The organism is Stenotrophomonas sp. PS02298 (assembly GCF_029959445.1).
Lineage (GTDB): Bacteria > Pseudomonadota > Gammaproteobacteria > Xanthomonadales > Xanthomonadaceae > Stenotrophomonas.
Genome location: NZ_JASCOR010000017.1, coordinates 1 through 44624 on the forward strand (window position 1 = coordinate 1; position 44624 = coordinate 44624).

Annotated in this window: 39 protein-coding genes and 1 tRNA gene; 17 read left to right on the forward strand and 23 right to left on the reverse strand. The window is 63.9% G+C overall.

Annotated elements, in window-relative coordinates; all coding sequences use genetic code 11:
- The first annotated feature begins 165 nt into the window (after positions 1–165).
- From QMX78_RS04545 to fliP, 5 genes are read left to right on the forward strand one after another with little or no spacing between them, the layout of a single operon-like run.
- Complete coding sequence (locus tag QMX78_RS04545) at positions 166–681, forward strand: flagellar basal body-associated FliL family protein (protein ID WP_282266998.1); 516 nt, start codon at positions 166–168, stop codon at positions 679–681.
- A gap of 9 nt (positions 682–690) precedes the next feature.
- Entirely contained in the window at positions 691–1707 is a 1017-nt protein-coding gene (gene fliM / locus QMX78_RS04550) for a flagellar motor switch protein FliM (protein WP_282266999.1), read from the forward strand.
- Entirely contained in the window at positions 1700–2047 is a 348-nt protein-coding gene (gene fliN, locus QMX78_RS04555; RefSeq protein WP_282267000.1) for a flagellar motor switch protein FliN, read from the forward strand. The genes fliM and fliN overlap by 8 nt, the downstream gene beginning before the upstream one ends.
- Positions 2044–2451 (forward strand): flagellar biosynthetic protein FliO, encoded by a 408-nt coding sequence (fliO, locus tag QMX78_RS04560; RefSeq protein ID WP_282267001.1) that lies wholly within the window; start codon positions 2044–2046, stop codon positions 2449–2451. Before fliN ends, fliO begins: the two co-directional genes overlap by 4 nt.
- A gap of 2 nt (positions 2452–2453) precedes the next feature.
- Complete coding sequence (gene fliP, locus QMX78_RS04565; RefSeq protein WP_282267003.1) at positions 2454–3248, forward strand: flagellar type III secretion system pore protein FliP; 795 nt, start codon at positions 2454–2456, stop codon at positions 3246–3248.
- 36 nt (positions 3249–3284) lie between these two features.
- Here the strand turns inward: fliP and QMX78_RS04570 are convergent, their stop codons facing one another.
- From QMX78_RS04570 to lexA, 4 genes are read right to left on the reverse strand one after another with little or no spacing between them, the layout of a single operon-like run.
- Positions 3285–6374, reverse strand: coding sequence for an error-prone DNA polymerase (locus tag QMX78_RS04570; protein ID WP_282267005.1), 3090 nt, complete (start codon positions 6372–6374; stop codon positions 3285–3287).
- Complete coding sequence (locus QMX78_RS04575) at positions 6371–7792, reverse strand: DNA polymerase Y family protein (protein WP_282267007.1); 1422 nt, start codon at positions 7790–7792, stop codon at positions 6371–6373. The genes QMX78_RS04570 and QMX78_RS04575 overlap by 4 nt, the downstream gene beginning before the upstream one ends.
- A gap of 3 nt (positions 7793–7795) precedes the next feature.
- Positions 7796–8416 (reverse strand): translesion DNA synthesis-associated protein ImuA, encoded by a 621-nt coding sequence (gene imuA, locus QMX78_RS04580; protein ID WP_282267009.1) that lies wholly within the window; start codon positions 8414–8416, stop codon positions 7796–7798.
- The gene (gene lexA / locus QMX78_RS04585) at positions 8416–9024 is read right to left on the reverse strand and encodes a transcriptional repressor LexA (protein WP_282267011.1); all 609 of its coding nucleotides are present in this window, start codon (positions 9022–9024) and stop codon (positions 8416–8418) included. The genes imuA and lexA overlap by 1 nt, the downstream gene beginning before the upstream one ends.
- Positions 9025–9144: 120 nt before the next feature.
- Here lexA and QMX78_RS04590 point away from each other — a divergent pair, with 120 nt between their 5' ends.
- Positions 9145–10128 (forward strand): GGDEF domain-containing protein, encoded by a 984-nt coding sequence (locus QMX78_RS04590; RefSeq protein WP_282267014.1) that lies wholly within the window; start codon positions 9145–9147, stop codon positions 10126–10128.
- 471 nt (positions 10129–10599) lie between these two features.
- On the opposite strand, the gene QMX78_RS04595 is transcribed toward QMX78_RS04590, so the two are convergent.
- From QMX78_RS04595 to serS, 11 genes are all read right to left on the reverse strand, one after another.
- Positions 10600–11298 carry an OmpA family protein gene (locus QMX78_RS04595; protein WP_282267016.1) on the reverse strand — a complete coding sequence of 233 codons (699 nt, stop codon included), beginning with the start codon at positions 11296–11298 and terminating at the stop codon, positions 10600–10602.
- Between the two features lie 137 nt (positions 11299–11435).
- Positions 11436–12845 carry a deoxyribodipyrimidine photo-lyase gene (locus QMX78_RS04600; protein WP_282267018.1) on the reverse strand — a complete coding sequence of 470 codons (1410 nt, stop codon included), beginning with the start codon at positions 12843–12845 and terminating at the stop codon, positions 11436–11438.
- A 14-nt stretch (positions 12846–12859) separates the two neighbouring features.
- A complete protein-coding gene (locus tag QMX78_RS04605; RefSeq protein WP_282267020.1) occupies positions 12860–14290 on the reverse strand; it encodes a replicative DNA helicase in 1431 nt (476 codons plus the stop codon).
- A 216-nt stretch (positions 14291–14506) separates the two neighbouring features.
- Positions 14507–15064: an NADPH-dependent FMN reductase gene (locus QMX78_RS04610; protein WP_282267022.1), complete on the reverse strand. Its 558-nt coding sequence runs from the start codon at positions 15062–15064 to the stop codon at positions 14507–14509.
- 102 nt (positions 15065–15166) lie between these two features.
- Entirely contained in the window at positions 15167–16021 is an 855-nt protein-coding gene (locus QMX78_RS04615) for an EcsC family protein (protein WP_282267023.1), read from the reverse strand.
- 5 nt (positions 16022–16026) lie between these two features.
- Positions 16027–16602 (reverse strand): oligoribonuclease, encoded by a 576-nt coding sequence (orn, locus tag QMX78_RS04620; RefSeq protein WP_282267025.1) that lies wholly within the window; start codon positions 16600–16602, stop codon positions 16027–16029.
- Between the two features lie 91 nt (positions 16603–16693).
- The gene (gene tadA, locus QMX78_RS04625) at positions 16694–17197 is read right to left on the reverse strand and encodes a tRNA adenosine(34) deaminase TadA (RefSeq protein WP_282267027.1); all 504 of its coding nucleotides are present in this window, start codon (positions 17195–17197) and stop codon (positions 16694–16696) included.
- 291 nt (positions 17198–17488) lie between these two features.
- Positions 17489–19027 (reverse strand): sensor domain-containing diguanylate cyclase, encoded by a 1539-nt coding sequence (locus QMX78_RS04630; protein ID WP_282267028.1) that lies wholly within the window; start codon positions 19025–19027, stop codon positions 17489–17491.
- A gap of 227 nt (positions 19028–19254) precedes the next feature.
- Positions 19255–19344, reverse strand: a tRNA-Ser gene (locus QMX78_RS04635).
- 67 nt (positions 19345–19411) lie between these two features.
- Positions 19412–20404, reverse strand: coding sequence for a LysR family transcriptional regulator (locus QMX78_RS04640; RefSeq protein WP_282267030.1), 993 nt, complete (start codon positions 20402–20404; stop codon positions 19412–19414).
- Positions 20405–20959: 555 nt separating this feature from the next.
- Positions 20960–22237, reverse strand: coding sequence for a serine--tRNA ligase (gene serS, locus QMX78_RS04645; RefSeq protein ID WP_282267032.1), 1278 nt, complete (start codon positions 22235–22237; stop codon positions 20960–20962).
- Positions 22238–22350: 113 nt separating this feature from the next.
- On the opposite strand from serS, the gene QMX78_RS04650 reads away from it, so the two are divergent.
- Positions 22351–23001, forward strand: coding sequence for an energy transducer TonB (locus QMX78_RS04650; protein ID WP_282267034.1), 651 nt, complete (start codon positions 22351–22353; stop codon positions 22999–23001).
- A gap of 108 nt (positions 23002–23109) precedes the next feature.
- Positions 23110–23601: an energy transducer TonB gene (locus QMX78_RS04655; protein WP_282267036.1), complete on the forward strand. Its 492-nt coding sequence runs from the start codon at positions 23110–23112 to the stop codon at positions 23599–23601.
- On the opposite strand, the gene aroA is transcribed toward QMX78_RS04655, so the two are convergent.
- The 4 genes from aroA to QMX78_RS04675 form a co-directional block, all read right to left on the reverse strand.
- Entirely contained in the window at positions 23585–24898 is a 1314-nt protein-coding gene (aroA, locus tag QMX78_RS04660; protein WP_282267038.1) for a 3-phosphoshikimate 1-carboxyvinyltransferase, read from the reverse strand. The two genes, QMX78_RS04655 and aroA, sit on opposite strands and share 17 nt — an antisense overlap.
- Positions 24899–25074: 176 nt before the next feature.
- A complete protein-coding gene (pheA, locus tag QMX78_RS04665; protein ID WP_282267040.1) occupies positions 25075–26301 on the reverse strand; it encodes a prephenate dehydratase in 1227 nt (408 codons plus the stop codon).
- Between the two features lie 50 nt (positions 26302–26351).
- The gene (serC, locus tag QMX78_RS04670) at positions 26352–27437 is read right to left on the reverse strand and encodes a 3-phosphoserine/phosphohydroxythreonine transaminase (RefSeq protein WP_282267042.1); all 1086 of its coding nucleotides are present in this window, start codon (positions 27435–27437) and stop codon (positions 26352–26354) included.
- A gap of 140 nt (positions 27438–27577) precedes the next feature.
- Positions 27578–28390 carry an FHA domain-containing protein gene (locus QMX78_RS04675; protein ID WP_282267044.1) on the reverse strand — a complete coding sequence of 271 codons (813 nt, stop codon included), beginning with the start codon at positions 28388–28390 and terminating at the stop codon, positions 27578–27580.
- Positions 28391–28509: 119 nt separating this feature from the next.
- Here QMX78_RS04675 and QMX78_RS04680 point away from each other — a divergent pair, with 119 nt between their 5' ends.
- The 4 genes from QMX78_RS04680 to QMX78_RS04695 all read left to right on the forward strand — a co-directional run bounded on the left by QMX78_RS04680 (position 28510) and on the right by QMX78_RS04695 (position 31475).
- Positions 28510–28785, forward strand: coding sequence for a polyhydroxyalkanoic acid system family protein (locus tag QMX78_RS04680; protein WP_282267046.1), 276 nt, complete (start codon positions 28510–28512; stop codon positions 28783–28785).
- 79 nt (positions 28786–28864) lie between these two features.
- Positions 28865–29329 carry a phasin family protein gene (locus QMX78_RS04685; protein WP_282267047.1) on the forward strand — a complete coding sequence of 155 codons (465 nt, stop codon included), beginning with the start codon at positions 28865–28867 and terminating at the stop codon, positions 29327–29329.
- Between the two features lie 221 nt (positions 29330–29550).
- Entirely contained in the window at positions 29551–30369 is an 819-nt protein-coding gene (locus QMX78_RS04690) for a YggS family pyridoxal phosphate-dependent enzyme (protein WP_282267048.1), read from the forward strand.
- Positions 30370–30464: 95 nt separating this feature from the next.
- Positions 30465–31475, forward strand: a complete 1011-nt coding sequence (locus tag QMX78_RS04695) for a restriction endonuclease (RefSeq protein ID WP_282267049.1) — start codon at positions 30465–30467, stop codon at positions 31473–31475.
- Positions 31476–31549: 74 nt separating this feature from the next.
- Here QMX78_RS04695 and hutC read toward each other — a convergent pair whose 3' ends face one another.
- Both hutC and QMX78_RS04705 read right to left on the reverse strand, forming a co-directional pair.
- Complete coding sequence (hutC, locus tag QMX78_RS04700) at positions 31550–32278, reverse strand: histidine utilization repressor (protein ID WP_282267051.1); 729 nt, start codon at positions 32276–32278, stop codon at positions 31550–31552.
- Positions 32279–32320: 42 nt separating this feature from the next.
- Entirely contained in the window at positions 32321–33685 is a 1365-nt protein-coding gene (locus QMX78_RS04705) for a formimidoylglutamate deiminase (RefSeq protein WP_282267063.1), read from the reverse strand.
- Positions 33686–33751: 66 nt separating this feature from the next.
- On the opposite strand from QMX78_RS04705, the gene hutI reads away from it, so the two are divergent.
- The 5 genes from hutI to QMX78_RS04730 all read left to right on the forward strand — a co-directional run bounded on the left by hutI (position 33752) and on the right by QMX78_RS04730 (position 41881).
- A complete protein-coding gene (gene hutI / locus QMX78_RS04710) occupies positions 33752–34957 on the forward strand; it encodes an imidazolonepropionase (RefSeq protein ID WP_282267052.1) in 1206 nt (401 codons plus the stop codon).
- Between the two features lie 65 nt (positions 34958–35022).
- Positions 35023–36570 carry a histidine ammonia-lyase gene (hutH, locus tag QMX78_RS04715; RefSeq protein ID WP_282267054.1) on the forward strand — a complete coding sequence of 516 codons (1548 nt, stop codon included), beginning with the start codon at positions 35023–35025 and terminating at the stop codon, positions 36568–36570.
- 334 nt (positions 36571–36904) lie between these two features.
- The gene (gene hutG / locus QMX78_RS04720) at positions 36905–37756 is read left to right on the forward strand and encodes an N-formylglutamate deformylase (protein WP_282267055.1); all 852 of its coding nucleotides are present in this window, start codon (positions 36905–36907) and stop codon (positions 37754–37756) included.
- Complete coding sequence (gene hutU / locus QMX78_RS04725) at positions 37753–39420, forward strand: urocanate hydratase (RefSeq protein WP_282267056.1); 1668 nt, start codon at positions 37753–37755, stop codon at positions 39418–39420. Before hutG ends, hutU begins: the two co-directional genes overlap by 4 nt.
- A gap of 361 nt (positions 39421–39781) precedes the next feature.
- Positions 39782–41881, forward strand: a complete 2100-nt coding sequence (locus tag QMX78_RS04730; protein WP_282267058.1) for a CocE/NonD family hydrolase — start codon at positions 39782–39784, stop codon at positions 41879–41881.
- A 174-nt stretch (positions 41882–42055) separates the two neighbouring features.
- On the opposite strand, the gene recJ is transcribed toward QMX78_RS04730, so the two are convergent.
- Positions 42056–43771 carry a single-stranded-DNA-specific exonuclease RecJ gene (gene recJ, locus QMX78_RS04735; protein WP_282267060.1) on the reverse strand — a complete coding sequence of 572 codons (1716 nt, stop codon included), beginning with the start codon at positions 43769–43771 and terminating at the stop codon, positions 42056–42058.
- A gap of 4 nt (positions 43772–43775) precedes the next feature.
- A partial coding sequence (locus QMX78_RS04740) for a phosphoglycerate mutase (protein WP_282267062.1) occupies positions 43776–44624 on the reverse strand: 849 nt, incomplete at its 5' end.

Sequence of the window (44624 nt, forward strand, 5' to 3'; positions counted from 1 at the left end):
TTTTGGGGGGTGTGGTCAAACCGCCAAAGGCCACCCCCCCCCCCCGCCCCCGGTGGGGTTTAACCACCGCTCCCACAAGAACCCAACCACGCGTCAATAGACCGTCACCACCTCCTCCGGCACAGCCCTTGCATCTGACTGGGCAGCAATCCTGAGGAGCTCCACGTGGCCGTTGCCGCTGATAAAAACCGCAAAGCTGAACCCACCAAGGAAGCGGCAAGCAAACCGAAGCGCTCGTTGTTGGTTCCTGCCCTGATCGCCGTGTTTGCTGCTGCCGCAGCCGGTGGCGGCGTCTGGTATTTCACCCAGGGCAAGGACCACGCCGAAGCCAGCAAGGAAGCCAAGCCCAAGACCCCCGCGCCGGCCCAGTACTTCGCGCTGGACCCGGCCTTCGTGGTCAACCTCAGCGGCCCGGTCGATGGCCCGCGCTACCTGCAGGTCGAAGTGCAGCTGATGACCCGTGATCCGCTCGCGCTGACCGCGCTGCAGACCCATGCACCCGCCATCCGCGCCAGATTATTGATGCTGTTCTCGCAGGTAGAGCCGGCACAGATCGCCGACCGCGCGGGCAAGGAAAAGCTGCAGGCCGCCGCGCTGGCCGAAGTACAGAAGCTGATGAAGGCCGAGACCGGCCAGAACAGCGCCGATGAGCTGTTGTTCACCAGCTTTGTGACCCAGTAAGGCGCCACGATGAGCATCAACGACCTGCTGTCCCAAGACGAGATCGACGCCCTGCTGCATGGCGTCGATTCCGGCTCGGTCAATACCGCCGAGCCGGAGGCGGCACCGGGTGAAGCGCGTTCGTACGACTTCGCCAGCCAGGACCGCATCATCCGTGGGCGCATGCCGACCCTGGAAATGGTCAATGAGCGCTTTGCGCGTTTGTGGCGGATCGGCCTGTTCAACCTGATCCGGCGCTCGGCCGAGTTGTCGGTGCGCGGCATCGAGCTGATCAAATTCGGTGACTACCTGCACTCGCTGTATGTACCGACCAACCTCAACCTGATCCGCTTCAAGCCGCTGCGGGGCACCGGCCTGATCGTGTTCGAGCCGACCCTGGTATTTGCCATCGTCGACAACTTCTTCGGCGGTGACGGGCGCTACCCCACCCGTATCGAAGGCCGCGAATTCACCGCCACCGAAATGCGCGTGATCCAGCTGCTGCTGAAGCAGACCTTCACCGATCTGCGTGAAGCCTGGGGCCCGGTGATGAACGTTGATTTCGACTACATCAACTCCGAAATCAACCCGCACTTCGCCAACATCGTCAGCCCGCGCGAGTACGTGGTGGTCAGCCGCTTCCACGTCGAGCTCGACAGTGGCGGTGGCGACATCCACATCACCTTGCCGTACTCGATGCTGGAGCCGATCCGCGAACTGCTCGATGCAGGCATCCAGAGTGACCGCAACGACCGCGACGAAAGCTGGGCGGTGATGCTGCGCGAGCAGCTGGACACCGCAGAAGTCGAACTGTCCAGCGTGCTGGCCAAGCGCCGCATGAGCCTGCGCGAGCTGACCCGACTGAAGATCGGCGATGTGCTGCCCATCGAAATGCCCAAGCAGGTGCCGCTGTGCGTGGAAGGCATCCCGGTGTTCACCGGCGAGTTTGGTGTGTCCAACGAACGCAACGCCATCAAGATCACTGCAACCCATCCTCCGGGGAAGCGCCCCAGCGTCCCCGTGATCCAGGAAAACACCGATGAATGACAACCACTCCCCCGAAGCTGAAAACAGCGCCACACCTGCACAGTTCAGCAACCTGCAGGCCGACAACAGCAGCACCACCGATCTGGATCTGGACGTCATCCTCGACGTACCGGTGACCTTGTCGCTGGAAGTCGGTCGCGCGCGTCTGCCGATCCGCAACCTGCTGCAGCTCAACCAGGGCTCGGTGGTCGAACTGGAGCGCGGTGCCGGCGAATCGCTGGACGTGTTCGTCAATGGCACGCTGATTGCGCATGGCGAAGTCGTCGTCATCAATGATCGCTTCGGCGTGCGCTTGACCGATGTGGTCAGCCCCAGCGAGCGCATCCGGAGACTGCGTTGATCGCATTGCTCGCTTATGCCGCACCGGCCGCCAAGGCGGCCGCGCCGGTCGGCCAGCATGCGGCGAGCGCGCCCGGCCTGTTTGGCGCGTTCTTCACCTTGCTGCTGGTGCTGGGCCTGATCATTGGGCTGGGCTGGCTGCTCAAGCGCATGCCCGGTGGCACGTTCCGACCGGCCGAAGGCTTGAAGGTGGTCGCCAGCATCAATGTCGGTGCCAAGGAACGCGTGGTGGTGGTCGACGTCAATGGCCAGCAGCTGCTGCTCGGCATCACCGCCGGTGGCATCAGCACCTTGCACCAGCTGCCGGAACCGCTGCCGCAAACACCGGCACCGGCCCTGCCCAATCTCAAACAACTACCGAATTTCGCCCAGCTGCTGGCACAGAAGCTGCGCAAGGAACCCTGATGATGTCGGGCCAACGCTCTTACCCACGCGGCTTCAACCCACGCACGCTTTGGCAGCTGCTGATCGTGCTGGCATTGCTGGCATTGCCACTGTTCGCCTGGGCCGCACCCGGCCCGCAGGTACCGGCGTTGCCGGATGTGAACGTCGGCAAGATCGGCGGTGCGCCGGTCAGCCTGCCGCTGCAGACCTTGTTGCTGATGACGGCAATCACCTTGCTGCCATCGATGCTGCTGGTGCTCACCGCCTTCACCCGCGTCATCATCGTGCTCGGCCTGTTGCGTCAGGCACTTGGCACCGGTCAGACGCCGTCCAACCAGATCCTGCTTGGTCTGGCCCTCTTCCTGACTGCGATGATCATGATGCCGGTCTGGGACAAGTCGTGGTCCACCGGCATGGCGCCGTATCTGGATGGTCAGATCGACTTCCAGACCGCCTGGCAACTGACCACCGCGCCACTGCGCGCCTTCATGCTGGCGCAGGTACGCGAAACCGACCTGATGACCTTCGCCGGCCTGGCCGGGCAAGGCCCTTACGCCAGTCCGGATGCGATCCCGTTCCCGGTGCTGGTTGCCTCCTTCGTCACCAGCGAGCTGAAGACCGCGTTCGAAATCGGTTTCCTGATCTTCATCCCGTTCGTCATCATCGACCTGGTCGTGTCCAGCGTACTGATGTCGATGGGCATGATGATGCTGTCCCCCATGCTGGTCTCCGCCCCGTTCAAGATACTGCTGTTCGTGCTGGTGGACGGCTGGGTGCTGGTGGTCGGCACGCTGGCGGCGAGCTTCAACGTGGTGTAACTGCGAACAACGCTTCGAACGCGCGTCAACGGTGCCTCAATGGAAGTCGCGGCTGCGCACGTCCAGGCTGCCCAACAGCGGCGACAGATCATCCAGACGGCGTGCGATCAGATGACGCACGCCGTTTTCGGCTTCCAGCCGTCCACTGACCTGCAGCAACCGTGATTCCAGGAACACCTGCCGCTGCCGCTCGGCCAGCTGCCGCCAGACCACCACATTGATCTGGCCGAACTCGTCTTCCAAGGTGATGAAGGTGACGCCGCTCGCTGTCGCAGGACGTTGACGGCCCCGCACCAGGCCAGCGACCAGCACATTGCCGGTACTGCGCATGCTCTCCAGATCCTTTGAACTGCGACAACGACGCGCACTCAGCTGCCGTCGCAGGCGCGCCAGCGGATGCAGCTCCAAGGTGGTACCGAGCAAGGCGTAATCGGCGTTCAGATCCTCGCCGGCACTGGGCATCGGCAAGGCGACATCGGCTTCAGCGGTTGCTGGCTGATCATCAAACAAGGGCCGCTGGTCTTCGACACCGGCAATTGCCCAGCGCGCCCGATGCCGGTTACCAGCCATGCCGCGCAAGGCGCCCGCATCGGCGAGCAAGGCACGGGCGCGTGCATCGAGATCGGCACGTCGGCACAGGTCGGCGATATCGGTGAACGCGGTCTGCGCCCTCGCCTGCTCGATGCGCAATGCGTCTTCCGCGTTGAAACCACGCACGAGGCAAAAGCCCAGGCGGATCGCCAGCCGCTCATTGCCGCGTTCCCATTCCAGGGAGCATTCCCAGCCGCTGTAACGCACATCCAGCGGCCGCGTCGCCACCCCATGCCGGCGCACATCCTGCAGCAGCTGGTCCGGGCTGTAGAAACCCATCGGCTGGCTGTTGAGCAGTGCGCAGGTGAACTCGGCTGGATGGTGGCATTTCAGCCAACTGCTGGCATAGGCGATCAACGCGAAGCTGGCCGCATGGCTTTCCGGAAAACCATAACTGCCGAAGCCCTTGATCTGCTCGAAGATGCGCTCGGCGAATGCGAGCGGATAGCCGCGCTCCAGCATGCCCTCGGTGAGCTTCAGCCGATGTGGCTCCAGCCCGCCGTGGCGTTTCCAGGCTGCCATCGAACGGCGCAGGCCATCGGCTTCACTGGCGTTATAGCCCGCCGCCACCATCGCGATCTGCATCACCTGTTCCTGGAACAGCGGCACACCCAAAGTGCGTTCAAGCACCGCTTCCAATGCTTTGGAGGGATAGCTGACCAACTCTTCGCCGGTACGGCGGCGCAGGTAGGGATGCACCATGTCACCCTGGATCGGGCCGGGACGGACAATGGCCACTTCAACCACCAGATCGTAGAACGTCTGCGGCTTCAATCGCGGCAGCATCGCCATCTGTGCGCGCGATTCGATCTGGAACACGCCGATGGTATCGGCGCGACTGATCATCGCGTAGGTTTTCTTGTCTTCCTGAGGGATCGTCGCCAAGGTGAAATGCAGGCCGCGATAACGCTCGATCAGATCGAAACAACGGCGCACCGCGGTGAGCATGCCCAAGGCCAATACATCAACCTTCATCAGGCCCAGCGCTTCCAGATCATCCTTGTCCCACTGGATCACGGTGCGCGCCTCCATCGCGGCGTTTTCCACCGGCACCATGCTGTGCAGTGCACGCTCGGAAATGACGAAGCCGCCTGGATGCTGGGACAGGTAATGCGGGAAATCGATCAGTTCTTTGGCCAATACCAGGATGCGGCGCAACAGCGGGCTATCCGGGTCGAAGCCGTGTTCGCGCAGACGCTCTTCCTCTGGAATGCTGTCCGACCAGTGGCCGACGCACGAAGTCAGCTGGGTGATCACGTCACCGGGCATGCCCAGCACCCGCGCCACATCACGCAGGGCGCCGCGCCCGCCGTACTGTGTCGCCACGGCAGCCAAGGCAGCCCGTTCACGGCCATAACGCGAAAACACGTACTGGATGACTTCCTCGCGCCGCTCATGCTCGAAATCCACGTCGATATCCGGCGGCTCATCACGGTCGTCGGAAATGAAACGCTCGAACAATAGATGGCTGTGCGAAGGATCCAGTTCGGTAATGCCAAGCACGAAGCAGACCACCGAATTGGCGGCCGAACCGCGCCCTTGGCAAACGATGCCGATGCTGCGCGCATAGGCCACCAGGTCATGCACGGTGAGAAAGTACGAGGCGTACTTCTTCTTGGCGATCAGGCCAAGTTCCTTTTCGATCAGGGCTTGCGCCTGCGGCGGAGTACCCTCCGGCCAACGCTTGCCTGCACCACGCGTCACCAGCTCCGCCAGCCAGCACTGCGCGGTGTAACCGGCGGGTACCACCTCGCTGGGATACAGGTAGTTGACCGCTTCTTTCAGATCAAACCCGGCGCAGCGTTCGGCGATGCACAGCGTCTGCTGCAGCAACTCGGCTGGATAGATCGCCTGCAACGCCTGCAACGGACGCAGATGCCGCTCACCGTTGGCGAACAGCCGCTGCCCGGCCTCGGCAACGGTGACGCGGTGGCGGATGGCCGTCATCACATCCTGCAATGCCCGGCGTCCGCGCGCATGCATATGCACGTCGCCAGCGGCCACCAATGGCAGCTGCAGCTGCGCACCCAGTGCCTGCAGCTGCTGCAGACGCGCCTTGTCATCGGCACCGTGGTGCAGTTCCACCGCAATCCAGCAGCGCTGCGGAAACCACTCACGCAACTGCATGCCCTCGGCAGGCTCCACCTGTACCGCAGGCAACCACAAGGCAAGCAGGCCGCTGCGATCAATCGCCGCCAGGTCCTCGGCCAACAGCCGGTACTCGCCCTTTTCCGCCCGCCGCCTTGCCTGTGTTATCAACCAGCACAGCGCTTGGTAGCCTGCGGCGTCTTCCACCAGCAGGACCAGCCTGGCGCCGTTTTCCAGTTGAATTTCGCTGCCGACAATCAGCTGCAAGCCGGTTTCCCTGGATGCGCGCCAAGCGCGCACGATGCCGGCCAGCGTGCATTCGTCGGTGATCGCCAACGCTTTGTAGCCATGCGCCTTGGCCCGCGCGAACAATTCATCCGCAGTCGATGCGCCGCGCTGGAAGCTGAAAGCGGACAGGCAATGCAGTTCGGCATAAGCGGCAGTCATGCGAACCAGCCCTGCAGCATGAAGCCGCCCTCGCCGCCCACCTCGCGCCACGCCCATGCCTGTTGGCCAAAGCGGGTGCTGACCCGGTAGTAATCACGACGCACGTCATCGCCGTCCCACCAGCCACTCTCGATCCGTTCCGGCGCCGACAACAATTCCGGGCTTGCCCCCGGCCAAGGCTGTGGCGTGCGCAGCAACCACCCTGGCCGCGCTGGCGACGGCAGGCTGTTGGTTGTTGGGCCTGCAGCTGGAGCAGCCTCGCCACGCCAGGCATATTCGGGGCGATGGTCGGCATGCACACGCAGGCCGTGCACGGATTGATCACCCAGCCGGGCGCGTAGGCGTTCGCGCAATTGTTCCCACGGCATGCTCTGCTGCGGGCGGGTATCGAACAGCTCGCGGTGTTCTGGCACAAAGGCCGGCAACTGATCGGCACGCAGGCCGAACTGACGCACCGGTGCCGGGATCTTGGCTTGTTCCAAGCGGCTGCGGGCAATCTCGAACAACAGGCTGGCATCGCGCTCGGCGGCCAGTAGACCGATCTCCAGCGTGGTGGTCGGCCGGTCCTCGTGCTCCAGCAACAGCGCAAACCGCTGCACGCTGCCGTCACGGCCGGCAAGAAATGCGGCAAGGTCCGAGGTCAGGCGTCGCAACGGGAACAGCAAGGCCTGCGAGGATTCCACTTCATAGCCCAGCTCGATGCGCAGTTCGAACACATCCGGCGGCTGATACGGCTGCAGTACAAAGGCCCGCTCGCCCAGCAAGGCATCCAGCTGCCGCAATACATCCGGCGCAAAGCGCCGGTTGATGCTGGCCCGAGGCAAGCCCTGCAATTGTTTGACGGTGCGGATACCCATGCGTGCGAACGCCGCCGAGGCACTGGCACCAAAGCCAGCCCGCGCCACCGGCAGCTGCCCGAGCAATGCGGCCAAGCCAGCCTCATCCACGCTCAGACCATCGCGCACATTGGCCAGTGCGCGGGCAGCCACCGGGTTGGGTGCCAATGCGATGCGGTGACGGAAGCCCAAGGCGTCCAACTCCTGCCGCAGGCGCGCCTCGAACTTCGGCCACGGCCCGAACAGCGCCAGGCTGTGCTCGATTTCGATGATCAGCGACTGCGCATACTGCAGGCTGACCTGCGAACTGAATTGATACGCCCAGGCGGCAAGGAAGCGATGCCATTCCGACTGCGCGTCCGGCTCATACGGGTGTATCTCAAACCCGGTTGCCAATGCCTGCGCCGTCACCAGCGACTGCCCTGCCTTCAGCCCCAGCGCCGCCGCCGCAGGATTGACTGCATGCAGCACCCGTCGCTGGCTGGGCCCACTGATCAATACCCGCGCCGCGTCCGGCTCGGCACAGCCACGCAGGACGCCGTCCATGGCCAGATGTGGCAACAGGATGCAGGCCCAGCGCATGGCTTACTGCTCCCGGGCAAACGGCAACGGGCGCGACGGCACCATGCCACCACGACACTTCAGCACCCGCAGCTGCGCCGGCTGCGCATCGATCGCGATGCGCAGGGCGGCCGGCGAAGGGTTCTTTGCCGCCTGCAATGGCCGGCTCGCAAAACCCAGCGTCTGCCCTGATTCGGCTGCCACCTGCAGCCGCCGCAAGGCTTTGTCCTCGGCCATCTGCGGCCAGCACAGTACGGCCCCGCAGCTACCCGAACGCAGGCATTGTTCAGTCGCCCACAGCGCATCACGTTGATCATTGGCCTGCACCACCTGCAGCTGGCGCAGGTCGATACCCGCCGCCTGCCAGGCCGGTGCATAGGGAACATGCGGCGGTGCCACCAGCACCACACGCTCACCGGCCTGGGTCAAGCGGGCCAGCGAGGGCCATAGCAGCTGCAACTCACCGACACCTTCGGCCGGCAACAGAATCTCGCTCAACGCCGACTCCGGCCAGCCACCGGTAGGCAGCGCCTCATCCAGCAGCGCATGACCCGTAGGCTGGCGGCTGGCCGGCAGCGGCGCAGGCCGACCACGCCAGACCCGGCGTTCGTGCAGCAGGCTATCGAGGGCAACAACCGCGCCCATCAGCCACGCCGGACCAGACCACAGAACACGCCCTCGATGGCGAAGTCCTGATCGTGCTGCACTTCAATCGGCGCATAGGCCGGGTTGCGCGGCAGCAGCCGCAGCGTTGTGCCATTGCGTGAGAGCCGCTTGATGGTCAACTCACCGTCCAGCCGCGCCACCACCGTCTGTCCGTTGCGCGCATCACTGCTGCGCCGGACCCCGACCAGATCTCCGTCGAAAATGCCGTCATCAATCATCGAATCGCCTTGCACGCGCAGAAGGTAATCCGGGCGCGCGGCAAACAGCCGCTCATCCAAGGCCAAGGTGTCGGCCAGCTCTGCGTCGGCACCGATCGGTGCGCCCGCGGCAACCCGTCCAAGCACGGGCACCTGCAGCAGCTCCGCCCTTGGGATCTGACCCGCCGGGCGAATCCCGCGGGCCTGACCCGTAGCCACCTCGATCAGGCCAGCCTCGTTCAAGGCCAGCACATGCTTGCGTGCTGCGCCGCGCGACGCCAAGCCGCAGGCAGCAGCAATTTCAGCCAAGGACGGGGCCTGTCCATGCCCATTCACCTGGTCACGGATATAGCGAAGGATGGCGGCTCGGCGCGGGCTGAGGTCAGTCATGGAGTACATTTGTACTCCATCTGCACAAAGCCCGCCAGCGGCTAAGCGCCGCTATTCAGGTGAATGCGGAAAACACATTGCCACTGCTATCTTTCGCGCCATATGGACCGGAAAGCTTCCATGAAGTCGTCCCCGTCCCTCCCGCAGGCATTGCGCAGCGTGCCGCTGCGTACCATTGCTCCGGTCACCACGCTGGCCTTGTTGTTCTTCGCGATCTGGCTCTGGTTTGATGGGCAACGCATTGCTGCCGGAGTCAGCTGCCTGTTGTCGGCGATGGCCTTGCTGGCCAGCGTGTGGATACATCAGCGCAAGCCCCGGTTGGAACTGGGCGGCGTAGTGCTATGTGTGGCGACGGTGGGCGGCTGCCTGCTCTCCGCCCGGCAGTTGGGCAACGACGCTTTGCCGTGGTCCTACCTGGCCTTGATGTCGAATTTCTTCATCGTCCGCAACCAGATCGCCACCCCGCTCAACCTGATGCTGGTTGCCGGCCTGTTGCTGATGCCAGACCTGCTGCTGGGGCATGCTTCGCAGTTGCAGGCACTGATCGTCATCGTGCTGGTGTTCGGTTTTGGCTACCACTTCTCCCATCGCCTGCAAGGCGACCGCACGCGACTGGAAATGTTGGCATCGCTGGATGCACTGACCGGCGTGCCCAACCGGCGCGCGTTGGAAAAATCATTGCAGGCGCATATCGATGGCGTCCGCGATGAACGCTACCGGCAAGGCCTGGTGGTGATCGACATCGACAACTTCAAGGCGGTCAATGATCACTACGGCCATGGCGCCGGCGATACCGCCCTGTCCGATCTGGCTGCGATCCTGCGCTTTGAACTGCGCGCTAACGACCAGGTATTTCGTTTTGGCGGCGAGGAGTTCGTGATTCTTGCCGATACCGGTAGCCATGAGGCGTTGCTCCGGTTCACCGAGCGCCTGCGCAAGGCGGTGTATGAATCGCTGCGTGGTCCAGGGGGGCGCATCACAATCTCGATAGGAGCAGCGATGTATGCCGGTGAGCAGCGCTGGCAGGATTGGTTCGCGCGCGCCGATGCCGCCTTGTATGAAGCCAAGGGCAAGGGCCGCAACAGCGTGGTGGTGAAAGAGTAGCTTTGGCTTTGGTTTTTGGTTTTGGTTTTGGTTTTGGCTTTGGCTCTGCCCCCTCCCTTGCGCCGCAGGCGTAGGGGAGGGTTGGAGAGGGGTAGCTTTCGCTTTGCTTTTGCCCTTGCCTCCGCAGTGCGCGCAATGGACTTTCCGCGAGCCAGAGCAAAAGCAAAAACCCCCTCATCCGGTGCTGCGCACCACCTTCTCCCGCAAGCGGGAGAAGGGAGCAAAAGCTGCAGCCAGAGCAAGCGCAAAACCACAGCTAAGCCAAAGCCAAAAGCCACGGCAGAGCCAAAACAACAACAGCGACAAGAACAGCAGCAACAGCAACAGCCGAAGCAACAGCCGAAGCAACAAGCCAAAGCAACGGCCGGAGCTACCCCTCCCCAGCCCTCCCCTGCGCCTACGGCGCAAGGGAGGGTGTAAAAAGGGCCGCTTGCGCGGCCCTTTCTGTACAACATCAAGCAACTGCTTCGATCACGAACGCAGCGGGATCACGCGGATCTCGACGCGGCGGTTCTGCGCGCGACCTGCATCGGTGCTGTTGTCGGCGATCGGATAGGCCTTGCCTGCGCCAAGGGTTTCAATGCGCTCGCGTTGCACGCCCTGCGCAGTCAGGTATGCCGCCACCGCATCCGCACGCTCCTTGGAAATGCGGTTGTTCACCGCATCGGTGCCGATGCTGTCGGTGTGACCGACCACTTCGATCATGGTCTGGTTGTACTCGCTCAAGGTGCTGGCAACGCCATTGAGCGCACCGTAGAACTGCGGCTTCAGCGTGGTCTTGTTGAAGTCGAAGGTGATGCCGTCAGGCAGGCTCAAGGTGATGTTGTCGCCATCGCGCTGCACGTCGATACCGGTATTGGCTGTGCGCTCACGCAGCGCACGCTCCTGACGGTCCTGGTAGTTGCCGACCGCAGCACCGCCGAGTGCGCCGATACCGGCACCGACCATTGCGCGCTGGCGACGTTCGGTGGCGTTGCCGCCGCTGAGCAGGCCTGCAGCAACACCGATGGCCGAGCCGATCAACGCGCCCTTGCCGGTCTTGTTCTGCTGCTGGGTCTGATTGCCGTACTGGTCCTGCTGCACATACGAGCCACCGGTAGCACAGGCCGAGAGGACGGCTGCCGCCACCAAGCCAATGGAAAGATTACGAACAACAGTAAGGGTGGTCATCTGAGTCTCCTGATAGGCCGGACTGGCCAGCGTGGATTTGCCGGGCAAGCATAAACACCGCGATGCACTACCTGCGTGATCCTCAACCTTCGTCACAGGTGTCCATTCATCTAACTGTCTTGAACGTTAAGCCAGTGTCAGCGACAGCGCTGGTACGCAGCCAAGGCCTCGTCCCGGCCCTTGGCAAGGTCCACCAGGGGCTGGGTCGGGTAGCTCGGCGCAAGCTCCGCCAGCAGCTGCGGGAACTGCCAGGGCGCAAACCGTGCTTTCGGCGGCAGCGCGGCCAGCTCCGGTACCCAGCGACTGATATAGCGCGCATTGGGATCGAACTTCTGCGCCTGCGTCACCGGATTGAACACGCGGAAATACGGCGCAGCATCCGCGCCGGTGCCGGCGATCCATTGCCAGCCCATGCTGTTGTTTGCAAGATCGGCATCCACCAGGGTGTCCCAGAACCAACGGGCACCTTCCTTCCAGTGCATGCGCATGTGCTTGCACAGAAAACTGCCCACCAGCATCCGCACGCGGTTATGCATGTAGCCGGTCGCCCACAATTCGCGCATGCCTGCATCGACGATGGGAATACCGGTGCGGCCCTGTTGCCAGGCCGCCAGCATCTCCGGCTGCGCCGGTTCCCAGGCAAAACGCTCGAAGCGAGGATTGAGGTTGGTGTCACTGGTCTGCGGGAAGTGGTGCAGCAGATGCCAGGAGAACTCGCGCCAACCCAGCTGGCGGATATAGCCATCGATATCCGCATCACGGCCAGCGCTGCGCATGCCTTCCAGCGTATGGGCGATACGCCACGGCGCGATCTCGCCGAAATGCAGGTGTGGCGACAACAGCGACGTACCCGTGCGATCCGGCAGATCACGCTGCTCGCGGTAGCCATTGAGCGCACCGTCGGCGAATACCTCCAGCGCTTCCTGTGCCCCTGCTTCACCGGGCTGCCAGTGCTCCCAGAAACCTGCATCCCAATCCAGACGCGGTTTCAGCCCAAGCGCCTGCAAGGACAGACCCGACTGTTTCACCGGACTCAGCGTGCGCGGCGCTTCGGACAGTTCCGGCAGACGCCAACGGGTCAGCGCGTTGCGCCAGAACGGCGTGAACACCTTGTACGGGCCACCTTGCAGCGTGGCCAGTTCCCAAGGTTCAAACAGCAGGTAGCCGTTATGGCTTTCCACCTGCAGTCCCTGCTCGCGCAGGCCACGCTTGATGGCTGCGTCACGCGGCTGCGTGGCAGGTTCGTACTTGCGATTCCAGTAGACCGCTACCGCGCCGCTTTCAGCAATCAACGCCTGCAGCTGCGCCATGCTGTCGCCGCTGCGCAGCAGCAAGGCCGAGCCGATGGCGCGCAACTGCGCGTCGAGCTGCTGCAGCGAATGATGCAGCCATGCGTCGGAAGCCGCTCCGGGCACCCATGCGCCCTCCTCCTGCGGCGCATGGATGTAGACCGGCACGATCTCATGACCGGCTTCAATCGCGGCCTGCAACGCCGGGTTGTCACGCAGCCGCAGATCGCGGCGGAACCAGACAATGGCGGTGGACATGCAGCAGCTCCCGCTTACTCGAATGAACCGACCGAATCGTGGCTCAGGTTGTCAAAGCGGGTGTACTCGCCGAAGAACTTCAATTTGCACGAACCGGTGGGGCCACCACGGTGCTTGCCGATGATGATCTCGGCCAGGCCCTTGTCCGGCGAATTTTCCTTGTTGTAGTAATCGTCGCGGTAGATGAAGACGATCATGTCCGCATCCTGCTCGATAGCGCCGGATTCGCGAAGGTCAGCCATCACCGGGCGCTTGTCGGTACGGGTTTCCAAGGAGCGGTTGAGCTGTGACAGCGCGATCACCGGCACGTGCAACTCCTTGGCCAGGCCCTTGAGCGAACGCGAGATTTCCGAGATTTCGGTGGCACGGTTCTCGCTGTTGCCCGGCACGCTCATCAGCTGCAGGTAGTCGATCACGATCAGGCCCAGGTCGTGCTCGCGCTTGAGCCGGCGGCACTTGGAACGCAGCACTTCCGGCGACACGCCAGGCGTATCGTCGATGAAGATCTTGGTTTCCTTCAGCATGCGGATGGCGCCGGTGACGCGGCTCCAGTCCTCGTCCTCAAGCTGGCCGGTACGCAGGCGCTGCGCATTGATGCGGCCGTTGGACGAGATCAGGCGCATCGCGAGCTGCGATGCGGACATTTCCATCGAGAATACCGCCACGCCCTTCTTCGACTTGATTGCCGCGTACTCGGCGATGTTCAAGGCGAAGGTGGTCTTGCCCATGGCCGGACGCGCGGCAAGGATGATCAGATCGGTCGGCTGCAGGCCGGCCGTCATCGCGTCGAAATCGTTGTAACCGGTCGGCAGGCCGGTGATGTTGCCGCCATTCTCGAAGCGGTTGCGCAGTTCCTCGAAGGCATCCTTCAATGCGCCAGGCATCGCCACGAAGTCGGTACGCCCGCGCGCGCCCTGTTCGGCGATTGCGAAGACCGACTTCTCGGCGGTCTGCAGCAGTTCGGCGCTGTCCCGGCCTTCGGGCTGGAAACCGTCATTGACGATATCGGTGCCGACCTGGATCAGCTGCCGCAGCACAGCCTTGTCGCGCACGATCTCGGCATAGGCGCCGATATTGGCGGCCGACGGCGTGGTGCTGGCCAGTTCGATCAGGTAGGCGCCGTCGCCGACCATGTCCAGCTTGCCCTGCGACTCGAACCATTCACCCAGGGTCACCGCATCGAACGGACGATCACGCTCTGACAGCTCGCGGATCGCGCGGTAGATCAGCTGGTGGTCGCGCCGGTAGAAGTCCTTGTCGGTCAGCGCCTCGTTGACCCGGTCATAGGCCTCGGGTGCCAGCATCAGGCCACCCAGCACAGCCTGCTCGGCTTCTACCGAATGAGGAGGTACACGCAAGGCATCGATGCGCTGCTCGCTGCGATCGGAGCGGTCATTGCGGTCACCGCGATCGCGGTCGGAACGGAAACCAGTACGGGCGGACATGAAAAGCGTTATTCCTGCAATAAGGCCGTGCGGCCATGGTAGGTGGGCATTGCCCACCGGGATACGTACAAGTCTGTGGATAACCTGTCCACAACCCAAGCCTGCATGGGCTGGGGGTTGGGCTGGCATACAGAAACAAGCACCCGACGCCATTGCAGCGCCGGGTGCGGATTATCGCATGGGCAGCATCTGCACCGCCCTGCCGACGGGGTACCCTCAGGCCCGGTGCTGGCGCTCGATCCAGGCCAGGAACTTGTCGACAAAGCCCTGCAGGAACTGGCGTGTGCCATCGTTGCTGATACTGCCATCGGCTTCGATCAGCCCGTCCTTGAAGTGCAGGAAGGCCTCCGGCTGCGGCATCACCGCCAGATCGACGAACACCAGCACATTGCGCAGGTGCTGCTGGGCCAGGGCGCTGCCGATGGCACCGATGGAGGTGCCGACCACCGCTGCCGGTTTGCCGACAAAGGCGTTGTCGCCGTATGGGCGCGAGGCAGTATCGATGGCGTTCTTCAGCACGCCGGGAATCGAACGGTTGTATTCAGGGGTGACGAACAGCACCGCATCGGCGGCACGCACCTGGTTCTTCATGCGCGTACCCTGCGCCGGGAACTGGCTATCGTGGTCCTGGTTGTACAGCGGGATGTCACCGATCTGTATGTACTCAAACTTGACCCGGTCGCCGGCCAGCCTCTCCAACGCCAGTGCCAGCCGCCGATTGATGGATTCCTTACGCAGACTGCCGACGAAAACCGCAATTTTGTATTGGCTCATGACAACCTCGCTCCGCAAGAAGGCCACAGCTTAGCCAGAATGTGCTTCGCAACAGGTGAAGGCAACGCATGTACACCTACCCTGCGTTGGCTACGCGCACCATCAAAGACGCAGGCGGCCGGTAATCCCGCCGTAGGCCAGCTTCACCGTATCGAAGCCATACTTGGACTCCAGCCGCTTGATGATGAAATGCCCGCGTGCCATGTCCTGGTAGTAAGCGGTGAACATGGTGTTCAAGGTCGCGCCAGCCACCGCACCGATCACCGGTACCGCCTGCGCGACAAACTTCTCCGATACCACCACACCGAAGCGGGCGGCGATCTTCTCGACGATCCTGGCCAGCCACTTGCCGGCTTCCTTCGGGCCCAACCCGAGCAGCACGCCGTGGCTGCCGCTGATCGCAGTACCGGCCAACTCCGCCGACAGGTGCCGCATCACCTCGGTGGTGAAGCCACGCGCCAGGTAGTAGCCGGTCTCGCTGGCATCGTCCTGGCCGGAATTGCCACCCAACGCAAACACTTCCAGACAGGCCTGGCGGGTCGCCATCTCGTTCAGATCGAAACCTTCACTGCGAGCGACATCGGCCACCGCGCGCATGATGATGGTGGTCGACAGCGGCAATTCGATTGCCAGCGCCGGCAGGCCGCCCGCCCCTCCCAGCGCACCGGACGCTGCCGCCGCCAGCTTGTGCAGGCGCGGCGATGCCGGCTTGCCGGGCTGTTTGTCGTCCATCGTCCACAGTGCCGTCTGCGCAGCCTTGTACAAGGCTGCCTCGGTGACACCCTGGATGCGCGAAGACACCGCATTGGGCAGCTTGCGCACCGCGAACTCCAAGGGCCCGCCGATCAGGTTGGCCATCTTGGCGGTGAGCGTGGGCGACTCGAGCAAGCCTACCGCACGCTCCAGATCGGCCAGATCCTGCGCGTTGTCATGCAGACGCAGAGCAAGCTCGTTCATCTGATTCAGCCTGCTTCCGGCAAACCCGCCAGCACGCCCATGAACTTCCGGTAGTGGCGCAGCTCGGCAATGGAATCATGCACATCACTCAGCGCGGTGTGGCTGGAGGTCTTGGTGACCCCAGCCGCCACTGCTGGCGACCAGCGCTTGGCCAGTTCCTTGATGGTGGAGACATCCAGGTTGCGGTAATGGAAGTACTTCTCCAGCCGCGGCATCTGCCGGTGCAGGAAGCGCCGGTCCTGGCAGATCGAATTGCCGCACATCGGCGAGGCGCCGGCCTTGATCCAGTCCTGCAGGAAGGCAATGGTCCTGGCTTCGGCCTGGCCAACCGTGGTGGTGCTGTCCAGCACCCGCTGCCACAGGCCGGAGCGCTGGTGCTGGTTGCGGTTCCATTCGTCCATCGCTTCCAGCGTGGCGAGGGAATGGTGGATGGCGAACTCAGGGCCTTCGGCCAACACATTGAGTTGACCGTCGGTGACGACGGTTGCGATCTCGATGATGGAATCGTTGTCCGTATCCAGACCGGTCATCTCCAGATCAATCCAGATCAACCGATCATTGCCCGCGCTGTTGTCCGCCATGTGCTGCCTCATGCTTGGGGCCGGCGGTCAGGCGCCGCGCGGCCGGAATATCGAAGCGCACATGATACCCCTGCCCACGGTAGGGGCTGCGTCAAAGATCGCCAGGGGTCAGCAGCGGGCGCCCGCGCTTGGCCCGGAAATAATTGGTCAGGCGCAGGCTGGCCTCCTGTGCCAGCACCCCACCCTGCACCTGCACGCGGTGGTTGTGGCGTGGGTCGGCAAGCAGGTCGAATACGCTGCCGCAGGCGCCGGTCTTGGGATCGGTGGCGGCAAACACCACGCGCGCGATGCGCGCATGCACCAAGGCCATCGCGCACATCGCGCAGGGCTCCAGTGTCACGTACAAGGTGCTGCCGATCAGACGGTGATTGCCCAGCGCCTTGCCGGCGTGGCGCATGGCCACGATTTCGGCATGCGCGCTGGGGTCATGGTTGGCGATATTGAGGTTCCAGCCCTCGCCCAGCAACGCGCCATCGGCGCTTACCAATACCGCGCCAACCGGGATTTCATCGAACTCGCGCTGCGCACGATCGGCAAGCGCCAGCGCGTGGCGCATCCACTGTTCGTCGTTGAGGGCTGGATCAATCTGGGACATGCAGGGAACACGGGGATGGAAGCGGCGCAAGGGTAGCGCAGATGACCGCGGCCTGCTGCTTCACGGCCTGAGCAGCAGGCGTTTGCCAGTGGGAGCGGCGTAAGCCGCGAAGCTGACGTTGCCTGGCCCCAGGCAACTGCGTCGCCTGATGAACCGCGTGCTTCGCGGCTGACGCCGCTCCAACAAACAAAGCCGCCCAGCATTGGTTCTGGACGGCTCGAGCAATTTCAATGAACCGCATCGAGGCCAACACCCGGCCTCGCTGCATGTCCGGAACAGGCAATCCTGGTGCTATGAGATCGTGGCAGTCTCACGCTGCTGCATCGAAACCCGATTCCTGCCACCGCGTTTGGATGCATACAGCATTTCGTCCGCTGCCTTCAGCACGGCTTCAATCTCGAAACTGCTCTGCGGCCAGTTGGCCACGCCAAGCGAAATCGTGATCGCGCCGACCTTGGCGATCTTCATCTCCGCCACCGCCACACGCAGACGCTCGGCCACCTGCGCCGCTGTTGCCGAGGTGGTGGAAGGCAGCAGGATCAGGAACTCCTCGCCGCCGACACGCAGCGGCACGTCATAGGCGCGGCAGGCCTCGCGCATGCGCTGCGCAAGCTGCTGCAGGACCGCGTCACCGACGTCATGGCCATAGCCGTCGTTGATCCGCTTGAAGTGATCGATGTCGATCGAGATCACCGAGAACGTATTGCCCTGGCTCTCGAAGTTCGCCAGTGCTTCCTCCAGGCGACGGCGGTTGCCCAGCTTGGTCAACGGATCGGTGGTGGTGTCTTCACGCAATTTGCTGAAGCTCTTGTGGATGGCATCCACACCAACCAGCAAGGCCTTCTTGAGCTCGCGCGATTCGAAATACCACGACTTCACCGAGCCTATGTCCTCGGCCGAGGACGGATCTTCCATGTTGCGCGCCCCATCGGCCAACAAGCGCAATGGACGCGAGATCAGCCGCGCGCTCCACAGGACCAGGATCAAGGTCAGAATCGTTGCTGGCAGCGCCCGGTACAAGGTGCTCTGCATCAGCAGGGTCAGGGGGGCGAGCGTGACGTCCTCGGGGCGCTGGGCGACGATGCCCCAGCCGGTCGAGGCGACCGGCGCGTAGCCAGCCAGCATTTTCACACCTTGTGAATTGACCGCATGTCCTTTCCCGGCCTGGCCCGAGGCAACGCGGTCGACCACGGTGTTTTTCTCAACGAAATCACCGATCCGGTCCGGATTCGGGTGATAGATGATGCGCTTCTGCTTGTCGACCACGAACAGGTAGGACCCATCCACGTAGAAGTGCTGCCCGAGCAGGCGGTCAAGGATGTTTTCCTTCTGCAGGTAGATCGCACCACCGATCGCACCAAGATAGCGGCCGGACGGGGAAACTATCGGGTGATTGATGAAGACGATGAAATTGCCGGTCGCGGACTGGTACGGCGCACTGATCAACGGCCGCTTCTCACGCAAGGCAGTCTTCACCGCCTCGCTGCTGAGTACCCGCCCCTGCAATCCCAAGGTTTCGGGAGAGGTCGCAAGCACCTTGCCGCCGGCGTCGAAGATGGTGATGGAATTGAAGCTCTTGCTCATCATGCGCAGGCGCGCGGCTTCCTCCCCCAGCTGGGAGACATCGTCCATTTTCATCGCGAGCAGCTGCGCCGTGTAGGCCAGTTGCAGCTGGGACGCCTGCAGGAAGTCCTCGGTGCTTTTGGCCAGCTTGTTGGCGTAGGCGTAGTTACCGTCCAGCGTCGTGTCCACCAGCTGCTGCCGCTGCACGGTGTAGCCTGCATAGAAGGTGTTGGCGAACGGCACCAGTGCTCCGATCAGGGTGAGCACCAAAATAAGTTTTCGTAAATCCATGGATCCCAACGCGGACGCTTGAAGGTGTTGCCGCGACGAACCCACGCATGCCCGGGCGCGCAGCTCCCCCAAGCTGGGTCCATTTTACCAGCGGACCTGTCTGGTTTGACTGAAACCGGTGTCATTCCGCTGCGGGCGACTGCCAGGGCAACCTGCCTCCACCCACAAAAAAGCCGCTGGTGTCAGCGGCTTCTCTGGATATCTGGCGGGCAAAGTGGGATTCGAACCCACGGAAGGTTTGACCCTTCGCCGGTTTTCAAGACCGGTGCCTTAAACCGCTCGGCCATCTGCCCGTAACGTGTTGCTTCCCCGGATAACGCTCCGGGGCGCGCATTCTCGCATGCCTGCGGGGTTTTTTGTTCAACCGGCTTCGATTGCCAGCGAACCGGCCATCGACGCGCGGATCTTTTCCTTGGCCCGCTCGCAGGCACCGCCACAGTGCAGGCGGGAAGCCTCCAGTTCGGTCGGCAGGTGCTCGGCCAGGAAGTCGATGAACACCCGCACCGCCGGCAACAGCCCGCGCCGCGAGGCAAACACTGCATGGCAGATGCCCTGCGGCAGCGACCAGTCCGGCAACACCACTTCCAGCTCGCCGTTGCGCACGGCCTCGGCACAGACAGTTTCCGGCAGCATGGTGATGCCGAAACCATCCTTGACCATCGCCTGCAGCAGCGGGAAATCGAAGCCGGCCACACGCGGCTGAAGCTCGACCCTGCGCACTTCACCACCCGGCCCGTGCAGCTCCCAGCGCTGGCGCGCCTCGTCTTCGCTGATGCTCAGGGTGACGTGGTTGCCCAGGTCTTCCGGCGATGCCGGCCGCCCTGCCCGATCCAGATATGCCGGGCTGGCAACCAGCAGCTCCTGCACCTGGCCGAAGCTGCGCATCACCAGGCTGCCATCGTCATCCAGGCGCGAGCGCACGCGCAGGGCGACGTCGTAGCCTTCATTGATGATGTCGACGCGGCGATTGCTGATGTTCAGCTGCAGCCGCACCTTCGGATATTGCTCGAGGAACTTGGGCAGCAGCTTGGGCAACTGCATCTGCGCCAGCGACACCGGCACGCTGGCACGCACCAGTCCGCGCGGCTCGGCGCTCAGCCTGTCCACGACCTCGCGTGCAGCCTGCGCTTCGGCCAGCATGGTCTGCGCATGTCGATGCACGCTCATGCCGACATCTGTGACCGCGAAGCGCCGCGTGGAACGCTGCAACAGGCGCACGCCAAGATCGGTCTCAAGCTGGCTGATGCGCCGGCTGAGACGTGACTTCGGAATGCCGAGCGCCCGCTCGGCGGCAGCAAAGCCGCCATGGTCGACCACCATGGCGAAGTAATAGAGGTCGTTGAGGTCCTGCATGGATTGAGCCCATCATTGGAACGAACCGGTGAATTTAATCACCTTTGTCCTGTATTTACAAATCAGACCCCAAACAGTCCTGATTGGAGGTTCATGATGTTGATTGCCAAACGCTGTCGACGGCCATTCATTTTTGAAGGCCGAAGCGTCCGGGGGCGGCACGCTGTTGTAGGCGCGGCGTCAGCCGCGAAGCTGGCGATCCTTGTGGTCAACGGTTCTCGTGCAATTTCTGCACTGCTGGCTTCGCGGCAGACGCCGCTCCTACAAGGCGCTGCAGCTTTTGCAGCCTTTGGGGGTAGCGATTGAAGCGCTATCGGGCAGGCCTCTGCCGAGCATGGCTCGGCACTACCAGTGCTTGGCTGCCCGCTTTTGTGGGCGCGGGGTGAGCCGCGCGGCCCGGAATCCTTGCGATTGCGGGCTTTGCTGCAATTCCAGCTGACCGCGCTTCGCGGTTTACACCGCCCCCACAAGGATCAGGGGCCTTGTGGGCACGGGCACCGGAGCGTTATCGGGCAGGCCGTTGCCGAGCATGGCTCGGCACTACACAGCCTGCGCTCAGGCGATGCGCTCAGCGCCACCCATGTAGGGGCGCAGCACTTCAGGGATGGTGATCGAGCCATCGGCATTCTGGTAGTTCTCCATCACCGCGATCATCGCACGGCCCACTGCCACGCCCGAGCCATTGAGGGTGTGCAGCAACTCCGGCTTGCCGGCGGGATTGCGCCAGCGCGCCTGCATGCGGCGCGCCTGGAAATCACCACAGTTCGAGCACGAGGAGATCTCACGGTAGGTCTGCTGCGACGGCAGCCATACTTCCAGATCGTAGGTCTTGATCGCCGAGAAGCCCATGTCGCCAGTGCACAGCAGCACCTTGCGGTACGGCAGGCCCAGCTTCTGCAGCACCGCTTCGGCGCAACCGGTCATGCGCTGGTGCTCGGCTTCACTGTCTTCGGCGGCGCACACGCTGACCAGCTCCACCTTCTCGAACTGGTGCTGGCGGATCATGCCGCGCACGTCGCGGCCGCCGCTGCCAGCCTCCGAACGGAAGCACATCGAATGCGCGGTCATGCGCAAGGGCAGACGCTCGGCATCGATGATCTCGTCGCGGACGATATTGGTCAGCGGCACTTCCGAGGTCGGGATCAGGTAGCGCGTGGATTCACCCAGCGCAGTCTTGAACAGGTCTTCCTCGAACTTGGGCAGCTGGCCGGTGCCGCGCAGCGAGTCGGCGTTCACCAACACCGGTACATTGGTTTCTTCGTAGCCATGCTCGTTGCTGTGCAGGTTCAGCATGAACTGCCCCAGCGCACGATGCAGGCGGGCGATCGAGCCGCGCAGCACGGTGAAACGCGCACCGGACAGCTTGGCCGCGGTTTCCGCGTCCAGGCCGTTGTTGCGGGCGCCCAGCTCAACATGGTCAAGCACCGGGAAATCGAATTCACGCGGGGTGCCCCAGCGCAGCTGCTCGACGTTCTCGCTCTCGTCCTTGCCGGCCGGCACATCGGCGGCGGGCAGGTTCGGGATACCCATCGACAGGGTTTCGATCTGCTCGCGCAGCACATCGAGCTGGGCCTCGGAGCTCTTCAGCTCATCCGCGAACGCGGCCACTTCGGCCATGATCGCCGACACGTCCTCGCCCTTGGCCTTGGCATGGCCAATCGACTTGGAACGGCTGTTGCGCAGGCTCTGCAGCTCCTGGGTGCGCACCTGGATGCGCTTGCGGTCAGCCTCCAACGATTCGAAGGCGGCCACATCCAGCACGTAGCCGCGCGTACTGCGCAGGCGTTCGGCAAGTTCGGCGGGCTGCTGGCGAAGAAGGGCTGGATCAAGCATGGCTGGGCACTGTGTACGGGTGTGAGCAGTAGATTATCGCGCGAACTGCGCCTGTCTGCCGCGTGATTCACCTTTCCTGTGCAAGAATCGGCCTGATCCACACGGTCAAGACCATGTCCGCCCCAAGCTCCCGCTCCGACCAGAACTTCACGTTTCACCTGCCCCGCAGCAGCTTGAAGATTGCCGGTATCGCCTTTGGCGTCGGTGTTTTGCTGTTCCTGGTGGTCTGGCTCAATGCCCGTCGCCAGAATGAGTTCTATCGCGCCGATCCGGCCCAGCCGCAGGCCAACAGTGCGGTACTGGCGCCCCTGCCGGCGCCATTACCGGCCGGTGCCGGCGCCAGCGACATGCCCGATGCGCGCCCGGAAGCCGTGGAAGAAACCCCGGAGCTGGTGGAAACCGCGCCTGCACCGCCGCCGCAACCCATCGCCGAGGCGGCACCGGTTGAAACCCCGCCCGCAGCGCCAGTAGCTGCCGCGGCCCCCAGCGACCAGCCGGTGCCGCTGCCTGGCCAGAGCCCTGCCCCGGAATACCCTGCAGCGGCGTTGCGCCGTGGCGAAAGCGGCACGGTGATCGTGCGCGTGGATGTCGATGCCAGCGGTGCGCCGCTGGACGTGCGGGTAATCCAGCGCAGTGGCTCGCGCGAGCTGGACCGTGCCGCGCAGGAAGCGGTTCGCAACTGGCGTTTCCAGCCAGCGCAAAGCAATGGCCAGCCCATGCAGGGCAGCCTGGAAATCCCGTTCGACTTCAAACCGGCGCCTTAAACTGAACCCCGGCTCCCCAACGGGGCCGGTTCACGCCAAAAGTCATTCGCCGTTTGGGAGTGCAGGACCAGACTTGCTGCGTAGACGTTACGCAGAGGCTCCATGTCGATGTCCAGCATCCCCCACCAGCACAGCGCAAGCCATGATCCAGCAGCACGCCCGCACGGCGTTGCTGCGGCTTGGTTGTGGGGTCTGTTGGCGCTGGCGGTACTGGGCACCTTCAGCTTGGTGGGCTACCGCAGCCTGCAGACACCAACGGAAAGCGGCCCGGTGTCGATCACCACGGCCGATACCACCACGGTGATCAGCATTGCCGGCAATCGCGATGCCGAGCCACTGCCCAGCAATCCAATGCCAGACTACCCTGCCGCCGCGCTCAATGCCGGGCTGGAAGGCGATGTGATCGTGCGCCTGCAGATAGACGCCAACGGCCGAGTCAGCCAAGCCACGGTTGTCGGGCACGAGGGCGGTGTGGATCCAGCGCTGGATCAGGCCGCCATCCAAGCACTGCAGCATTGGCGCTTCCAGCCCGCGATGCGGGATGGCCGCGCCATCAACAGCGTGGTGCAGGTGCCGGTGGAGTTCAGGACCGGACGCTGAGCCCGAAACCGGCACCACTGGCCAGGCTGTCGAAGCCTGGGAACGAGGTCGCCACGTTGGCGACATCATTGATGCGCACTTCACCGGTACTGAGCTGGCCGGCAATGGCAAAGGCCATCGAGATGCGGTGATCGCCGTGGCTCTCGATGGTGCCGCTACCCAGCGGTCCGCCGAAAATGGTCGCACCATCTTCGGTCTCGTCCACGCGCAGACCGAGATCACGCAAGCCGGTGGCCATCGCCGCGAGACGATCTGACTCCTTCACCCGCAGCTCGGCCGCACCGCGCACGACGGTCTGGCCTTCGGCGGCAGCCGCAGCCACGAACAAGGCCGGGAACTCGTCGATCATGTCCGGTACCAGCGCTTCCGGAATCTCAGCGCCCTTGAGCTGGGCATAGCGCACAACCAGATCTGCGACCTGTTCGCCACCGTGCTCGGCATGGTTCTCCTCGGTGATGTCCGCGCCCATCAAGCGCAGCGCAGCCAGCAGGCCGGTGCGACGCGGATTCAAGCCGACCGAACGCAAACGCACTTCCGAGCCGGGAATGACGCTGGCCGCAACAATGAAGAACGCCGAGGACGAGAAGTCCGCCGGCACCGAAATGTCGGTCGCGCGCAGGCGCTGGCCGCCGCGCAGGCGCGCCTTGCCCGGTGCGAACTCGATCTCCACACCGAATGCACGCAGCATGCGCTCGGTGTAATCGCGGGTTGGATGCGGCTCGACCACTGATGTCTCGCCTTGCGCATACAGGCCAGCCAGCAGCAGCGCCGACTTGACCTGCGCACTGGCCACCGGCAATTCGTAATCGATGCCGTGCAGTGTCTGGCCACCATGGATATGCAGCGGCGGCGTGCCATCGTCCTGGGTGTCGATGCGCGCACCCATCTGCGCCAGCGGCCCGGTCACCCGGCGCATCGGTCGCTTGGACAGCGACGCGTCACCAACCAACGTGGTGTCGAACGGCTGTGCGGCCAGCAGGCCAGCCAGCAGCCGCATGCCGGTGCCCGCATTGCCGCAGTCCAGCTCACCGTGCGGGGCTTTCAAGCCATCCACGCCGACGCCATGAACGATCCGCTGCGACGCCGACGGCGTTTCAAAACGCACGCCCATCTGCTCGAAGATATGGGCGGTGGCGCGGGTGTCCTCGCCTTCCAGAAAACCATCGATATGCGACACGCCATCGGCCAACGCGGCGAACATCACCGAACGGTGCGACACCGACTTGTCACCGGGAATGGCGAGCGTGCCCTGCAGGGCGGAACCTTTGCGTGCAATCCAGTAAGGCTGGGAACTCATGCGGTCTCTCTAGTATTCAGTGCGCCAGGGGCGCGTCAGCAAACCCTTCTCCCTCCGGGAGAAGGTGCCCGGAGGGCGGATGAGGGTGCGAACGCACATGGCTGCAGCGAATTCAAGAATCTCGGTCAGCCAATCCTCACCCCAACCCCTCTCCCGCAGGGAGAGGGGCTCGAAACTCAAGGCACTGCGACCGGGTAGGAGCCGAGCACCTTGATCTGCGCCGAGTGCGACTTCAGCTCGGCCAGCGCGGCCTGCATTGATGCGTCTTCGATATGGCCGGCCAGGTCGATGAAGAAGCCGTATTCCCACTTGGCCTGGTGCGATGGCCGCGATTCGATGCGGTTCATGCTGATGCCATGGCGCGCGAACGGGCTGAGTACGTCGAACAGCGCGCCGGGCTTGTCGTGGATGAAGACCAGCACCGAGGTACGGTCATGGCCCGACGACGGGAACAGCTGGCGGCCAATCACCAGGAAGCGCGTGGTGTTGTCCGCGTCGTTCTGGATCGGCTTGGTCACCACCTTTTTCAGGCCATAGACGTGCCCTGCACTCTCGCCACCGATGGCCGCTGCGTCTTCGGCGTTGCGGGCGCGACGGGCACCTTCGGAGTTGCTGGACACCGGCACCTTTTCGGTCTTGGGCAGGTTCGCCCGCAACCACGCCGAGGTCTGCATGAAGGCCTGCGGATGCGCGTAGATGCGCTCGATGTCTTCGATGCGGCCAGTGCGTGAAAGCAGGTACTGCTGCACGCGCAGCTCGACTTCGCCACAGATCTTGAGGTTGGAGGTCAGGAACATGTCCAGGGTGATCTGGATCGTGCCCTGCCCGGAATTCTCCACCGGCACCACGCCGAAATCGGCGTTGCCGTTTTCCACTTCCTGGAAGATTTCTTCGATATTGGCCAGCGGCAAACCCAGCGCCGAACGACCAAAGTGTTTGTGCGCGGCCTGCTGGGTGAACGAGCCTTCCGGGCCGAGGTAGCCGATCTTCAGCGGCTCCTGCTGGGCCAGGCAGGCCGACATGATTTCGCGATAGACGTGCACCAGCACTTCGTCACTGAGCGGGCCTTCGTTGCGGTCCACCACCATGCGCAGCACCTGTGCTTCGCGCTCCGGGCGGTAGTAGTCAACGGCTGCCGCGAGCTTGCCCTTGGCCTTGCCGACCTGATGGGCGAAGTTGGCCCGCTCGGCAATCAAGGCCTGGATGCTGCGATCGATCTGGTCGATCTTGGCGCGCACATCCGACAGTACCGGCTTGGCGACGGCCAGGGTCTCGGTGACCGCTTTCTTGCGGGCGGCCGTCTTCTTCACCGCAGCAGGCTTGCTCGCGGCTTTCTTGGCGGCAGGTTTGGCTGCGGTGGCCGGCTTGGCCTTGCTGGCGGTCTTGCTTGGCTTGGTCGCCATGGAATCGTCTACCTGTTACAGGCCGGCGCAACGCGCACGGCGGGAGTGGTTCAACCGTTGCGCTGCTGGAAATCACGCATGAACGCTGCCAGCGCCTGCGCACCTTCCAGCGGCATGGCGTTGTACAGCGAAGCGCGGATACCACCGACAGCCTTGTGACCTTTCAGCGCCAGCAAGCCGGCTGCCTTGGACTCGCTGACAAAGCGCGCATTGAGCTCGTCACTGGGCAGGAAGAACGGAATGTTCATCCGCGAACGCACAGCCGCAGCCACTTCGTTGCGATAGAAGCCGCCGGAGCCATCAATGGCGTCGTACACCGCCGACGACTTGGCAAGACTCAGCTTGGCAAAGGCTTCCACACCGCCCTGGGCCAGCATCCACTTGAACATCAGCCCGGCCAGGTACCAGTTCCAGGTCGGCGGTGTGTTCAACATCGAATCGCGAGCGACATGCGAGCGGTAATCGAAGATATCGGCACGCGGCTGGCCGGCGCGTTCCAGCAGGTCGCGGCGGATGATGACCACGGCGATACCCACCGGGCCAAGGTTCTTCTGCGCGCCGGCATAGATCACGCCATAACGCGACACATCAATCGGCTCGGAGGCGATCGACGAGCTGAAGTCGGCGATCAGCGGCACGCCGCCAACATCCGGAACATCGCGGAACTCGATGCCGTGGATGGTTTCGTTGGCAGTGATGTGCACGTACGCCGCATCGTCCGACAGCTGCCATTGCGAGCGCGCCGGGATATCCCGATAGCCACTGGCCTCACCGCTGGCGGCGATGTTGACGTCGACATAGGGCTGGGCCTGCTTGACCGCAGTCTTGCCCCAGTGGCCACTGACCACGTAGTCCACGCGTTGGCCCGGGCTGGCGAAGTTCAGCGGCAGCAGTGCCTGCTGGGTGGTGGCACCGCCACCGAGGAACAGCACCGCGTAATCGTCGGGAATACCGATCAGGTGGCGCAGATCAGCTTCGGCCTCGGCCGCCACGGCCATGAAATCGGCGCTGCGATGGCTGATCTCGACAATGGACGCACCTACGCCATTCCATTCCAACATTTCCGCCTGCGCCTGACGCAGGACCGATTCCGGCAATGTCGCAGGGCCGGCACTGAAATTGAATGCGCGCGTCATGTCACACCTGTTGAGCAGAACCCCTAGTATGCCGCAGCGCAACAGCCTTGGGCCATCCGGAAAAGGTTGCATCTGCACCCATTTCGGACCGCTGTTTCAGTGCTGCCCATGCGTCGGGCAAACGCCACCGGAACCGGTGCTCAGCGTGCCCCGAACAGCAACAAGCCGCTGATCGCCGCACCCAGCAGCAAGGCACTGAGCAGCAGCCACGGCCAACGCCGCGGCAGCCTGGGCTTGGCCGGTACCGGCGTCGATGGCTTGAGTGCAACCGGCTCGTCATCCTCCTCCTGCGGGAACGCCACACTGGCCGAGGCCGGGCCCAGCGGGACTTCCAGGACAAAGCGGTGGTTGCCCTCGAACACCACCTGGTCGCCGGCCTGTAGCCAGCAATGGCGGGTGATCACGCCATTGACCAGGCTGCCGTCGGCCGAGCCCAGATCGCGCAGCAGAACCTTGTCACCGTGCCGTTCGAAACGGGCATGACGCGCGGCGAAGGCCGGGTCGTCGATGAGAATGTCGCTGGCCGGATCACTGCCGATGACGCGCGGCGTGTCCAGGGTAAAGCTGCGGCCGTGATGGCGGCCACCTACCCCGCGCAACAGCACCCGCAGGTCGTCGCCAGCATCAGTCGGGGCTTCAGGGGGATGCGCCACCTGCTCGCAGTCGCCACGCAGCAGCATTTCCGCGCCGTCGGCATATACCGAATCACCTGCGCGCAGCAGCGCCATGCGCCGCACCGGACGGCCGTTGACATGGATGCCGCGGCCGCCATTGGCAACCTGCAACCAGACCCCGCGCTGATCGGTACAGAACTGCGCCAACAGCAATGGGCCAACACTGCCGTCGCCCAAGCGGACTTGACCCGAGGCGTGGCGCACAATGCGCTGGACACCCGGCATCAATGACTGATCCGGCTGCTGACGATTACTGAAATGGACTTGCAGAGTGCGCACCGGCAGCAGACTAGCAGGTCATCCGGTCATGCAGAAGGTGTACGCAAGGCTTGGACTACGCCGCGCCGGTCCGCACAATGGCGCATCTTTCTTACAAACAGCAGTCCAGGCCATACGCCATGTCCACCATTGATATCCAGCACGCCCATTCCCTGTCCGATGACAAGGCCCGCACCGCCATCGCCGAAGTCGCGGAAAAACTGCAGGAGCGCTTCGACGTGGCCACCCGCTGGGACGGCCCAGTGCTGCACTTCAACCGTTCCGGTGTGGACGGCGCCATCGAGCTGCTGCCGGGTGCGGTGCGGGTCAAGGCCGAGCTGGGCTTCCTGCTGTCGGCAATGAAAGGCATGGTGGAGTCCGAAATTCAACGCGTGCTGACCGACAAGCTCGGCTGAGCAGGCACCGTCACACAACTCGAGCCGCCAAGCCGTTACGGTGTAGCTGAACTCTTCAACCCCGCACAGGAGCATCGTCATGACCACCTACGAGCAACGCCCGGAAGACGAGGACGACACCACTGGCGCGCAAGGCCAGGCCGAGCGCTTGACCAGGAAGGTGACCGAGTCGGCCCAGCAGGTCTGGCTGGCCGGTCTGGGCGCGCTATCGCGTGCGCAGGCCGAGGGCAGCAAACTGTTCGACACCCTGGTCAAGGAAGGCCAGGACAGCGAAGCCCGTTCCCGCGAGCAGTCGCGCAAAGGCGAAAGCCTGCGCGACACCGTGGAGAACACCCTGGGCCAGGCCCGCGAGCGCGCCGCCGGTACCTGGGACAAGGTCGAAAAATCATTTGAAGACCAGGTCCACAACGTGCTGCGACGCATGGACATCCCCTCGCGCTCGGACATCGAGGCGCTGAACGACCGCCTGGACGCCCTTAACCGCCGCCTTACCCGGGCCGAGAGCCGCGCCGCGCACGACGGGCAGCACGCTGAAGACCAATGATGTTGCAAAGCAGCATTGGTTGAGCAAGAATCAATCACCCGCCAGCAGTACCGCGCCGTAAGTCTCCCTCCCCTCACGGCATCGGATGGCGGGTTTTTCATGCCTGCGATTTGCCCAGGCGGCCGAAATCCGGGTTTCGGACCTGCCAGCGAGCGATAATCCGCTGTTCACCGCGCCGCTCACGCAGCAACAGACGGCGGCCGCAAACGCTGGAGACACGCATGCACACCCCGTACCCGGATCCTGATCCCGGCACCCAGACCCGGCACGCCCTGCACGGCCACTACCCACGTGCCGAGACCGTGGATGACTTCCGCCGAAATCTGGCACTGGTCCACGAGCGCATCGATGCGGCCTGTCAACGTGTCGGCCGCGATCCGGTCGGCGTGCGACTGCTGCCGGTCAGCAAGACCATCGACGAAGCCCATATCCGCCTTGCCTATCAGGCCGGTTGCCGCGTGCTGGGCGAGAACAAAGTGCAGGAGGCCCACCACAAGTGGGAGGCCATGCAGGACCTTGGCGACCTGCGCTGGTCGGTGATCGGCCACCTGCAGACCAACAAGGCCAAGCTGGTGGCGCGTTTCGCCGACGAATTCCAGGCCCTGGACAGCCTGCGTCTGGCCGAAACCCTTGAACGTCGGCTGCAGGCCGAAGGCCGCTCGCTGGACGTGTTCGTGCAGGTGAACAGCTCCAACGAGACCAGCAAATACGGCTTGGCACCCGAAGCGGTCGCCGGTTTCCTGCAGGCCCTGCCACGCTCCGGCGCGTTGCGGGTCCGTGGCCTGATGACCCTGGCCCTGTTCTCCGCCGAGCCGGCGCAGGTCCGGGCCTGCTTCGTTCGCCTGCGTGAGCTGCGCGATCAGCTGCGCCAGCACGCACCTGCCCACATCGGGCTGGATGAGCTGTCGATGGGCATGTCCGGGGACTTCGAGATCGCCATCGAGGAAGGTGCAAGCGTGGTCCGGGTCGGTCAGGCCATCTTTGGCGCGCGGGCGCTACCCGACAGCCATTACTGGCCGGCGACAACGCCTGCGGATTAATTCACGGGCGCAGTTCAAAAAGGCGAAGTCAGCCTGCTCTTACGGTCGTCAGGGAAGATAGACTGGGCGCCATCTATAGGCTTTCAGGTATGTCGATGTTTTCGTGGATTCTGGCCCTGTTGCTTGCGTTGCTCTTGTGGGGCCTGGCTTCTGCATACCTCTGGTTGGTCGCCCGCCGTCAAACCGAGCGCCAGCATGGCCTGGCCGCATTGGCTGGCATGCGCTGGCGCGAGTTTTCCCGCATCGTGCACCAGGCCATGGCCGAGCAGCGCGACCTGCACCCGCTGACCGACGACGATGAAAACGACCGCGGCACCAGCAGCGATTTCCTGCTGCAGCGCGGCGGCCAGCGCTGGCTTGTATCGTGCAAGCACGGCCGCGCCTACCGCTTCGATGCGACTGCCATCCATGAGCTTGCCTCGGCCATCAGCCTGACCGGCGCCGCTGGCGGCCTGCTGATCACCGAAGGTCACGTTGAGCGCGACGGCCTGGCCGAGGCGGAAAAGCACTCGATCGAAATCATCGATGCGCGTCAGTTGTGGGAGCTGCTCAAGCCCTATATGCCCACCGAAGCGCACGAGACAGTCACTGGCATCGCCCGCCGCGAAGCGGTCCGTCACACAGGCATTGCCGGATTGGCGGCAGCCACCCTGGGCCTGCTTGCCGGCATGGGCTACATGACCATGCAAGGTGATTCCCCAGCAGCTGCGCCAATCGCCACGGCACCGCAGGTTGTCGCCGCACCAACTGCCGAACCGGCAGCTGCAGCCGAGCCTGCCGCTGAACCCAGCAACGCCAAGCCTGCCGCCGCCGCAACGAGCGCCGCTCACCCGGGCGACCTTGTGCAGGACCCGGACGCCGCCACCTTGCTGCGCTACCAGCAATCCGTTTCAAAAGCCCTGGCCGGCACTTCCGGCGTGGTCAGCGGCATCTGGTTGACCCGCTCCACCCTGTCGGTGGAACGCAGTGGCGATGACGCCCAGGTGTGGCCGCTGATCTGCCAGCAGCTGCAGCGCTACCCGGCACTGCGCACCACCCGCGTGCAGCTCAACCCGCGTCCCGGCGTGGATGAGCCGGTGCGCTGGCGGCAGTGCAGCACCATCTGAGAGTCAGCAGCTTCCAGCCAGGCCATTGGCTTGGCTGGAGATTGAATCGGACGGATTGAATCAAACGCGCAGAATCAGCGTGCTCCCGGCGCGAAGCGGGCAATCAGGTCGTAGGCATCGCCGAGGAACATCTGCCGGACCCAGGTGATGGGCAGTTCGCCACGCCAGGTCTGGCGGTCGATGACCAGGCAAGCCGTGCCCACCGCAACCTTCAGCAATGCAGCTTCGTCAGCGGTCGCGGCCACCGCGCTGATGCGATGCTGTCCGCGCGTCCATGACACGTTCTGCAGCAGCCAGCTGCCCGGCGCATGGATGGAGAAATCCACCTTCAAGGTTTCCGGCACCGCTTCGGGATTGATCAACCGGCGCTCCAACGCCAGCGGCTTGCCGTCAGCCAGGTGCAGGCAGCGCATCGCCAGCAGCTTGCCGTCACCTACCAGTTGCAGCTCTTCGACCGAGGTTTCCCTGGCCTTGCGGTGCGCGCGTTCCAGCAACTGGAAACCGTACTCGTGGCCGCGGTCGGTGACCGCCACTTCGATGTCGGGGATTTCCAGCGCCACCTGCTCCAGGTGCGGCGGCTGCCGTGCAACGAAGGAACCTGCGCGACGGCGGCGTTCGATCATGCCGCTCTCGGCCAGCGCGGTCAGCACCTTGTTCACCGTCATCCGCGAGCAACCGTACTGTTCCATCAACTCGTGTTCGAACGGAATACGGAAGCCAGGCTCCCATTCGCCGCTGAGGATGCGGCCTTCGATGTCACTGCGGATGCGGTGATTGAGGGTGGGAGCTTTCTTGCCCTTCACTCGGGTTTCCTGAAAGAGACGGTGTCTGGCCGATAACCGACCTTAGCCCAGTATCCGCGCAAGCGCGGCACGGTAACGCGCGCTGATCGCATCGCGGTTCACGTGGCGACCATCGCGGACCAGGGCCCGACCGTTGCGCCAGACGCTGCGAAGGGCGCCATTACGTGCGGCGAACAGCCAGCTGTCAAGCAAGGCGTCACCGCTGCGATTGAGCAGGGCCGGATGCTCGGCATCCAGTTCCAGCAGATCAGCAGCAGCACCCACGCTCAAACCCGCCTGTACACCCAACGCCTGTGCGCCCCCCTCCCCTGCCTGCTGATAGAGCCAGCGGCCACTGGACAGATCGCCCGGCGAAAGTACATTTCGGCCCCGTAGCTGCAGGCGTTGACCGTATTCGAGCAGACGCAGCTCCTCGGCCGCATCGATCAATACATTGGAATCGGAACCGACGCCGAAGCGACCGCCGACCCGCACGAACTCGCGCATCGGGAACAGGCCGTCACCCAGATTGGCCTCGGTGATCGGGCACAGGCCGACCACCGCACCACTGTCCGCCATCAACTGCACCTCTTTGTCGTTGACGTGGGTAGCGTGCACCAGGCACCAACGCGCATCGACAGCAGCATTGGCATACAGCCATTCGACCGGTCGCTGACCGCTCCAGGCAAGGCAGGCATCGACTTCGCGGGTCTGCTCGGCAATATGGATATGGATCGGGCCCGGTGCCAATGCAACCAACGCCTGTAATTCTTCCGGCGTGCTTGCGCGCAGGCTGTGTGGTGCCAGCCCCAGCACCGCATCGGGCGTGTCTGCCAGGGCGCGTTTGCAGCCTTCAAGCAGGTCCGCAAAACCATCGATGTCGTGCAGGAAGCGCCGTTGCGCCGGTGTTGGTGCGGCTCCGCCAAAGTCGCTGTGCGCGTAGAACACCGGCAGCAGGGTCAGGCCCAGACCGGTTTCATCCGCCCCCGCCGCGACCCGTACCGACATTTCCGCATGGTCGGCGTAGCGGCTGCCGTTTTCAGTGTGGTGCAGATAGTGGAACTCGCCGACGCGGGTGAAGCCGCTTTCCAGCATCTCCATGTACGCCTGCGCGGCAATGGCCTGGAAGGTCTCCGGGTCCAGGCGGTCCAGGAACCGGTACATCAGTTCGCGCCAGCTCCAGAAGCTGTCGCCGGAGCGCCCACCAACCTCGGTAAGCCCGGCCATCGCCCGCTGGAAGGCATGACTGTGCAGGTTGCCCAGGCCCGGGACCACCACGTCCAGACGCTGCGACTGGCCGTCCCAGACTTCGCCGGCAACCACCGCGGTGATGCGACCGGCAACGCTCTCGATACGCACATCCTGCGCCCAGCCCTGCGGCAACAAGGCGTGGGCCGCGTGGAAACGAACCGTTGGGGCTGGCTTGATCGTTGTCACTGGACACTCTCCGATGGTCGCCGTTATTGTATATACAAATAGGCACGGAGAGGGACAATGCGCTGCGACACGCTATGGCACAACGCCAACCTGATGACCCTGGACGACGCCTCGGGCGGACTGGGCAGCATCCGCGACGGTGTTGTCGCCGCCCGCGATGGCCGCATCCTGCATGTCGGGCCAGCAGCAGATGCCCCTGCATTTGACGCCGATAACCGCGTCGACTGCAATGGCCGCTGGATCAGCCCCGGCCTGATCGACTGCCATACCCACCTGGTCTATGCCGGCAACCGCGCCGGCGAGTTCGAGCAACGCCTGCAGGGTGTGACCTACGCACAGATTGCCAAGGCCGGTGGCGGCATCGTTTCCACCGTCAGCGCAACCCGCACCGCCGATGACGCGGCCTTGATCGAGGCCAGCCTGCCCCGCCTGGATGCGATGCTGGCCGAAGGCATCACCACCATCGAGATCAAATCCGGCTACGGCCTGACCTTGGCCGACGAACGCAAGCAGCTACGCGTTGCGCGCGAACTGGGCGTGCTGCGCAAGGTGGAGATCGCGCCGACCTTTCTTGGTGCACATGCCGTGCCGCCAGGCTATGAGGCACAGGCTTACATCAACGAAGTCTGCGCCGTGATGATTCCGGCAATCGCCGCGGAAGGGTTGGCGGATGCCGTCGACATTTTCTGCGAGAACATCGCCTTTTCGCCCGCGCAGGCGCAGCAGGTTTTCGATGCCGCCAAACAGCATGGGCTGGCAATCAAGATCCACGCAGAACAGTTGTCCAACCAACACGGTGCGGAATTGGCCGCACACAACGGCGCACTGTCCGCGGACCACATCGAACACCTGGATGAAGCAGGGATTGCCGCGATGCGCGCCTCGGGCACGGTCGCCGTGCTGCTCCCCGGCGCCTACTACTTCACCCGCGAGACCGTGTTGCCCCCCATCCAGGGCCTACGTGATGCAGGCGTGCCGATGGCGCTGGCCACCGACAGCAACCCGGGCACTTCGCCGCTGACCAGTCCGCTGCTGACGATGAACATGGGCGCCACCTTGTTCCGCATGACCGTGGCCGAGTGCATCGCCGGCTTCACCCGCGAAGCCGCGCGTGCCCTTGGCCGCGGCAACCGCATCGGCAAGCTGATGAACGGCATGGACTGCGATCTGGCCATCTGGAACATCGAAGCACCCGCCGACCTGGTCTACCGGATCGGTTTCAACCCATTGCATGCCCGCGTCTGGCGCGGGCAAACCGTTTGAATCCGCCCCGCTTCAATCTTCCACATTGAATCTCGCACTTTGAACCTCGCACTGCTGGAGCACGCATGAGCACTACCTTGACCCTCCTCCCCGGCCACGTTCCGTTGGCGCAATGGCGGCAGATCTATCGCGGTGCCAACGTGCGCCTGGATGCATCGGCCCAAGCCGCGGTACTGCGCAGCGCACAGGTGGTGGATGCCATCGTCGCCAAGGGCGAGCCGGTCTATGGCATCAATACCGGCTTCGGCAAGCTGGCCAGTGTCCGCATCGAGCGCGAGGACCTGGAAACCCTGCAGCGCAATATCGTGTTGTCGCATGCTGCCGGTGTAGGCGAGCCGATGCCCGCCAACGTGGTCCGTCTGATGATGGCGCTGAAGCTGACCAGCCTGGCCCAGGGCGCCTCGGGTATCCGCCCGCAGACGCTGGCACTGCTGGAAGCAATGTTGCAGAAGGATGTGGTGCCGGTGGTGCCCTGCCAGGGCTCGGTTGGCGCGTCCGGCGATCTGGCACCGCTGTCGCATCTGGCCAGCGTGATGATTGGCGTTGGTGAAGCCTTTGTCGGCGGTGTGCGGATGTCGGCGGAAGCCGCCTTCGAGCAGGCCGGCCTGCAGCCGTTGGTGCTGGGCGCGAAGGAAGGCCTGGCCTTGCTCAACGGCACCCAGTATTCGACCGCTTATGCACTGGCCGGTCTGTTCGAGATCGAAGTGGTTTTCCAGGCCGCACTGGTTACCGGTGCGTTGTCGGTGGAAGCCGCCAAGGGCTCGGACACCCCGTTTGATCCACGCATCCACAGCATTCGCGGCCAGCGCGGGCAGATCGCCACCGCCGCGGTGCTGCGCGAGTTGATGCAGGGCTCGGCAATCCGCGAATCGCATCGCGACAATGACGTGCGCGTGCAGGACCCTTACTGCCTGCGCTGCCAGCCGCAGGTGATGGGCGCCGCGCTGGACGTGATGCGCCAGGCCGCCACCACCCTGGAAATCGAGGCCAATGGTGTCTCCGACAACCCGCTGGTGTTCACCGATACCGGCGAAGCACTGAGCGGCGGCAACTTCCACGCCGAGCCGGTGGCATTCGCAGCAGACATGCTGGCGATGGCGGTCTGCGAGATCGGCTCGATCAGCGAGCGTCGCACCGCCATGCTGGTGGACCCGGCGCTGTCCGGCCTGCCTGCTTTCCTGACCCCGAAGCCGGGCCTGAACTCCGGCTTCATGATCCCGCAGGTCACCGCAGCAGCACTGGTGTCGGAAAACAAGCAGCGCGCCTATCCGGCCAGCGTCGACTCGATCCCGACCTCGGCCAACCAGGAAGATCATGTGTCGATGGCCGCGCATGGTGCGCGTCGTTTGATTGCCATGGCTGAGAATGCTGCCAATGTGATCGGTATTGAACTGCTTGCCGCAGGCCAGGGCTGCGACTTCCATGCGCCGCTGCGTTCGAGTTCGGCGCTGGAGCAGGTGCGTTCGACCTTGCGCGCGCAGGTGCCTACCCTGGTGGACGACCGTTACTTCCATCCGGACATGGTTGCTGCGACTGCATTGGTGCGCGCGGGTGCATTGACCGCTGGCTTGAGTGTGCAGTTGCCGGGTGTTGATGTGACGGACAAGGCCTGATCGAAGCGTATGCAGAGCTGCCGGCCAGCGTTGGGGCGTTCTCGCGAAGAGCGCCCTCACCTGCCCTCCGGGCATCCTCTCCCGCTTGCGGGAGAGGCGAAGGCTGGCCGCGCGACTATCTGTCAGATCACGCAAGACCAATCGGAAGCCGCGAACCTGTCCCTTCTCCCGCTTGCGGGAGAAGGTGGCGCACAGCGCCGGATGAGGGGAGCTTTTGACCTTCATCGCGTAGAGCTCCCCCGTTCTGCCCCCCGCCTTCGCGGGGGCAGGCCCTTCGGGCATCTTCCCCCGCCAGCGGGGGAAGAACAAAGCCTGCCATACCCCAGGAATCCCCATGACGAACGCCCCTGACTGGCTGCAGATCCACCACGGTCACGCTCCACTGATCGTCAGCTTCCCGCATACCGGCACCGAGCTTCCTGCCTCGCGCGTTGGCCATTTCGTGTCACCGTGGCTGGCCCGCCGTGACGCCGACTGGTGGGTGCACGAGCTCTATACCTTTGCCAAGGCAATGGGCGCGACAACGGTACGCACCGCCATCTCGCGCTCGCTGATCGACGTCAATCGTGACCCCTCCGGTGTCTCCCTGTACCCAGGACAGAACACCACCGGCCTGTGCCCGCTAACCACCTTCGACAACCAGCCGCTGTACCGCGCCGGGCATGAGCCCGATGACGCGGAGATCCAGTATCGGCGCGAAACCTGGTTCGATCCCTACCACGCTGCACTGGCCCGCGAGATCGCCCGCCTGCGCGCGCAGCATGACACCGTGGTCGTCTACGACGCGCACTCGATCCGTTCCCTGATTCCGCATCTGTTCGATGGCGAACTGCCGCAGTTCAATATCGGCAGCGCTGGACCCAGCGGCGCGCCGGATACCTCCTGCGACAACGCGCTGACCGACGTGGTCGAGAACCTGTGCGCCATGAGCGGCATGAGCCACGTCCGCAACGGCCGCTTCAAGGGTGGCTGGATCACCCGCCACTACAGCAACACCGCCAACGGCGTGCACACCCTGCAGATGGAACTGGGCTGCCGCGGTTACATGCACGAACCCGCACCCGAGGACGTGGACGAGCACAGCTGGCCCACGCCTTACGACCCCGAACACGCAAGCCCCGTCCGCAACACCTTGCAGCAAGTGCTTGGCGCTTGTCTGGAATTTGCTACCAGGAGAAATGCATGACCCGCCACGACCCCTCCCGCAACCCGCGCGCACCTCGCGGCAATACGCTCAACTGCAAATCCTGGCAGACCGAAGCGCCGTTCCGCATGCTGCAGAACAACCTCGATGCGGAAGTCGCCGAAGACCCGACTTCGTTGGTGGTCTACGGCGGCATCGGCCGCGCCGCCCGCGACTGGGAAAGCTACGACAAGATTCTGGAAACCTTGAAGCGCCTGGACGACAACCAGACCCTGCTGGTGCAATCCGGCAAGCCAGTCGGTGTGTTTCCCACCCACCCGGATGCACCGCGCGTGCTGATCGCCAACTCCAACCTGGTTCCGCACTGGGCCAACTGGGAGCACTTCAACGAGCTCGATAAGAAGGGCTTGATGATGTACGGGCAGATGACCGCCGGCAGCTGGATCTACATCGGCAGCCAAGGTATCGTCCAGGGCACCTACGAAACCTTCGTGGAAATGGGCCGCCAGCACTACGGTGGCAGCCTGAGCGGCAAGTGGATCCTCACTGCCGGTTTGGGAGGCATGGGTGGCGCACAGCCGCTGGCCGCGTCGCTGGCCGGCGCCAGCAGCCTGACCATCGAATGCCGCCAGAGCAGCATCGACTTCCGCCTGCGCACCCGCTATGTCGACGAGCAGGCGACCGACATCGACGATGCACTGGCACGTATCGCCAAGTACACCGCCAGCGGTGAAGCCAAGTCGATTGCCCTGCTCGGCAATGCTGCCGAGATCCTGCCGGAACTGGTACGCCGCGGCGTGCGTCCGGATTGCGTTACCGACCAGACCAGCGCCCACGACCCGGTGCACGGCTACCTGCCGATCGGCTGGAGCGTGGAGCAATGGCTGGCCGAACAGCAGGCCAATCCGGAAAAGGTCCGCGATGCCGCCAAGGCAGCGATGCGCGTGCACGTTGAAGCCATGCTTGCCTTCCACGCTGCTGGCATACCGACTGTCGATTACGGCAACAACATCCGTCAGATGGCCTTCGACGAAGGCTTGCAGAACGCCTTCGATTTCCCCGGTTTCGTACCTGCCTATGTGCGCCCGCTGTTCTGCCGCGGCATCGGCCCGTTCCGCTGGGTGGCGCTGAGCGGCGACCCGGAGGACATCTACAAGACCGACGCCAAGGTCAAGGAGATCATCGCCGATGATCCCAACCTGCATCGTTGGCTGGACATGGCGCGTGAGCGCATCAGTTTCCAGGGCCTGCCAGCGCGCATCTGCTGGGTTGGCCTTGGCCTGCGCCACAAGCTCGGCCTGGCCTTCAACGAAATGGTACGTAACGGTGAACTCAGCGCACCGGTGGTGATTGGCCGCGATCATCTGGACAGCGGCAGCGTCGCGTCTCCAAACCGCGAAACAGAATCGATGAAGGACGGCTCGGATGCGGTCTCCGATTGGCCACTGCTGAACGCCATGCTCAATGTCGCCGGCGGCGCCACCTGGGTAAGCCTGCACCACGGCGGCGGCGTTGGCATGGGTTACTCGCAGCACTCCGGCGTGGTCATCGTCTGCGACGGCAGCGAGGCCGCCGACCAGCGCATCGCACGCGTGCTGTGGAACGACCCCGGTACTGGCGTGATGCGCCATGCCGATGCCGGCTACGACATCGCCATCGACTGCGCCAAGGAGAAGGGACTGGATCTGCCGGGCATCCTCGGCTGACCGAACGCCTCTGGCCGTGAATGCAACGGGCAGGCCTGTGGCCTGCCTGTTGTGCTTTCCGCACTGAAGTCCAATGGGTTCGTGCCTGCCATGAGCCGTGCTGTCGCAACGCATCCAAGCCCGGCATCACCCGCTTGTTGCAAGCCTGCGACCGGCACAGACCTGCCGTTACGCGCATCCATGCGATGTGCTATTGAAGACCAACGATCAAACCGATGGTCTTGCCATGCGTGGCTTGCTTGCCCTATTACTGTTGCTCGGCGCGGGAAGTGCCTCGGCCCTTGCCATGTCGCCCCCCGCGTCGGCGCGGCCTCAGCCCGCCGATGTAGATGCCGCCATGCCCGGGCTTGCAAGGCTCACCTTGAACCGCCTGCCCCACGGCGACGAACAGCAGCTGCTGGATACCCGTTTCCGACTGCAGATAGTCGCAGGCCAGTACCCACAGGCGATCGAAAGCATTCACAAGCTGCGCGCATTGCGCGGCGATCCACCCCAGCAGCCACCGTTGTATCTCCAGTACGAGATCTACGCGAGCGCCAAACAGCTGCAGCAAACGCAACGGATCCGTTTCGCAGACGCATGGAAACGCAGTTTTGCAGACCACTTCCAGCGGCTCGATGACCCGACCGCCCTGAAGGCCGAATTCGCTTTCGGCAGCAATCTGCAACGCCTGCGCGAACAGCGGGACAGTCTGGTCGATGCCACCGACAGTGTCACGGCACTGAACGACGAGCAAGCCACCGCCCTGCTGCGCGCATGGCAGGTGCATGCCGCATACGCGGACTTTCTGCCGCTGGTACCGCAGGCGATCAGTGAAGACGACGCGCGGCGTTACAGCATTGACCGCAACATCAGCATCACCACGCCCGATGGCGCACGCATCTCCGCCATCTCCGTGCATCCAGCCGAGGCCCGCCGATTGCCGGTGCTGCTGACTTTCACCATCTATGCAAACGACGACTGGGCCTGGTCCGATGCCAAGATGATGGCCGCACACGGCTATGCCAGCGTGGTTGCCTACAGCCGCGGCAAGGGCCGCAGCCCTGATCCCGTCCGTCCGTATGAGCACGACGGCAGCGATGCCGCAGCAGTGATTGCCTGGGCCGCCGCCCAACCGTGGAGCAACGGCAAGGTCGGCATGTACGGCGGCAGCTACAGCGGCTTTACCCAGTGGGCAGCACTCAAACAGCGCGCACCCGCGCTCAAGGCCATCGCCACCTCGGCAACCACCGCTCCCGGCATCGACGTGCCGATGGAAGGCGGAATCTTCCTCAACTTCATCTATCCCTGGCCGTTCTACACAACGAACAACACCTCGCTGGACGACGCCACCTATGGCGACAGCGGGCGATGGAACGCCTTGAACAGTCGCTGGTACCGCAGCGGGCAGGCCTATCGCGACCTGCCGACGCTGGACGGCGCCGCAAACCCCTGGTTCGAGCGCTGGTTGCAGCATCCCACCTACGACGCTTACTGGCAGGCATTGATTCCCCAAGGGCGCGAGTTCGCTGACATCGGCATTCCGGTGCTGGCGACAACCGGCTATTTCGACGGCGCGCAGATTGGCGCCCTGCACTACTTCCGCGAGCATCTGAAGCAGCGCCCGGATGCCGATCACACGCTGCTCATCGGTCCCTATGAGCACTTCACCATGCAGACCGGCGTGCCCGAACAGGTGCAGGGCTATACGCCCGATCCGGCGGCGCGCGTGGACCTGCAGGCACTGCGTTTGGCGTGGTTCGACCACGTACTCAAAGCAGCAGCCAAACCAGCGCTGCTGGCTGACAGGGTCAACTGGCAGGTCATGGGCAGCAACCAGTGGCGGCACGCCGCATCACTCGATGCAATGCCGACACGCCAACAACGTTTCTACCTGCTGCCCGCCAGCGGCGGCGGCCATCGACTCGCCGCCGAACCAGCACCCACACGCAGCAGTGTGCAACGCATCGATTTCCGTGAACGCGGCGACGCGGCATGGCAACCGCCAACACAGGTCATCAACCGCGAGCTTGATACCCATGCCGGCCTGGTCTTCCTCAGCGAACCGCTGGAACAGGACACCGAGCTGGCCGGCGCGTTCTCGGGCACATTGGATTTCAGCCTCAACAAACAGGACGCCGACATCGCGCTCGCCATCTACGAACTCACCGCCGATGGCGACTATCTCGATCTTGCCTACTGGCTGCAGCGGCTCAGCCATGCAGCCGACCCCAGCCAGCGCCAGCTGCTCGCACCCGCACAACGGCATAGCGTGCGCTTGACCGACACCCGTTTGCTGGGCCGCAAACTGGCTGCAGGCAGCCGTCTGGTCATAACCCTCGGAGTCATCAAGCAACCGGATCGGCAGCTCAATCTCGGCAGCGGCAAGAACCCCAACGATGAAACACTGGCTGATGCGGGTACGCCCTTGGAGATACGCTGGTATGGCAGCAGCCATATCAACCTGCCGGTGCGCGAATGAGGCATGCGCCGACGCCTGCCTTTCTACATGCCCCGCTGGAGTTAGAACCAGCAATGCATGAATACACGCATTGCACTGGGAACGCCCGGATCCTGGCGAGGCCCCTCGATCAACCTCTCGTAGCGGCATTGTGCGGGCACGACGTTCAGCCGAACGCACTACCTCGCGCCGGAATCAGACAGACGCGCAGTGCTCGACGATCAACTGGATCGCCTTGCCGCCGCGATAGTCATCACTCACCAGACGGTAGGCGATCTGCACCTGTTGCGCAGGTGCCGCGCCATTCCAGCCATTGAAGTAAATGGCATTGATCCGCGCGGCACTGCCCGACTGACGCAACACCAGCTTCAGATGACGTTCTTTCAGCACCCGCCATTCAAGCACTTCGAATGCGCCATCAAACAATGGTTCGGCAAACCCCTGGCCAAACGGACCGGCCAAGCGCAGCGCCTCAGCGTGCTGGAAGTCCAGCTCGACGGGGGACAGCTCGCCATCGCTGAGCAGTTGCTGCTGCAGCAGCGCCGGGTCCAGGCTGTGCTGCACCTGCTGCTCGAACGCAGCCTTGAACGCTTCCAGATTTGCCAACGACAAGCTGAGGCCCGCTGCCATCGCATGGCCGCCGAACTTCTCCATCAACCCTGGGTGATTGGCGTTCACTGCAGCCAAGGCATCACGAATATGGAAGCCGCTGATCGAGCGCGCCGAACCACGTAATGCATCAGCACCGGGCTCGGCCGGGGCGAGCGCAATGACCGGCCGGTGCAGCCTGTCCTTCATCTTTGAAGCGACCAGGCCGACCACGCCCGGATGCCATTCGGCATCGAACAGGCAGGCCGCAACCGGGCGCTGCATGGCGTCATCCAGCAGTGCGCGGGCGACGGCACGCTCGGCATCGTCGGTCATGATCTGCTGTACCGCGCGGCGCTCGGCGTTGATCTCTTCCAGCAGCGTGGCGATATGCCGCGCCTGTGCCGGGTCTTCGGTCAGCAACAGCTCGATGCCCAGCGCCATGTCTTCCAGGCGCCCTGCAGCATTCAACCGTGGCGCAACGGCGTAACCGATGTCGCTGGCGCTGAGCCGGCGCGGGTCACGTCCGCTCACCTCGATCAAGGCCTGCAGGCCGACGCTGGCCTTGCCGGCGCGCAGTCGCCGCAAACCTGCTGAAACAAGGGCGCGATTGTTTTCATCAAGTGCCACCAGATCGGCGACAGTGCCGACGGCAACCAGATCCAGCAGCGTCAGCAGATCAGGTTCCGGCAGCGTTCCGAATGCCGCCTGCTCGCGCAGGTGGCGACGTAGCGCCATCAGTACGTAGAAAATGACGCCAACGCCAGCCAGCGCCTTGCTGGGGAATGCATCGCCGTCCACGTTCGGGTCGACGATCGCATCAGCCGGCGGCAACTGTTCACCAGGAAGATGGTGATCGGTGACCAGAACCTGCCAGCCCAAGGCCTTTGCTGCGCGCACGCCGGCATGACAGGCAATGCCGTGATCGACCGTGACCAGCAGATCCGGCTTCAACGCGGCAAGTTCCTCAACCAGGGACGGCGACAAGCCGTAGCCATGCAGCATCCGGTTCGGCACGGCATGCACGACGTCACGCGCGCCCAGCATACGCAGGCCGCGTACGCCCACGGCACAGGCGGTGGCGCCGTCACAGTCAAAATCACCGACGATCAGGATGCGCTTGTCGCTGGCGATGGCATCAGCCAGCAACTGCACGGCGGCCTGCATGCCGCCCAGCAGCTCGGGCGCATGCAACTGCGCCAGTCGCGGCTGTGCCTGCTCTGGCGTGGTGGCACCACGCGCAGCGTAGATGCGGCGCAGCAACGGCAGGGTGTCATTACTCCAGCCTTCGGTCGCGACCATCTCGCGCCGAACGATCTTCATACTGTCACTCATCGACAAGCGTCATGATCGGTTTCTTCCACAGGAGCCAACGCTGCCCGCGAGTGATGCGATAGCCGGTGCCGTCTTCGAAATCCAGCTGCAACTCGCTGAGTTCGCCACGCTTGAGTGCATCGAGCAAAGGGGCGATTGCATCCCGAGCGAGCTGCTGCAGCGAACGCAGTTGGCGCAGATCGACCAACGCATCCACGCTCTGCTCGCCGCCCAGGCGCACCCCGGCCATCGCAGCCAAACCCTGCACCAGGGCATCACGGCTGCGCACCTGCGCGTGCGCGGTATGTACCGATGCCGGCAGGCTGCCAGCGCCCCAGAACCACAGTGAATTGACCGCACGCTGGCCTTGCGCCACGCGTTGTTCATTCCATGGATGCTGGTGCAGGACCACCTGCGCTTCGGTCAACAAAGCGCGCCAACGGCGTCCGTTCTCTCCGTTGGGCAGATGCGAGAACAAATCGTCGCCGAGCACCACATCCGGTTCTGCAAACTCGGGCAGCGGCGTGTCAGCCGGCAGGCGCAGGTACCAACGCGAGGGCGTCGGTGCATCCAATTGGTAGCCGAAACCAGCGAACAACGGCTGCAGCGCGGGTAACAAGGCGTCAACGTCAGCCTGCTCCAAGCGCAGCGTCTCGGCAGCTGCCATCAGACGCGCACCCTGCATGTCCGGCACGATATTGGCCGGATCGGCGCGCAGCCAGAAGCCGCCCGCGGCATCGCCGGCATCGGTCTGGCGGGTCAAGGCGGCAGCCGACCAGTCGGCCGGCTGCACGCTGAAGTGACGGCGCAGCTGCGCCGATTCACCAGCCGTACCGAGCGAGCGCTCGGCACGGCCCAGGGC

What these genes read in the sequence shown, in the direction of transcription:
- fliM (WP_282266999.1), top strand. Translation starts at nt 691, where the DNA reads ATGAGCATCAACGACCTGCTGTCCCAAGACGAGATCGACGCCCTGCTG.
- fliN (WP_282267000.1), top strand. Translation starts at nt 1,700, where the DNA reads ATGAATGACAACCACTCCCCCGAAGCTGAAAACAGCGCCACACCTGCA.
- fliP (WP_282267003.1), top strand. Translation starts at nt 2,454, where the DNA reads ATGTCGGGCCAACGCTCTTACCCACGCGGCTTCAACCCACGCACGCTT.
- QMX78_RS04570 (WP_282267005.1), bottom strand. Translation starts at nt 6,374, where the DNA reads ATGACTGCCGCTTATGCCGAACTGCATTGCCTGTCCGCTTTCAGCTTC.
- QMX78_RS04575 (WP_282267007.1), bottom strand. Translation starts at nt 7,792, where the DNA reads ATGCGCTGGGCCTGCATCCTGTTGCCACATCTGGCCATGGACGGCGTC.
- imuA (WP_282267009.1), bottom strand. Translation starts at nt 8,416, where the DNA reads ATGGGCGCGGTTGTTGCCCTCGATAGCCTGCTGCACGAACGCCGGGTC.
- lexA (WP_282267011.1), bottom strand. Translation starts at nt 9,024, where the DNA reads ATGACTGACCTCAGCCCGCGCCGAGCCGCCATCCTTCGCTATATCCGT.
- QMX78_RS04590 (WP_282267014.1), top strand. Translation starts at nt 9,145, where the DNA reads ATGAAGTCGTCCCCGTCCCTCCCGCAGGCATTGCGCAGCGTGCCGCTG.
- QMX78_RS04595 (WP_282267016.1), bottom strand. Translation starts at nt 11,298, where the DNA reads ATGACCACCCTTACTGTTGTTCGTAATCTTTCCATTGGCTTGGTGGCG.
- QMX78_RS04600 (WP_282267018.1), bottom strand. Translation starts at nt 12,845, where the DNA reads ATGTCCACCGCCATTGTCTGGTTCCGCCGCGATCTGCGGCTGCGTGAC.
- QMX78_RS04605 (WP_282267020.1), bottom strand. Translation starts at nt 14,290, where the DNA reads ATGTCCGCCCGTACTGGTTTCCGTTCCGACCGCGATCGCGGTGACCGC.
- QMX78_RS04610 (WP_282267022.1), bottom strand. Translation starts at nt 15,064, where the DNA reads ATGAGCCAATACAAAATTGCGGTTTTCGTCGGCAGTCTGCGTAAGGAA.
- QMX78_RS04615 (WP_282267023.1), bottom strand. Translation starts at nt 16,021, where the DNA reads ATGAACGAGCTTGCTCTGCGTCTGCATGACAACGCGCAGGATCTGGCC.
- orn (WP_282267025.1), bottom strand. Translation starts at nt 16,602, where the DNA reads ATGGCGGACAACAGCGCGGGCAATGATCGGTTGATCTGGATTGATCTG.
- tadA (WP_282267027.1), bottom strand. Translation starts at nt 17,197, where the DNA reads ATGTCCCAGATTGATCCAGCCCTCAACGACGAACAGTGGATGCGCCAC.
- QMX78_RS04640 (WP_282267030.1), bottom strand. Translation starts at nt 20,404, where the DNA reads ATGCAGGACCTCAACGACCTCTATTACTTCGCCATGGTGGTCGACCAT.
- serS (WP_282267032.1), bottom strand. Translation starts at nt 22,237, where the DNA reads ATGCTTGATCCAGCCCTTCTTCGCCAGCAGCCCGCCGAACTTGCCGAA.
- QMX78_RS04650 (WP_282267034.1), top strand. Translation starts at nt 22,351, where the DNA reads ATGTCCGCCCCAAGCTCCCGCTCCGACCAGAACTTCACGTTTCACCTG.
- QMX78_RS04655 (WP_282267036.1), top strand. Translation starts at nt 23,110, where the DNA reads ATGTCCAGCATCCCCCACCAGCACAGCGCAAGCCATGATCCAGCAGCA.
- aroA (WP_282267038.1), bottom strand. Translation starts at nt 24,898, where the DNA reads ATGAGTTCCCAGCCTTACTGGATTGCACGCAAAGGTTCCGCCCTGCAG.
- pheA (WP_282267040.1), bottom strand. Translation starts at nt 26,301, where the DNA reads ATGGCGACCAAGCCAAGCAAGACCGCCAGCAAGGCCAAGCCGGCCACC.
- serC (WP_282267042.1), bottom strand. Translation starts at nt 27,437, where the DNA reads ATGACGCGCGCATTCAATTTCAGTGCCGGCCCTGCGACATTGCCGGAA.
- QMX78_RS04680 (WP_282267046.1), top strand. Translation starts at nt 28,510, where the DNA reads ATGTCCACCATTGATATCCAGCACGCCCATTCCCTGTCCGATGACAAG.
- QMX78_RS04685 (WP_282267047.1), top strand. Translation starts at nt 28,865, where the DNA reads ATGACCACCTACGAGCAACGCCCGGAAGACGAGGACGACACCACTGGC.
- QMX78_RS04690 (WP_282267048.1), top strand. Translation starts at nt 29,551, where the DNA reads ATGCACACCCCGTACCCGGATCCTGATCCCGGCACCCAGACCCGGCAC.
- QMX78_RS04695 (WP_282267049.1), top strand. Translation starts at nt 30,465, where the DNA reads ATGTTTTCGTGGATTCTGGCCCTGTTGCTTGCGTTGCTCTTGTGGGGC.
- hutI (WP_282267052.1), top strand. Translation starts at nt 33,752, where the DNA reads ATGCGCTGCGACACGCTATGGCACAACGCCAACCTGATGACCCTGGAC.
- hutH (WP_282267054.1), top strand. Translation starts at nt 35,023, where the DNA reads ATGAGCACTACCTTGACCCTCCTCCCCGGCCACGTTCCGTTGGCGCAA.
- hutG (WP_282267055.1), top strand. Translation starts at nt 36,905, where the DNA reads ATGACGAACGCCCCTGACTGGCTGCAGATCCACCACGGTCACGCTCCA.
- hutU (WP_282267056.1), top strand. Translation starts at nt 37,753, where the DNA reads ATGACCCGCCACGACCCCTCCCGCAACCCGCGCGCACCTCGCGGCAAT.
- recJ (WP_282267060.1), bottom strand. Translation starts at nt 43,771, where the DNA reads ATGAAGATCGTTCGGCGCGAGATGGTCGCGACCGAAGGCTGGAGTAAT.